This is a genomic window from Pseudoduganella sp. R-43 (assembly GCF_049913255.1).
Classification (GTDB): domain Bacteria; phylum Pseudomonadota; class Gammaproteobacteria; order Burkholderiales; family Burkholderiaceae_D; genus Rugamonas.
Window position 1 is genome coordinate 3,675,579 of the sequence record NZ_CP183988.1, and the last position, 57,671, is coordinate 3,733,249.

Genomic DNA, 57,671 nt, shown 5'->3' on the forward strand with positions numbered 1-57,671 from the left:
TGGCGAAGGAGGTGCCGTTGACCGCGCCGTAGCCGCCACCCTGGACGGTGGTATAGATGCCCGCGCCCGGCGCCGACAGCGCGACAAAGGCGCCGTAGCTGGAGAAGCTGGCACGGTTGTCGGCCGAATCGGTGGCCGAGACCGGGATCATGGTGTCGGTCGGGGTGAAGCCTTCATCGCGGTTGTAGTTGCCGGCCGAGACGAACAGCAGGCCGCCCTTGCCTTTGAGGTAATTGGCAGCGCTTTGCACGGCCGAGCTGGTTGGCACGTTGGCGTAGCTGATGTTGACCACGCGGGCGCCGTGGTCGGCAGCCCAGGTCACTCCGCTGGCCATGGTCGAGAAGTAAGCGTAGCAGGTGCCGGAATTGTTGTAGGCAATGCGCACTGGCATGATCCTGGCCTGGCCCGCCACGCCGGCCACGCCGGTGGTGTTGTTGATGGTGGCCGCCGCGGAGCCGGCAGCCTTGGTGCCGTGGCCGCAGACGTCGGCGGTATTGGTGTTGTTGTCGTAGGCGTTGTAACCGGCGACGGCGTTGCCGGCCAGGTCAGGGTGGGCCGAATCCATGCCCGAGTCCAGGATGGCGATGGTCACGCCGCTGCCTTGGGTGTTGTCCCAGGCGGTGCTGGCGCCGATCTTGTTGATGTGCCATTCGCTGCCCAGGTAAGGATCGTTGGCGGTGGCGGACACTGGCACGCGCTGGTCCAGCTCGGCAAACTTGAAGTGCGGGTTGTTCTTCAGCTTGGCAGCGATGGCTTTTTCCGTACCGTGCGCCACATCGATCACGTGGATATTGCTCTGGCCCAGCTTGCGAGCCTTGCCGGCGCCGCTGGACTTGAGGATCTTGTCCATTTCCATCACGGTCAAGCCGGCACGAGGCTCCACGATGATGCGGCCCTGGGCGTAGTCTTCCGCTTGCGCGGCGAAGGCTGGGGCAGCCAGGGTAGCGATGGCGGTGGCGATGGCTGCGGAGATGGTGGTGATGGTTTTCATGGTGCGAGTCCCTGTTTTCAAAAATAAAAAACGAGGACTGCCCGCCGGTCTTTGCCGGTAGAAGACTGCATCACAGAGCGCACTGGGCTACTACCCGGTGGCAGGGATACTTTTGTCTGGCAGTCCTGCCGTCATGGGGCCGAAGCCCGTTAGACCGATGACTTTGCGTCCCACAGTTTCCCGTGGTTTGCCCTTATCAGATCTTGCTGTACGGAATCTTAGTCAAGCAATTGCCGTGTGGCAAGCGGATTTTAAAAACTTTTTTTGAATGTCGCAATTAAGTCTGGACTATTAGAAACATCTGTTAATTCAAAGACTTGGATTATTTCTTATGGTCACTTTTACTTTCGAAGTCTCAATATTGAAGATTAATAAAAAAAGCCCGGCCGAAGCCGGGCTGAAACAGGGTATTGATATTAATTAGCGGGTTACCTGGACGCTGGTGGTCGAGGTATTGCCGGCAGCATCCCTGGCCACGGCTTGCACGGTGTGGGTGCCGCTGGCGAGCTTGCGGGTGTTCCAGCTGTAGGACAGCGAAGAGCCGGCGCCGGAAGCCTTCAGTTGGCCGTCGATGTACACGCTCATGTTGATGCCGGCAGCGCCGCTGTTGTCCGAAGCGTTGACGGTGACGTTGACAGTGCCGGAAACAGCGCCCGAAGTCGGGTTGGTGATGGCGACCACCGGGGCAGTGGTATCGGCTAACACGGCTGGAGCAGCGTTGGACACGTTGACCGACACGGTGCTGGAGGTGGCGACGTTGCCGGCCGCATCGTAAGCGATGGCGATCAGGTTGTTCATGCCGTTGGCCACGCTGCCGGAATCCCAGCTGAAGGCATAGGGGCCGGCGCTGTCCGAAGCGACCACGGTGCCGTTGACTTTCAGGTCGACGCGGGCCACGCCCACGTTGTCGGCGGCGTTCACGCCGATCGAGACCAGGCCGGAGACGGTGCTGCCGCCTACTGGATTGGCAATGGCCACGGTCGGTGCGGTGGTGTCGGGAGCCGGTGCGGCCTTGGCGGCGGCCACGGCGGCGGCGGCATTGACGCGGCCGTAACCGAAATAGATGTCGCGGCCGGCAGTGCCCAGGTCGACAGCGGTGGTGAACAGGATGCTCTTCACCTGGTCTGCGCTCAGTGATGGATTGGCTGCCATCACCAGGGCCGCCACGCCGGCGGCAACCGGGCTGGCGAAGGAGGTGCCGTTGACTGCGCCGTAGCCGCCACCCTGGACGGTGGTATAGATGCCCGCGCCCGGCGCCGACAGCGCGACAAAGGCGCCGTAGCTGGAGAAGCTGGCACGGTTGTCGGCCGAATCGGTGGCCGAGACCGGGATCATGGTGTCGGTCGGGGTGAAGCCTTCATCGCGGTTGTAGTTGCCGGCCGAGACGAACAGCAGGCCGCCCTTGCCTTTGAGGTAATTGGCAGCGCTTTGCACGGCCGAGCTGGTTGGCACGTTGGCGTAGCTGATGTTGACCACGCGGGCGCCGTGGTCGGCAGCCCAGGTCACGCCGCTGGCCATGGTCGAGAAGTAAGCGTAGCAGGTGCCGGAATTGTTGTAGGCAATGCGCACTGGCATGATCCTGGCCTGGCCCGCCACGCCGGCCACGCCGGTGGTGTTGTTAATGGTGGCCGCCGCGGAGCCGGCAGCCTTGGTGCCGTGGCCGCAGACGTCGGCGGTATTGGTGTTGTTGTCGTAGGCGTTGTAACCGGCGACGGCGTTGCCGGCCAGGTCAGGGTGGGCCGAATCCATGCCCGAGTCCAGGATGGCGATGGTCACGCCGCTGCCTTGGGTGTTGTCCCAGGCGGTGCTGGCGCCGATCTTGTTGATGTGCCATTCGCTGCCCAGGTAAGGGTCGTTGGCGGTGGCGGACACTGCCACGCGCTGGTCCAGCTCGGCAAACTTGAAGTGCGGGTTGTTCTTCAGCTTGGCAGCGATGGCTTTTTCCGAACCGTGCGCCACATCGATCACATGGATATTGCTCTGGCCCAGCTTGCGGGCCTTGCCGGCGCCGCTGGACTTGAGGATCTTGTCCATTTCCGTCACGGTCAGGCCGGCACGCGGTTCGGCGATGATGCGGCCCTGGGCGTAGTCTTCCGCTTGCGCGGCGAAGGCTGGGGCAGCCAGGGTAGCGATGGCGGTGGCGATGGCTGCGGAGATGGTGGTGATGGTTTTCATGGTGCGAGTCCCTGTTTTCAAAAATAAAAAACGAGGACTGCCCGCCGGTCTTTGCCGGTAGAAGACTGCATCACAAAGCGCACTGGGCTACTACCCGGTGGCAGGGATACTTTTGTCTGGCAGTCCTGCCGTCATGGGGCCGAAGCCCGTTAGACCGATGACTTTGCGTCCCACAGTTTCCCGTGGTTTGCCCTTATCAGATCTTGCTGTACGGAATCTTAGTCAAGCAATTGCCGTGTGGCAAGCGGATTTTAAAAACTTTTTTTGAATGTCGCAATTAAGTCTGGACTATTAGAAACACCTATTAATTCAAAGACTAGGAATATTTCCCACTGTTACTTCAACTTTCGTAGTTAAAATAATGTTTTTAAATAAAAAGCCCGGCTTTGGCCGGGCGTATTCAGAGGAGAAATGAATGGGAGCGGCTTATCTGGAAGCCGCTCCATTGGCCACATTCACCTGGGAAACGGTGGAAGTGTCGGCATTGCCGGCTGCATCGTAGGCGATCACGGCCAGGCTGTTCATTCCGTTGGCAACGCCATTGGAATTCCAGCTGAAGCCGTACGGGGCGGACGTGTCGGAGGCAACGACGGTACCGTTCACTTTCAGGTCGACACGAACGACACCCTTGTCATCGGATGCGGCCAGGTCAATTGCAACCAGGCCGGAAACAGTGATGCTCCCCTCGGGGCTGAGGATGGACACGGTCGGCGCGACAGTATCAGGTGCCGGCGCCGCCAGGGCGGCAGCAACGGCGCCCGCTGCATTCACCCGTCCAAAGCCGAAGTAGATGTCACGCCCGGCAGTTCCAAGATCGATCGCAGTATTGAACAGGATGTCCTGGACCTGGTCGGGCGTCAGTACAGGATTAGCGGACATGACCAGCGCCGCAACAGCAGCGGCAATCGGGCTTGAAAAAGAGGTGCCGTTGACGCCGCCGTAGCCGCCTCCGCTCACCGTCGTGTAAATGCCCAAGCCTGGTGCAGACAACGCGACGAAAGCGCCGTAGCTCGAGAAACTGGCCCGGGCATCGTTGGGATCAGTGGCTGAAACCGGGACCATGGTATTCGTCGGCGTAAAGCCTTCGTTGCGGTTGTAATTGCCGGCTGAAACGAAAAGCAGGCCGCCTTTGCTGCGCAGGTAATTCGCTGCGCTTTGCACTGCCGAGCTGGTCGGAACGCTGGCGTAGCTGATATTGGCCACGCGGGCCCCGTGATCGGCTGCCCAGGTCAGCCCGCTCGCCATGGTCGAGAAATAAGCGTAGCACGAGCCTGCACTGACGAAGGCGATGCGGATCGGCATGATTTTGGCCCGGCCGGCCACGCCGGCGACGCCGAGCGCATTATTGCTTATTGCAGCTGCAGTGCCCGCGACCTTGGTGCCGTGGCCGCAGACGTCGGCGGTATTGGTATTGTCGTCGTAGGCGTTATAGCCAGCAACGAGGTTGCCCGCCAAGTCCGCATGGCCTGAATCGACACCCGAATCCAGGATGGCGATGGTGACGCCCGCTCCCTGGCTCGAATCCCAGGCGGTATTGGCCGCAATCTTGTTGATGTGCCACTCGCTGCCGAGATAGGGGTCGTTGGCTGCTGTGGCGACCGGTACTGCCCGGTCAAGTTCAGCAAATTTGAAGTGTGGATTGTGCTTCAGCTTATTGACCATGGCCCGTTCGGCGCCCACAGGTACCACAAGTACGTGAATATTGCTCTGTCCGAGCTTGTGCGCCCGGTTGCCGCCGTTCTCTTTGAAAATTTGCGACACCACTTCCATTGTCAAGCCTGCGCGCGGCTCAACAAGAACGCGGCCGGAGGCAAAAAATTCAGGCTGCGCGGCACTGGCGGATGTATTAAAGGCGGTGGAAAGCGTTGCGATTGCAAGACAATGGGCAATGATCTGTTTCATGATGCAAGTCCCTGTTTTCAAATGGTTTTAAAAAACGAGAACTGCTGTGCCTGGTGTTTGAACGATATTATGCGGACCATTAATGTTGGGCAAGCGTATTTTTAAAAGATGAAGTCACTGGCGGAGAAATCTGATTTATACCTGATTGATATTTATTCGATGAAAGCCTGATTAATTTCAAGGAAGTTTTATATAATTTGCGACAAGCGCCGCCAGTGAAGCGCACGATCGTTCGATTTGTGGGTTATAGTAGCTGCTCGGCATCGGACAACCACACCAACAAAGAAGAGACAATCCATGAGCGCAGATTACGCAGTCCACGGTTCCATCGCTGTCATTTCGCTGAACAATCCCCCGGTCAACGGCCTTGGCCTGGCGACGCGCACTGCGGCAATCGAAGGCATTCGGCGGGCGCAGGAGGACGGCGCGGTCAAAGCTGTCGTGCTGACTGGAGCCGGCAAGGCATTTTCCGGTGGGGCTGATATCAAGGAATTCAATTCGCCGAAAGCACTGACCGAGCCGACTTTGCACAGCCTGATCCGTGCGGTGGAAGGCTGCAGCAAGCCAGTGGTGGCAGCAATTCATTCGGTCGCCATGGGCGGCGGCCTGGAACTGGCACTTGGCTGCCATTACCGAGTAGCGCTTCCGGGCGCCCAGATTGCACTGCCAGAAGTGAAACTGGGCTTGCTGCCAGGCGCAGGAGGTACGCAGCGCCTGCCGCGCGTGCTGGGCCTGGAGATGGCGTTGAACATGATTGTGTCCGGCACGCCGGTGTTGTCGGAAAAACTCGCTGGCACGGCACTGTTCGACAAGTTGCTGCCGGCCGGCGCCGACCTGCTGGCCGAAGCCAGTGCCTTCGCAGAAGGCATCGCCGACGTGCGACCCCTGCCGAAAGTACGCGACCGCAAAGTGGACTACCCGAATCATGAAGCCTTCCTGCAATTCAGCCGCAATACCGTGAAGGCGGTCGCCGGACCGTTCCCAGCGCCGCTGGAATGCCTCGAAACCGTGGCTGCGTCGGTCACCATGGACTTCGAAGCCGGCCTGAAATTCGAGCGCGAGCGCTTCCTGCACCTGATGCAGACCACCGAATGCAAATCGTTGCGCCATGCGTTCATTTCGGAGCGGGCCGCGAGCAAGATTCCAGATGTGCCGCCCGATACTCCGGTTCGCGAGATCCGCAAGGCTGCTGTGATTGGCGCCGGCACCATGGGCGGCGGTATCGCAATGAATTTTGCCAACGCCGGCATTCCGGTCGTCCTGCTGGAAACCAGGCAGGAAGCGCTGGAAAAGGGCCTTGCCACCATTCGCAAGAACTATGAGAACACCCTGAAGAAGGGCAAGCTTACCCAGGAAAAGTTCGAGCAGCGGGTAGCGCTGATTGGCGGCACTCTTGATTACAGCGCCATTGCCGACGCCGACATGGTTATCGAAGCTGTTTTCGAAGACCTGGGCGTGAAGGAAACCGTATTCCGGAAACTGGACGAGGTGATGAAGCCTGGCGCGATCCTGGCTTCCAACACCTCCACGCTCGACCTGGACAAGATTGCAGCCTTTACCAGCCGTCCGCAAGACGTGATCGGGACGCACTTCTTCAGCCCTGCCAACGTGATGAAGCTGCTGGAAGTCGTGCGTGGCAAGGCAACCGGCAAGGACGTCCTGGCGACCACCATGGCGCTGTCGAAAAAGTTGAAGAAGACCGGCGTGGTGTCCGGTGTGTGCGACGGTTTCATCGGCAATCGCATGATCGAACAATACTTCCGCCAGGCCGGGTTCCTGCTGGAGGAGGGCGCCTTGCCTGAGCAGGTGGACAAGGCTATCGAGAAGTTTGGCTTCCCAATGGGACCGTTCCGCATGAGCGACCTGGCAGGCAACGATATCGGCTGGTACATCCGCAAGCGCCGCTATATCGAAAAACCGGAAGTGGTGTATTCCAGGACAGCCGACCTTCTGTGCGAAATGGGCCGCTTCGGCCAGAAGACCGGCGGCGGCTGGTACGACTACAAGGAAGGCGACCGCAAGGCTTCCCCAAGCGCGCTGGTGAACGAAATGATCATCAAGCATTCGGCGGATATCGGCGTCGAACGACGCCAGGTCGGCGAGCAGGAAATCGTCGAGCGCCTGGTCTATGCGCTGGTAAACGAGGGCGCCCTGATCCTTGAAGAAGGCATCGCCTTGCGCGCCTCCGACATCGACATGGTCTACCTGACCGGCTATGGCTTCCCGTTGTATCGCGGCGGCCCGATGTTTTACGCCGATACGGTTGGCCTGGCCAATGTATTGGGCACCATCGAGAAATTCGCCCGCGGCCGCCACGGCGAAGCCTGGAAACCGGCGCCGCTACTGGCCAGGCTGGCTGCGGAAGGCAAGGGCTTCAATAGTCATTAAGCAATGCGCTTGCGCATGCGCGATAACGGTACGGCGACGTCGCCTGGAAGCGCCAGCGCAAAATCTTCCACTGTCTCGAAGCCGCACGCAGCGTAGAGCGGCACGCCGGGCATGGTGGCTGCCAGTTCCATGAGCAGGAAGCCCGCGGCAGCCGCCTGGCGCTCGCAATGCTCCATGAGCATGCGGCCCAGGCCTTGGCGTGGAACCGAAGGGTCGACGAAGAAGGCCCGGATGCGTGCCGGCTGGGTGGCTGGGTCCAGCAAGGGATCCGGTCCGGCTTTGTGGCGGTCGCCCCCGAACAGCGTGGCGCGCTTGCTCCAGCCGCCGCAGGCCCGCAGTTCGCCGTCGCGCTCGATGACGAAATAGGTGCCGTCTTCCACCAGTTGCGTATCGACGCCGAACACGTGACGCGTTACGGCTGTCGCCTGTTCATCCGTATAAAACCCCTTGCTGAGCTCGATGCCGGAGCGCCGGATCAAGGCTTCCATGGCCGGGATATCAGCCTTTGTAGCGGCGCGCAATGTGACTGGATTTGTCATTCGGAAATGCTATCATAGGGTGGCACCGAGGGAGAAATCATGCGCAAATTCGCTGCTGCTATCTTCGCCTTGCTTTGCTGCCTGCCGGCGGCGGCCCGCGACCTGCTGGTGATCGGTACCCATTTCGAACGCGTCTATGAACGCGGCCAGGAGGGTGAGATTGTTGGCCTGGGCCCCGAAATTGTGCGCCTTATCGCCGAGCGCCTGGGACATCGGGCCATCTTCGAACTCTATCCGTGGGCACGCGCCCAGGCCCTGGTCGCGCAAGGCAAGGCCGATATCCTGGTTGGCCCTTACAAGACTTTCGAGCGCCAACAGCTGATGTCGTTCTCAAAACTGCCGTTCTACCAGGACCAGATGGTGTTCTACGTCCGTAAAGGGGCGCTGCAGGATTGGAGCGGCGACTACGCGTCCCTGTCAGAACAGCGCATCGCCATCGTCAACGGCTGGTCCTATGGGCCTGCCTTCGACAAGGCAAGGCCGCAGCTGCGGCTGGATGTTGTGAACAGTGTCGACAGCGGGCTGAAAATGCTGGCGGCGCAGCATGCGCAAATGTTTGCCAGTAACCGCCGCAACACCGAACCGGTGCTGGGCCGGCTGGGGCTGTCAGGCCAGTTGGCCATGCTGCCACGGGTGATCGAGGTGCAGGATGGGTACTTCGCATTTCCCAAGCGCCCCGCAGCCGACGCGCTGCGCAAGGAATTCGATGCCGAATTCCAGCGCCTGGTCGAAAGCGGGGAGTTGAAGCGCCTGGGCTTGCGGCACGAGGTGAACGTGCCTTAGCGGCGCTCCGGCGTGAGCACGGTCGGCAAGGCTTTGGGCAGCGTAGCCGGGTAATCGCGGCTGAAATGCAGGCCGCGGCTCTCGCGCCGCTGCAGCGCACTGTTGACGATCAGCGAGGCAACTTCCACCAGGTTGCGCAGCTCCAGCAGGTCGCTCGTGATGCGGAAATGGCGGTAGTACTCGTCGATTTCTTCCTTCAGCAGGGCGATGCGGTGCTGGGCGCGCTCAAGGCGCTTGGTGGTGCGAACGATGCCCACATAGTTCCACATGAAGCGGCGCAATTCGTCCCAGTTGTGGGCGATGACCACTTCCTCGTCCGCGTCGGTGACGCGGCTTTCATCCCAATCCGGCAGGTAGGGCGTGCTTTCCTTGTCCTGGGCCAGGATGTCCTGGGCGCAGGCGCGCCCGATCACAACGCACTCGAGCAGGGAATTGCTGGCCAGGCGGTTGGCGCCATGCAGGCCGGTGCAGGCGGTTTCGCCCACGGCGTACAGGCCAGGCAAGTCAGTGCGGCCAAACAGGTCGGTCACCACGCCGCCGCAGGTGTAGTGCGCCGCCGGCACGATAGGGATCGGCTCCTTGGTGATGTCGATGCCCAGTTCCAGGCAGCGTGCATGGATGGTCGGGAAGTGCTCGATCAGGAAGTCGGCAGGCTTGTGGCTGATGTCGAGATGGACGTAGTCCAGGCCGCGCTTCTTGATCTCGAAGTCGATCGCCCGCGCAACCACGTCGCGCGGCGCCAGTTCGGCCCGTTCATCGTGCGCCAGCATGAAACGCTGCCCGGCGGCGGCGCCGGCTTCCGGCGGCAGCTTGAGCAGGCCGCCTTCGCCGCGGATCGCTTCCGTGATCAGGAAAGACTTGGCGTAGGGATGGTACAGGCAGGTCGGGTGGAACTGGATGAACTCCATGTTCGACACGCGGCAACCTGCGCGCCAGGCCATGGCAATGCCGTCGCCGCTGGCGGTATCGGGATTGGTGGTGTACAGGTAGACCTTGCCGGCGCCGCCGGTCGCCATCACCGTGTGTTCGGCCGTGACGGTGTGCACCTGGCCGGTTGTCACATCCTGGACATACAGGCCGTGGCAGCGGGGCTGCGAATTGGCGGGGCGCGGGCCCAGCTTGTCCGTGGTGATCAGGTCGATCGCGCAGTGCTGCTCGAACAGGCTGATGTTCGGATGCGCCCGGACTTTCTCTTCCAGCGTCACCTGCACCGCGTGGCCGGTTGCGTCGGCCGCATGGATGATGCGGCGCTGGCTATGGCCGCCTTCGCGGGTCAGGTGGAAGCCCAGTTCCGCGCTTTCGTCGCGGGTGAAGGGAACGCCGAGGCCAATCAGCCACTCGATGGCTTCGCGTCCGTGTTCAACGATGAAACGGGTGGCCCCTTCGTCGCATAAGCCGCCGCCGGCAACCAGGGTATCGGCAATATGCTGCTCGTGGCTGTCGCCGGAATCGAGCACCGCGGCGATACCGCCCTGGGCCCAGTTGCTGGCGCCGTCGAGCAGGGCGCGTTTGGAGATGATGGCTACTTTGCGGCTTTCCGCCAGGTGGAGTGCAACAGAGAGGCCGGCCAGGCCGCTGCCGACGATCACGACATCGAATTTCATGGTGTTTCGGGCTGTTTTTTCGCGTAATAAGCCACAATATAAACTATTTGCCGTTGCGCTGCCTCAAAAGCCCCACCGCCGGCATGCTGCATCATGGGCTCATGACCAAGAAAAAGCTGCTCGTGGTGGAGGATGACCTGGGCCTGCAAAAGCAGTTGCGCTGGGCCCTGGACGCGTACGAGGTGGTGTTTGCGGGGAACCGCGACGCCGCCCTTGGCCAGTTGCGCCGGCACCAGCCGGCGGTGGTGACCATGGACCTCGGCCTGCCGCCGGAACCCGATTGCGCAAGCGAAGGCTTGCTCTTGCTGCAGCAGATGCTGGCAATTGCTGCCGATACCAAGGTGATTGTCCTGTCCGGCAACCAGGACCGCGAAAACGTGCTGAAAGCGATGGCGCTTGGCGCCTACGATTTCCACCAGAAGCCACTGGATGGCGAGATGCTGCGCTTGATGGCGGAACGCGCCTTCTTCCTGCACACCGTGCAGCAGGAGAACCGGCGCATGCTGCAGACCGAGGCTGATTCGCCGCTGGCCGGCCTGGTCACGCGCGACCCCGGCATGCTGCGCGTATGCCGGAGCATAGAAAAAGTTGCGCCAAGCTCCGCTACCGTGATGCTGATGGGGGCGTCTGGCTGCGGCAAGGAAGTGCTGGCCCGCGGCCTGCACCAGCTGAGCGCGCGGCACGACCGGCGCATGGTGGCAATCAATTGCGCGGCAATTCCAGAGCATCTGCTGGAGAGCGAATTGTTTGGCTATGAGAAGGGTGCCTTCACCGGTGCCGAGCGGCAGACGCTGGGCAAGATAGAGCTGGCCGCCGGCGGCACCTTCTTCCTCGACGAAATTGGCGACATGGCGTTGCCGCTGCAGGCAAAGATGCTGCGCTTCCTGCAAGAGCGCGTGATCGAACGCCTGGGCGGCCGCAGCGAGATCGCGGTCGACGTGCGCATCGTCTGTGCCACGCATCGCAACCTGAAGGCGATGGTGGATGAGGGACGTTTCAGGGAAGACTTGTTCTACCGGCTGAGTGAAATCGTGCTGGTGGTGCCGCCGCTGCGCGAACGGATTGGCGATGCAGTCCTGCTGGCGCAACACTTCCGCCATCGTTTCCTGCAGGCTGAAGGACGCCCGCCGCTGCCATTCCATCCGGATGCGCTGGCCGCGATTGAAGCCTATGGCTGGCCGGGCAACGTGCGCGAGATGGAGAACTGCATCAAGCGTGCCGCCATCATGAGCGAAGGCCCGCATATCACGCTGGAGGACCTGGGCCTGCCGCCCGGCGCCCCGCAGGCCGAGAACATCGACCTGCGCGATGCGCGCGATGCTGCGGAATACCGGGTGATGGTCAAGGCCCTGGCCAGGACCGGCGGCAATATTGCGCGCGCCTCCGAACTGCTGGGCGTGAGCCGGCCCACGCTGTATGACTTAATGAGCCACCACGGGATCAAGTAAATCCGCTTCGCGCCATTCGCGCGCAGCCTTCAATTGCTGCCGCAGGCCGGGGAGCGGGAATCCAAGGCCATATGCCTTGTGTGCCGCATCCAGTGCCGCCGGCCAGTCCTTCTGCCTTACCCGGGCCAGGCCCAGGTTGTACCAGGCGGCGGCATTGCCTGGCTGTGCCTGCAGCGCCGCCTGCAAATGCTCTATCGCATCGGCATCGCGCCGCAAGGACAGCAGATAGGCGCCGAACAGGGCGCGTGTTGCGCCATCTTTGGGCGCGAACGCGATGGCGCGCTGGAAGTAGCACTCCACGGTGTGGTGTGCCCCCGGCGCTTGCGCCTGCTTTGTGCGCAATGCAAGGCGCGCCATTGCCGACAGGGCGCGGGGATGGTTGGGAAAGTGTTCCAGCGTGTAGCCGATATCGCCGCCCAAGGTGCCCGACATCCCGCGCTGCAGCGCTTCCACCTGCGGGCCGAAATGGAAGGTCTCGACCACGGCCAGGCCTTTGGCATCCTCGGCGTCGTAGTAATCGCCGCCGGTTGCGCCCTTGCTGTAGGGCGGACAGTCGGCCGTGAGGGCGGCGAGCAGGATCAGGTAGGCTGGCATTGCGATTCTCCGTGTTCGAGCGGGCGCGTGTCGAAGACGAGTTGCGGCCGCGACCTGGGGCTGGCGGACAAGTGTACGAAAGGAGGGCGGTTGGCGAACATCAGCTGCCAGCGCCCCAGCGCAATGAACGTCGCGCTGCCAAGGTGGACCGCGCCGATGCGATGATGGGCTCGCAGCGACCCCGGATTGAAAGCCGAAATCCGGCTGCATGTCCACTGGATCCCGCGTGCATGCATGCAGCGGTGTGCCTCATCCCAGATCCGGCAGAATGCCGTACCAAGGCGCATATGCGGCTGCACGAACACATCATAGTCCCAGCAAGAGTGCGGCGATGGCAGGCAGTAGCGGGCGCGGACTTCGTCTTCTTCGTAAGCGCCGAACTGGTACCACAGGATTGCGGCGAGCTCGCATCCTTTCCAGGCCGCGATGCTGCAGCCGCCCTGTCGGAATCGCGCCGCCACGACTTCACGCGGCCTGGGATACTCCGCCGGCAAGTCGGCCAGGCTGGCGATGGGAGACATCAGCAGCCTGCCGGGGGCACTGCGCATGGCGCTCGATGGCACGCGCTGCGCGACAAAATGGTAGCGCCACATATGCAGGCCGAACAATTGCAAGGCCCGCGCGGCGGCATACCAGGCCGCATTGCCGGCGCCGAGTTCCGAAACAGTGTGCAGGAAGCGCGTGAACATAAAGTCATTACAGCAAAGCTTCGCGCGGGCTCTTTGAGCTAGCGCAAGCAGCTGCGCCGGCGCCTTGCATAGACTGGGACCTCCAGGGAGGAATCATCATGCTTACTGTGCTGATGGCTACGTTCAACGGCGTGCGCACCTTGCCGCAGGTGCTCGACGCCTACACGCAGTTGCATAGCCCTGAGGAAGGGTGGCGGCTGCTGGTGGTGGACAACGGCAGCGACGACGGCACGCGCGAGCTGTTGATGTCCTACACCAGCCGGCTGCCGCTGCACTATGCCTACGAACCGCGGCGCGGCAAGAACGCTGCCCTGAACCACGGCCTGGCTTTGGCGATGAAGGGGCCAGAGACACGGTTGTTCGTTTTCACCGACGACGACGCCACTCCCGACCGAGACTGGCTTGTACGCTACGCCGGCGCGGCAACGGAGCGCCAGGGCTTCGCCATCTTCGGCGGCAGCATCGTTCCCGACTGGAGCGTGGCGCCGCCGGAATGGCTGCTGCGCCTGGTCCCTTGCGGCCTGACGTACGGCCTGACGGACCCGATGCTGCCGGAAGGACCTGTCTACCCCGGACTGGTCTGGGGCGCCAACATGGCGGTGCGCGGCGAAGTATTCCGTCACGGCTACCGCTTTGACGAATCGATCGGGCCGGCCGCGGGCGAGTACGCGATGGGCGGCGAAGTCAGTTTCACCCGGTTGCTGGAAGGCGCCGGCTTCCAGTCGTGGTTCTGTCCGGCGGCCCGCGTTGCCCACCACATACGCCCGGTGCAGCTGACACCGGACTGGGTGATGGCGCGCGCCCGCCGTTATGGCCGCGGCGCTTGCCGTTTGACGCGGCCCGGCCAGTTCCCGGAACTGTTCGGCGCACCGCGCTGGATGCTGCGCAAATATGTGGAAGAACTGTGCGGGCTCGGTGCAGCCATGGTGTTGCGCCAGCCGGAGCGCATATTCCAGCGGCGCTGGGAACTGGCCTACCTTGGCGGCTATATCGCCGAAGCGGCGGCTGCCACCAGGCGTCCGGCCAGCCGGCGCATAGTGCTCACCAGCTTTTCCGGCGAACTGGGCGGCATGGAGCTGCGCATGCTCGACGAGGCCCGCTTCCTGAAGGGCGTTGGCTACGACTGCGTATTGGCGCCACCGCGCTTTGCCGGCGATGAACGCTGGCGCCAGTCTGCGCAGGATGAATGCGTCGAAATCGCCGACTTGAACGTGCCGCCCATGCTGGAGGAGTGGCCGTGGCGGCGCCTGAACCGCTTGCGGGCGATGGCCTTCAGCGCGCCGGCATTGCGCAAGCTGCGTCCCGACCTGGTGCACGTGGCGTTCTGCTGGACGACTTACGGCGCCAGCGCCTTGTGGCTGGCACAGCATTGCGGGGTGCCGGCCGTGATCAGCGTGCACAATGCGTTTCCTCACACCGAATTCAATGAGTGGCAGCGCAGCCTGCTGCAGCGGGCAATGGCAGGCGTGAAGGGTGTGTACGCAGTTTCAGGCTCCGCGATGAAACACTTCCTGTCCCTGTACCGGGAATGGTTGCCTGCCGACGTGCGGCTGGCCGTCATTCCGAACTGCGTGGACCTGCGTCGCTTCCAGGCTTCGCCCCGGCGGCGGTCTGCTGCGCGTCGCCAATGGGGAATCGCTGACAATGACGAAGTGATAGGCAGCGTAGGCCGCCTGTCGGCGCAAAAGCGCCCGGAGGAGTTGCTTGCGATCTTCGCTCATTTGGCCAGGGTGCGGCCCCGTCTGAAACTCCTCTTGGTGGGGACCGGCCCGCTGGAATCGTCATTGCGGGACATGGTGCGCCGCCAGCGCCTGACGCGGCGCGTCATCTTCACCGGCTTCCAGGCCCAGGTCGAGTCGATCATTCCAGCCATGGACCTGCACCTGCTGGTCAGCCGGCGAGAAGGTTTCGGCATTGCGACGATCGAGGCGATGGCATGCGGGGTGCCAGCGCTGGCGACGCGGGTCCCCGGCAGCGAAGATATCCTCGAAGGCAGCGCAGGCGGGCTGCTGCTTACTCCGGGCGATATTGACAATGCGGTCGCGACGATCGGCGCCCTGCTCGACGACCCCGTGCGCCGCACCGAGATGGGCCGCCAGGGCAGGGTCGAGGTGGAAGCGCGCTATGCAGTGCCGGTGATCAGCGCACAGGTGGAGGCTTTCTACGACGGGCTGGCGTGAGATGCGTGGAGTCGCCCGCAACTTTGCCTTTGGCTTTGCCGAGAAGTACCTGCAGGCCGCCCTGGCCCTGGCATCTTCCATCATCCTCGCCCGGCTCCTGTCGCCGTCCGAGATCGGCGTCTATTCGATCGCTGCGGTGCTGACCGGGCTGGCGCAGGTGTTCCGCGACCTGGGGACCGGGCAGTTGCTGGTCGCGCGGCGCGAACTGTCGACCGCGGAACAGCGCGCTCTGCTGTCCATTTCCGTGGCGATGGGATGGAGCCTGGCTGTGCTGCTGGCTGGCCTGGCAGAGCCGTTGGGAGTGTTCTATCGGCAGCCGGATCTGGCACAGGTGCTGCGCATCCTGGCGCTGAATTTCGTACTGGTCCCATTCTCGTCGCAGATAACCGCGATGCTGCGCCGTGAAATGCACGCAAGCGCGCTTTTGATGGTATCGGCCAGCTACTGCTCGACCCAGTTCGCTGCCACCATTGCGTTGGCGGCAGGCGGATTGGGGCCGTGTGCGCTGGCCTGGGGAAGCTTTGCCGCGACCTTCGCAGCCTTCCTCGTCGCGCTCACCCGGCAACCTGCAGGCATGGCGTGGCGCCCGGGGCTGCAGGGGATTCGTGCGCTCGTGCGGCCCGGCGGGCTGGCCGTTGCCGGAAATGCGATCGACGAGATCGGCGTGGTAGCACCGGACCTGATCGCCGGCAAGCTGCTTGGCGCGGAGCAGGTCGCGCTGCTGGGCAAAGCGCAGTCTGTGCTGTCCCTCTTCAACCAGGCCGTTACCAGCGCTGTCTCGCCAGTGATCTTTCCGCTATTCGCGCGGCATGCCCGTGAGGGAGGCGATGCCCTGCAGGCCTATGTGTCGGCTGCCGCCTGCATTACGGCCTTGTCCTGGCCCTTCTTCCTGTTCGCCGGCCTATACGCTGAACCAATTGTGGCGTTGCTGTACGGACATCAGTGGCAAGCCTGCGTACCTTTGATCCGGATCATGTGCGGTGCTGCCGCGCTGTATAGCATGTTCAATATGGGGCGCTACCTGTTGCTCGCCACCGGCCATATCGGTGAGCAGGCGAGGATAGACGCGATCGCTGTACTCGGGCGCTTGTCGATGCTGCTTCCGGCGGGCCTGGCGGGCCTGGAATGGCTGGCGGCAGCAATCGCTTTCAGCCTGGCTTTGCGCAGCTGGCTGGTGTTGCGGTGCTTGCAGAAGTTGTTCGGCCTGCAGCCGGCAAACCTGCTCCGGGCGCTGCGCAAGAGCGCCATGGCTACCCTTGCTGCCATCGCCCCGGCCATGCTGGTGCTGGCGATGGCCCGCAATGAAGCGCCGGGTGTACTGCATTTGATGGCGGGCGCCGGCAGCGGAGCGCTTGGATGGGGGCTCGCAATCTGGCTCCAGCAGCACCCATTGGCGGGCTTGCTGCGCCGCGCCGGCTGGCAACAATGAGGGGAGGGCGCTATGCGAATCGGAATCCTGTCGTATCCCATGTTGTTCCAGCGCGAAGGGGGCCTGCAGGTGCAGGTGCGTGAGACCATAGCGGCGCTGAATCACCTTGATGCGTCGATGTCGGCCGAACTGGTCGACCCTGCGCGCCAGAAGCTGGCCGACTTTGACCTGATCCACGTTTTCTCTGCCTTTAACGGCAACTTTCGCGTGGTGGAATCGGCGGTCGAACTGGGCCTTCCCGTCGTGCTGTCACCGCTGGTGTCTCCCACCTGGAACCGCAATGCGGGTTTTCGCGCGCGGGTGGCGGACCGGCTGGCCGGGCGCATCTGTTCCTACAATCTCCAGACAAGCTATGCCCAGACAAAGCGCGCCCTGCAGCTAGCCGACCTGGTGATTGCGCTTGGCGAGGCGGAGCGGGAAGCAATCATCAGCGGCTTCCTGACGGAGCGCTCCAAGATTCGCGTCTTTCCCAATGGGATCAGCCGCCAGTTCTTCACGGCGAAAGGCGAGCTGTTCCGTCACCGTACCGGGATAGTCGGTCCCTTCGTGCTCACGGTGGGCACCGTTTCGTCATACAAGAATCAACTTGGCCTGGCGCAGGCGCTGGAGGGCAGCGAGCTGCCTTTGGTAATGATTGGTCCCGTCGCGTGCGAAGAGCATGATTACTTGCAAAGGGTGCTGAAATCACCCTGGGCGCGTTGGCTTGGGGCGCTCAATCATGAAGACCCGCTCCTGGCCAGTGCCTATGCAGCGGCCTCGGTAGTGGCGCTGCCCAGCCAGGGCGAGATCTTTCCCTTGTCGGTGCTTGAAGCCTTGGCTGCCGGAACCCCTGTGGTCATGACGCAAGACAGCGCGCTGCAACTGGATGGTTCAGATGCAATGCTGCGCAAGGTCGGCTGGGATGACCAAGCCGGGCAGCGCGAAGCAATCATCGCACTGGCTTCCCGGCCGCCGGAGCGCACCACCGTGCAGTCGATGGTCGAGCAGTTTACGTGGCAGCGAGTCGCCACGCAGGTCGCCGCCTGCTATCGGGAATTGGTACCGGCCAAGGCCGCCTGACCTTCAAGCTTTAGGCTTGTAGCGCAGCATGGCGGCGCCCTTTTCACAGGGCAGCGAGCTGATTTCAAGCTCCGGGAATTCGGCTGCCCAGCGTTGCAGGGCCGTGCGCTCGCCGGGACGCATTGCGTCGTCAAGGAAGATCGCGGCACCCGGAGCCATGCGCGGGAACAGGATGGGACCGGCCGGATAGCGCGCGGCGTCGCTTGTCGCCTGCGGCGGGCCATCGATCACGACCATCTCGATCGCTTGCCCGGTCGACAAGCCGCTACAGTCGTACCAGGGCTGCTGGCGGCCGCCGAACGTTTGCGTCAGCAGTGGCGCGTCGATGACCGTTGCCCAGTCCGCCAGGCCGTGCAGTTCCAACTGTCGCCGCGTGCGCCGGGCATAGGCGGGATCGTGTTCGAGGCTGTACACCTTGCCGGCGCCGTTGATTTGCATGCATCGGGCCAACACGAGGGTCGAAGTCCCGCTGCTGCATTCGACGACGCATCGCGGCTTCTCATCGAGGGCATGGGCTGCCAGTTCCTGGAGAAAATCCGGCGATGCGGCCCAACCCCGCGTCAGGGGCAAGGCACGCTGCAGCCCCAGGCTGATGTAGAGCCCCTGCAGGGCTTCGAGCTGCCTGAATAGCGACGCATGTTCCTGCCGCGAATCATCCTTCATCGCGTGCACCAGCAAGTGCATATTCCGCACCTTGTGCAGGATATAGGCGCACATGAGCAGTAGCCCGATGGCAGCGGCATCTATCATTCGTAATACCCGTAGTATTGGGCGCCGGGGAAGGCGCGCGACTTGTTGTAGACCAGGTTCACGTGCCGGCAATGCTCGATGCGCTGCAGGGCTGCCTGCACGGCGGACTGGGTCGTGGTCTCGGCTTCCACCACCATGACAACCTGTCCCATTTGGGAGACGAGCACACTGGCCTCGGTAGTCAGCAGCAAGGGCGGCGAATCGAAAACGATGATGCGATCCGGGTAGCGACTGGCGAGCTCTTCCAGCAGGCGGCTCATATTATGGCTGGCAAGGAGTTCTGTCGCGTGGCGGCTGGCGGGACCGGAAGGCAGCAAGGTCAGCGACGGAACATTGGTGCGCATGATCACGTCGGACAATTCCACGCTGCCATCGAGCAGCACATTCATCAGGCCCCGTTCAGCCTGCAAACCCAGCACTTTCAGTACCGACGGGCGCGCCACGTCGGCGTCCACCAGCAGCGCGCGTGCATCCTTTTCCATGGAAATGCTCATTGCCAGGTTGACCGCGCAATAGGTCTTTCCTTCTCCCGGCAGGGCGCTGGTGACGACGATCAGGTTGCCGTGCGGGATGGCGTTGGCGCCGCCGGAGCGCGCGTCATTGAGCAAGTGGCGCTTGACGATCCGAAAGTCCTCGGCGACGGAAGTGCGGCCGCTCTCATGCGTCACCATTCCGCGCTGCCGCATCCGGACCAGGTTGATGTCGGCGTAACCGAGTTCGGTCGGCGGTGCAAGTTCCAGCAGGTTGGGCGGTAATTGCATGGGGCCTCCATCTATTGGTAGAACAGGGTGAACACCATCACGCCGCTATAGCCAAGCAACAGGCAGGCGCTGCCGGCGCTGAAACCCAGGCGGTCGCGCGCATGCCGGCGCTTCTCTTCATCGGTCCAGTTCATGCCAATGGTACCGAGCACCCGCAAGCCGGTCGCCGCGCGCAAATCGGCCGGACTCAGGAACGTGGGGCGCAGTTCGGACAGCCCGAGCGCTGCCGCTGCGCCACCGATGAGGCCGGCGGCCAGCACTGCGCTGTAATACAGGGCGCGGTTGGGGCCGATGGGGCGCTGGGGCATGGTTGGCGGATCGATGATCTTGAAACTCATCATTTCTGTGGTGGTTGTCAATTCCCCCGACAGCTTGGCTGCCTCGCGGCGCGCAACGAGCTTCTCGTAATTTTCCTTGTTCACCTGGTAGTCGCGTGTCAGTTGGCCGAGCTGGGACTCGAGTTCGGGCACGGCATTGCGCTGCTCCTGGAGCTGCGCCTGGCGCTGTTGCATGGCCTCGACACGCGCCCGTAATGCGGCCACCCGCGCTTCCGATTCCGCCAAAGCCACCTTCATTTGCTGGAACAAGGGGGTGTACTGGCGCGCTGTGTCGCCGGGGTCAGCATGCTTCTGGCGCTCTTCGCGCCGTTTCTCTTCAAGCTGGGCGATCAGGCGCAGGGCTGCCACGACATCGGGATGCAGGTCGGTGTATTGCATGCGCAGGGCATCGAGGCTCTTGTTCAAGGCGCTGATGCGCGAGTCGAGCTCGGATACCTCGCCCGGCGTGCCGACGCCCGCAAGCAGCGGCTCGTCGCCGCCGAATTGGGCTTCAATGGCCTTGCGCGCCTGTTCGGCCTCGGCCAGCTCCAGCTGGGCGCTGGCCAATGCGTCGTTCGCGGTCAGCAGCTTGCCGCCATAATCCTGGCCTTCGCGCGGCAGCAGGTAGTTGTGTTTGAGACGGAATTCCTTGACGGCGTTCTCCGCCGTGAGCAGGCGGTCTTCGTAATTCTTGATCTGTTCGTCGATGAACTGGACCGCCTTCTCGGAATCGCCTTTCTTTCCCTTGAAACTGCCTTCCACGAAGATCGACAGCAAGGCCTGCACCACGTCGCGCACCTGGCGCGGGTCGGAGTGGGTGTAGCCGATGGTGTAGATATCGTAGGTGCCGGTGCCGTTGATGTGAATCCGCTTCAGCATATCGTCGACCATCGCATCGTGGTCGCGTGCGGACACCGAGCGCACGTCCAGGTCCACCATGCGCAATACCCGATCGATATTCGGCCGGCTTAGCAAAGTCCGGCTCATGATGGCGACTTGCTGCTCGACGTTGGGCATGCTGGTCATGCCCACCATCAGCGGCTTCAGGATGCTTTGGGTATCGACGAACACGCGGGCCGTGCTCTGGTACTCGTTGGGCAGGGAGTAGACCTTGGCCCAGCCTATCAGCACAATCACCCAGGCGATGCTGAATCCCGCCCAGCGGTGCTTCCAGATGCCTTTCAGGCCGGACAGCAATTGGCTGAAGAGATGCTCCATGCTGCGCTCCCTGGTGATACGCCTCGGTCCTCTGGATTATATGGGCGGGATTCCAGCCTGGCTGGCGAACCCGCCCGAACGTTGAGGCCTGTCAAGAAGTGCTCAGGATTTGCGGCGGCGCAGCGCAACCGACATCGCCAGCATGCCTGCAGCGAGCACGGCCAGCGAATCCGGCTCCGGCAACTCCTGCTGCAGGGCGTTGGCCAGAGTGTTGTGCTGGATCGTGATCTGGTAACTGGTGCCGGCTGTCAGCAAAGGCGACACCTTGGTGAGCGGCACCCCGGGCAGGGTCGCAAAGGTGTACGTAAGGATGCCAGGGCTGCCATCCGTGCGGCTGCGTACACTGAATGCGTTCAGGTCGTCTGGCGCGAAGTCGAAGATCCGGCCCTGGGTGGTCAGGTCGATGATGTTGATGGACCACGACAGCCGTGCATTGGCATTGGCGTCCGGTCCCGATCCGGGCGACACATAAGCCTGGGTGAAGGCGGTTGCGTCGAACGACACAGTCATGGTGTCGGCTGCTCCCAGCGTGAACTGGAAGGTGGTCGAGGTACCGACGTCGGAATTGCCCGATGCGATGGCGTTCAGGGCGGTCGAGGCATCGGCCCGCGTGCGGGCGTGTGCCCCGGCCGGCGCTGCGCCGATGGTAATGGAGGCGCCGGTCAGGTCCTGGTCGGCATAGCCGAAAGTGCCTGGCACTGGCGGCGGGCTGGGCAGCGGGGTGAAGTTGTTTTCGCCCAGGCCCCCGCAGGGGGCGCCCATGCATTGATGCGGCACGTTCGGGACACCGAGCAGGATCGGGATCGACGAGGTTCCGTTCGCGAAGACGCCGTTCAGCGAAGCAGTTGCATGGGCATCGTTGGTACCCTGCAAGATCGTGAAGTCGGTCGTGCTGTAGGCGGTGCCGTTGGAGTGGAGCAGCCTGAAGTTGTTGATGTCGAGGATGGCCGAGGCAAAGGTGGAGGCCTGGACCGGTACGCTGGCAAGGCTGGCCGCCAGCAAGGCGGCAGTTGCCAGTAAAGACTTGCGCAAGGTAGTCATAGCGTGGATCTCCCGATTGGATTGCGGCAGGTTTGCCGGCATGGTCGTATGAGCAGCATCCGTGCCATGCCGTGGCGCCCCGTTGGCCGCGGCCCGTGAAAAGAAATCCGACGCGTGCGGAACCTTGGGCCAGCCCGAGCATCCAAGCCCTATACCGATAGGAGGACGCACCGTGGACGACGACACCATTGTTTCCCTGTTGATTGACGAGAACGCTGGCGGCGAGCAGCCGTTGCACGCGATCGACCAGCAGCTTTTCCATATCCGGCTGGCCAATTCGGCCGGCAAACGCGAAGCGGCCAGTGTGCTGCTGCAAAAGATGTATGGCTGGCGCGGCTATGAAGTGGATCCCAACGCCCCCCACCAACCCAACCGTATCACCCTGGCGGCCGATAGCCGGGGTGATACGGTTGGCACCATGTCGCTGTGCCTTGACGACCCCGACATTGGCCTGCCGGCCGATGAAAACTTTGGCGACATCCTGTCCGCACTGCGGGAGCAGGGACGACGCCTGTGCGAACCGGCGCGGCTGGCCATCGACCGCAATGTCAATATGCGCGTGTTTGCAGCGCTGATCCACATCTCCTATGTGTACGCGCACAACCTGCACGGTTGCACGGATTATGTGATCGAAGTCAACCCGCGCCATGTCAGGTTCTACAAGCGCATGCTGGGTTTCCGCGATGCGGCGCCGGAGCGGCACTGCAGCCGGGTCGGCGCGCCGGCGGTGCTGCTGCGGCTGGACCTGGCGCACATGGCGGAGCAGATACGGCTCTATGGCGGGCGCATGGAATCGGTGCCTAACGAACGTTCCTTCTACCCCTTCTTTTTCTCGCCGCAAGATGAGGCCGGTATTACGGTCCGCTTGCGCGAGGGGAGGGACTGAGATGGCGAACCTCCAACCCGCACTGCAGGCCTGGCGCCTGCTGCTTGGTCCAGCCCGGGTGCTTGCCTCGCCCAGCGAACTTGCGCCGTACACTGCCAGCACCTCGGGCCAGCCCGTCGCGCCCCTTGCAGTGTTGCGTCCGCTATCGCACGGTGAGGTGGTGGCCGTGGTGCGCAGTGCCGGCGAATTTGGCGTCCCGCTGTATCCGCTGAGTACCGGCCGCAACTGGGGATACGGCGACGCCAACCCAAGCAGCGAAGGCCAGGTCATCGTGGACCTGGGCGGGATGAACCGCATTCTTGAGATCGATCCGGACCTTGCCTATGCCGTGATCGAGCCCGGCGTCACGCAGGCCCAGCTCGCCGGTCAACTGGCGGAGCTGCAACTTCCCCTGTGGATGGATTGTACCGGCGCCGGGCCGGATACCAGCCTCGTCGGCAACATCCTGGAGCGCGGCTTCGGCCATACGCCCTATGGCAACCGCATGCTGCATGTAGCCGGCATGCGCATCGTGCTGGCCAGCGGCGACACGCTCGAGACTGGTTTCGCCCATTTTGCCCACGCCAGTGCCGCCCACCTTTACCCGTATGGTGTCGGGCCATGGCTGGACGGTTTGTTCACGCAATCGAACTTCGGCATTATTACCAGCCTCGGCTTCTGGCTGATGCCGCAAACGGAAGTGGTAAGCCACCTGGTTGCGAGCGTCCCCGGCTTCGAGGGCATCGCCGCAGTTGTGGATGCGCTGCGCCCACTGCGCCTGGACGGCACATTGCCCAGCGTGGTCCATATCGGGAACGATTTGCGCGTGCTGTCGGGAGGAATGGTGTTCCCAGCGTCGCTGGCGCCGCAAGGGCCGCCGCTGCCGCTTCCATTGCGCGCCGGCCTGTGCCGGCAGGCCGGGATCGGCGCCTGGACTGTGTCAGCTGCGCTTTACGGCCGGCCGGCCCAGGTGGCCGATGCGCGCCGTGCCCTGCAGGCGGCCATTGGCAGGCTGGCCACCTTGCGCTTTATCGATGACCGCACGCTGGCACTCGGAAGCATCGCGGCCCGCCTGATGGGAAAAGGCAGGCTCGGATCGCGGTTGTCGGCGCAGGTCGACCTTGGCCGCTCCCTCTTGAACATGAACCGCGGCATTCCGGATGGCCGCTTCCTGGCAGGCGCCTACTGGCGTCGCCGAGGTGGCCTGCCTCAGGGATTCCCACTGGGCGCCAATCCGGCGCGCGACGGTTGCGGAATGATGTGGCTGGCACCCGTGCTGCCGATGCGCGGCACCGACTTGTTGCACGTGCACTCGCTGGTCGAGCCGCTGTTTGCTAGCCATGGCTTCGATCTGTTTGAAACCTTCAGCATGATCAACGAGCGTGCACTGGGCGGCGTGCTGACCATCTGCTTTGACCAGGAAGATGCGGCGGAGGCGGCGCGCGCCCGGCAATGCTACGATGCCTCGTTTGCACGGCTGATGGGCGCTGGATACATTCCCTATCGCGTGGGTCCGCAATCGGTGGGGGCCCTGGACAGCGGCCACGATACGTATTGGGACACCGTGGCCCGCATCAAGTCGGCGCTTGATCCGCAGCACATCATCGCCCCGGGCCGTTACCAGCCGCGCTGACGGCGCATGCGTAGCAGGAACAGCATGGCAGCGCCAATCGGCAGCAAGGCAAGGGTGGAGGGTTGGCCCAGCGCCACCTGGGCGATCACCGGATCGGACAGGCGGGCTGACCAGCCATTCTGGCCAATGGCCGTCAGGGCCAGGATGCTGGTCATGGTATTGGTGCCATAGAAGTCAGCTCCCCCTTGCTGCATACCGCTGGTGAAATAGCCGCATGCCGGACCGCCCGTGCAACGCGCCAGGAAGCTGCCAAAGCCGGACGAAGGCGAGGTGAGGCCGCTTAGCTGTTGCACCAGGGTGACCGGCGTTCCGCCTGGCGTAGTGGGCGATAGTCCCGGTACGAACTCCCAGCGCATCAACAGCTCGCCATCGGTAATGCCGCCAAGTTGCCTGAAACCCTGGCGTTGCGAGGCCTTGATGCCGCCAATGCCAAAGCCTGGGTTGGTTCCGCCGCTCAGTTTATCGAGGTAGAAGTCGAGGTGGATCTTGCCGTCGCAACCGAAGGCAAGATGGGTGCAACCGGTGCCGAAGACCTGGTGTGCCGACGACCCAGCCACCGGGAGCACTGCGGCATCGCCGGCACCATACATCAAGAAGGAAATACTCTGGTTGTCCTGTCCGCTGCGCCAGAGCTGATTGGCGGGGTTGCCGAGTTCATGGATGCTGGTCATATAGCCTGCACCGAAGCTGGCTTCGTGGATGCCGGGCGAAGCGCCGGTGTCGCCGCTGCGGGCCAGGTAGCCGCTGAACTTGATTTCGACCGCGCCCGGCGTGTGCAGCACAAACGGGGCGAGCGGGGTTGCGGCGGCGGTTCCGGCGATCGCCATGGCCGAAAGCCAGGCTGTGCCCTTGCAAAGTACGCTCTTGAACATGGTGTGCTCCCAGTGATGGATAAGCCCCACGTTGCAAGGAACGCGCCAGCGCCGGCGCCAAGGGGCGGCGCGCTCAGGCGTAAATTAGGCCGACACCTTACATCTTCGCCAGCAAGCCCTCGACCTCTGCCCTGTGCGCAAAACCCTGGACTGCCAATAATTGTTCGCATTGGCTGCGCGCGGCCCGCTTGTCGCCACTGCGGAACAGCGCGTGGGCGTAATGCAGCCGGATATCGCTGGCTGTCGGCGCAGTTTCCAGTGCTTTCTTCAGCAAAGGCAAGGCGCGCGCCGGCTTGCCGCTTTCGGCCAGGCTCCAGGCCAGGGTATCGGCTACTGCCGGATTTTGCGGGGCAAGCTGGTAGGCCCGTTCGGCGGTCCGCACCGCGTCCCCGCCTTTGGTATGAAGCAGCGTCCAGGCCAGGTCGTTCAAGGCAAGTACATTGTCCGGGTCGCGTTGCAGGATGATTTCGTACTCGCGCTGGGCGGCGCCAAACTGGGCCTGCTGCAGCAAATGACTCGCATAGTAGAGCCTGGTTGCCTGGTCGGAGGGATGTTGCCCAAGCCAGTCGCGCATGCTTTGGCTCGCCGCCTCAGCCTTTCCGGCTGCCAGCAAGGCGCGGTGCAGGGCGATCAATAGCGGCCCGCTGCTCTGCAGTCGGAAAGCACGCTCATACGAGGCCACGGCGTCAGCTGCCTTGCCTTCTTCAAGCCAGGCATCGCCTTCGAGCTTGAAGCCCATGCCGGAATCAGGCTGACGTTGCTGCACCGAGCGGGCCAGTTTGCGGGCCTCGTCGAATGCGCGGTTATCGAGCAGCAGCGCGCTCACCAGCAGCAGGGCATCTTCCCGGCTCGCGTCGAGCGCGACGGCCTTGCGTGCAGCCAGCAAAGCGGGTCCTTTCTGGCCGAGGGCGAGCGCGCTGCGTGCAATACGCAGTTGCACTTCGGGCTCGACGGGGCGGAGAAGCGCCAGCTTCCGCAGGCTTTCGAGCGCCAGCTTGTGCTGGCCGTTGGCCGCCGCTGCCTGCGCCAGCAAATCAAGGCTGGCCGGTTCGTTTGGGCGAACTGCTTGCAAGCGCTGGGCTTGCTGGAGTGCCTTGGCTGCCTGGCCGTTGCGCAAGTAAAGTGCTGTCAGCGCCTGCACGGGGGCAGCCGCATCGGGGGAGGACGCAATGGCCCGCTCCAGCCAGCTGATCGCTGCTGCGGCGTTGCCTTGCCTTGACTCGAGTTTGGCGAGCGCCATCATCAAGGGCAGGCTATTGCGCTGGCGCTCCAGCGCGGCGGTGTAGCGCTGTCGCGCCAGCGGTACCTTCTTTTCCAGCAAATCGAGCTCCGCCAGGTTGTCCAGCGCAGGCATATGGGCAGGGTCGAGTTCCAGTGAACGCGAAAAGGCCTTGCGCGCGCCAACCAGGTCGCCGCTGGCAAGCAGCACGCCGCCCTTGAGGTTTTGCACCGACGGATTGTCGCCCAGCGCTTCCATTTGCCGGACTTGCTGCATGGCTTTGCTGAAGTTGCGGTTGCGCAGGTAGCTCATGACCAACAGGGAAGCGGCGCGCGAAGCCGACGCTCCTTCCTTGCGTGTTGCCTGTTCAAGGGCGTCGACGGCCCGTGCGTCCTGGCCTTGGCTGAGCAGGCTCAGGCCACTGGCGGCCAAGAGGCTGCTCGACTCCGGCGCCAGGCTGCTGGCACGGCCAAACCAGCGTGCGGCCAGCTCGTGTTGTCCGGCACGCATGGCGGCCTCGCCACCAAGCGCCAGCAAGTCGATCTCTTGCGGATGCTCGGCGATTGCCGGCTCAAGTAGCGCCAGCGCGTCCCGGGGCTTGCCTTCTTGCAGATCACATTGGGCCAGCAGCCGCAGCGCGAACATTTCCCTGGGCTGTGACTGGCGATAGCGCAAGATATGAGACCGCGCCTGGGAAAATGCGCCGTTTTCCAGTTCAACAGTGGCAGCCAACAGCATGCTCGGCAAATGGTCCGGCGCCGCACGCAAGACCATCTGCGCGCGCTCCAGGGCGGCCTTGTGCTTGCCCTCGGCCAGGTCAAGCAAGCCCTGGGCGTAGAGGATCACCAGGCTGGCCGGCTGGATCTTCCTTGCCGCTTCGAGCCCTTCCCGGGCCAGCGCCGGGTTTCCCTGCACAAGATGGACCGATGCAATATCAGCAAATGCTTGTACATTGCTTTTATCGCGTTCAAGGATGGCGCGGTATGCCGCGAGGGCGCCGTCCAGGTCGCCTCGCATGCGCAGCAGGTCCCCCTGGAAGCGCAAGGTTTCGCTATTGTGCGGGTCGGCCGCAAGGGCGTGCTGCACCGACTCGCCTGCCGCATCGGTGTCGTTGCGCAGCAAGGCAAGCCGGGCCTGGCCCAGGTGGGCCTCGACCAGCTTGTCGTCTTTATGGAGTGCCTGGGTGTAAAGCTGGCCGGCATCTTCCGCCTTGCCTAGTCCAAGCAAGGCGTGGCCGCGCCAGGCCAGGACGGCCGGGGTCAGCGGATCAGCCTGCAATTCGTCGAGGACGCCCTGCCAGGACGCCTGGGCCAGCATGGCACGGACCAGCAGCGGCAACAGTTCCTGCCGGGGCTGGCCAAGGGCCAGGGCGCGTCGCAGTTCCTTTTCGGCCGAAACGGCATCGCCCATTGCCAGGTGCAACTCCCCCAGCATGCGTCTTGCCGCGCCATGGCCGGGCTCCTGCTGCAGCAGGTTCTTCAGATGGATGACGGCAGCCCGGTCTTCGCCGCTGTCGTGCGCCTTGCGCGCATCGGCAAGTACATCGGCGACCGGCTTCATTCTCTGGCAAGCGAGCAGGGCGGTCAGAGTCAATCCTGCGGCAATGGTAATCACGCGTGACATGGAAAACTCCCAGGCTGGTGGAGTTACCAGCGTAGGGAGCTCTCAGATCTGCTTGTTGATCGCGCTCAAGAAAGCACGCGATCCGTCGGGGGCTTACTTGGTACGGTGCTGGTTGGACAGCTGTACATACAGCGGCCAGCTGCGCGAACCGTCGGCATTTGCGACAGTGGCGCTCGAACGGAAACGGGTGGACAGGTAGTCGACGGAAACGGAGTCGCCGGCGAGGGCGGCCTTCTCCAGCAGGCGCATCGCTTCTTTGTGCTTTGCAACATCCTGGCTGTACAGGAGGCCCAGCTCGCGAGCTGCAACAGGGGAGCCTTGCTCGGCCCATTCGCGCAGGCGGCGTTCTGCCGCTGCCCCGCCATGCACGGCCAGTTTCTTTGCTACGGCTTCGACGACAGGTGCTGGCGGCTCGACGTCTTCCTTGGCTTGGCAAGCAATCAACATGCCGACCATCACAAGGGTGGATGTCACAATCACTCCCGCCTTGTTAAACATTTCCATATTTCTTATTATCCCAGAATGGATGGCATTATATCAATTAATTGCCGTACGTCAAGTTGCGGGCAACTTTCACGATTTTATGAAATGCGAGGCGATACTGGCGCACGGCTCGCAATACTGCCAAACCTATAAGTATTTCGAATCATAACATGCGGGTATTGCGCCGCACAAAAATGGCTGGGGTAACAGATGTAACGAATTGCTAGCGGGCGGCCGCGCGTCCGGCGTGCTGGTCGAGCCAGGCGCCGGCATGGTCGTGCACCAGCTTCAATTCACCTTCCAGGGCAGTGAAAAGCAGTGGTATTTCAACAATACGGCCTTCTTGCAGGGCCAGTTCCAGTGCGAGCGAGGCAGCAACAAAGCGTTTCGCCCCAAGGTTGCCAATCGATCCGCGCAAATTGTGCAGGATGCGGCGCGCTTCCATGAATTTGTTGTCCCGAATTGCGTCGCCAGCCAGATTCAGCGGTTCGACGCCTGGACCAATGCCATCGCGGACGATCTTGACCACGGTATCCAGGGCTTTTTCGTCCTGCCCCATGTATTGCAGTAGTTTGTCAACACAAAAGACTGCTTCATCCGGCGCACTTGCGTAACTCATAAACAAAGTCTCCGTTATACGCGGAACGTCCAATGGCGTCCCATCGCACTTTCGACTGCCTGCAGGCCAAAGCGCTCGGCAGCCCTGGTATGTTGCTTCATCAGGTAATACATATCGCTCAAAGCCGAGCGCTGCTCGGCAAAATACGTGTGACCGATGAAACTTGTCGCCACCTTGCTGGCGTCAATTGTTTCGACACCTTGCGCCACCACCAGGCCGGGGCCGCTTTCACCGGCACGGGCATAGCCATGGACGGATTTGGAAACCCGCAAGGCGCTGTCTTCCGACGACGCATACAGAGTCAATGGGTTCGGGACGGCAGCCAGCGCTGGCAAAACTTGCTGACGGAAAACATCGGCATCGATATCCGGTGCCGCCAAAATTACTTCCCTGATACGGCTCGCAAGTTCCGGTCGCGCGGCGACGACGCTGGCTGTCGCCTGGGCCAGGGCCCGGCTGCCCATGCTGTGCGCGAGCAGGTAGACATGCTCGGCATCGGATTGCTGCAGCACGTCGGCCAGAAAGGCAGCAAGGTCGGCCTGGGTCCACTCCACATTGGCTTCATCCAATATATATCCTGAAAGCTTGCCTTGCGAGGGCCAGCTGTAAAAAATCGGCGCCCCTTGGAAGCCCAGGTCGTATGCCAGCTGGCCAGTGCGACGGGCGGCATCCTCGAACGTGGTACGGTAACCGTGAATGAAAAGCAGGGCGCTGCGCGTGCCACTGGCGGCGATCGACCTGCGCAAATCTTCGAAGTAGCTGTCGCGCTCACTCAAGTCGGCAGAAAGCAACACCACATGCTGCTCAGGGTCCTGGCGAAACTCCAGCCGTAATAGCGAAGGCGATTCCATCTCGCCCATGCGATGGTCGCGAGGAATGCTGACTTCGCAGCTTCCATAACGCAACTGGCCACGCGTGCTGCCGAACAAGCGGGCAGGGTGCCGGTCACCGCTCAGCTCGCGATCGGTGGAAAAGAACACTTTCATCACCGCATGGTCGGGCGCTCCGTCCAGGCTGGCTTTAGGCGAGGTTCGGCCGCTGCGCCGGCGCTCGACTTCATCGATGAGGTTGCGCGCTGCGGCACGCAGGTAGCGGTCACCAGCCAGGCCGGCCGCGGCCAGCGCATCGCTCAGTGCAAACTGGCGCGATCGCGAACCGGGGTCTTCCTCAACGTCGGCAATGGCATCGGCGACCGAAGGAGACTGGGCCGCCAGGCGGGACTTCAGCATCTGATAGGCAGCACTGATGCCGCCCTCGCCGGCACCTGCCGTCACTGCTGTCGTAATGACGTCCATGCTCTTCTCCTGGCTGATTCATGCATATCTGACCACACACGCAACGCCAAGTCCAGTGCCGCGTGAAACTAGTGCTCAGGAGCCAGTTCAAGCCGGTTGATGCGGGCCGCCTTGTTGAAGTCGATGGCGATGCGCAGGGCTTGCGGCTGGCATTTCGCACGGTACACGTAAAGCCGGTCCTCCCCGTTTACGTTTCGCGAAAGCAGCTCCAGCACGAGGGGCCGGCTACACCCTTTCATCAGGCCAGGCAGGCCGGGCGCGGCGAGATAGCTGCTCCCCCGTTCGGTGAAGCGTTCCGCAGCGGCCTTGCCGTCGGCAACGGCTTCCAGCACCTCGGCTACCTGGGCCGTAACGTCGGGCTCCATATCGGGGATCGCCGCTGCCGTGTCCATCAGGCAAAGGCCTGTAAAAATTAACAGAATGTTCAATTTCACTGATGACTCCTTCTAACGTTGCGCGCGCGGTCTTGACTGAATTCTTTTGCGTTCTTGAGCAAAATTTCAACTAAATCGGCGAACTTTTCGTAGTTATACTCGGCCCTCACGCTGTTGAGTGCCAAGCCCGGCGGGGCTCGTTGTTCCATCCAAAAACTAGATCTATAACTGCTTCAGGAGAGAATTACAACATGCGCTACACAACCCGTACCACGATCGCTTCCATGGTCATGCTGGCATGCGCCGGCCTGGCCCAAGCCGGTGAAAAAACCATCGACAACCTGACCGTCTTCACCAATACCAAGGCTGCCTCCGCAGAGGGCGTGCTGAGGGTTCACGCGGCACGCTTCGGCCTGCCGGCGAACCTGAACAACCTGGTGCTGGTTTCAGTCAAGGAATCGCTGACCGGCAAGCATTACTACTACCAGCAAATGCTGCGCGGCCTGCCAGTCGACCGCGCCCAGATCGTCGTGTCGATCGGCAAGAACGGCGACCTGCAAAAGATCTTCAACGAAACCCGCCACATTTCTGCCAAGGTTGAGGCCGACGCCGTCAATCAACTGTACAACAAAGCCCAGATCAGCGACGACGAAGCGTTGGACAAAGGCTGGAAAAACATGAAGGTACAGCACAACCTGGTGAACGTGCCATCGTCCACCCTGGTGTGGGTGCCTACCAAGGATGGCGTGCAACTGGCGCGCAAGGTCGACATTGAAGCGGAGATGCCTACCGGCGGTTTCGTCCAGTACCTGAATGCACATGACGGCAGCCTGATCGATTCCTACTCCACCTCGTTGCCACGCACCAACAAAGGCGGTGAGCGCAGCCTGGCCGCGCGCGCCGCAGCGCCGGGCCAGATGCTGGACCGCCATGCCGCTACCGAGGCAGCCAAGGCCAGCACCAGCGTGAACACGCTCAAGGCCGGCAGCACCGCCACGGTGATGGCGGCGTCCGGCATCAACGGCAGCGGCTACGCTTTCGATCCTGACCCACGCACCACCCTGAACACCGATGCGCTGACCGATACCTCGGCCGCGTCTGCCTTCGACGCAGCGTATTCGACCAAAACCTTGCGCGACCTGACTGTGACCGGCGGGGTATATTCGCTGACCGGACCGTACGTCAACATCAAGAACATCGAGTCGCCAAACACGGCACCAAGCACCACTACCAACGGTGTCTGGACTGCCAAGCGCGGCAACAATGCTTTCGATGACACCAACGTCTACTTCCACATCGACCAGAGCCAGCGCTACATGCAGTCGCTGGGCTTCACCGGCACCAAGTCCATCCTCAACCGTTCGATGGACATCGATACCGACGGCGTCAACGGCGACGACAACTCGCACTTCAGCGGCAGCGGTGCAACCGGCTACCTGGCCTTTGGCCATGGCTGCGTCAACGACAGTGAAGATGCCGACGTCATCCTGCACGAGTACGGCCACGGCATCCAGGCCAGCATCAACTCGAGCTGGTCGGGCGGCGACACTGGCGCCATGGGCGAAGGCTTCGGCGACTACTGGGCTGCGTCGTATTCCTACAGCACGCCGAACGGCCAGGTCTACCACCCTGAGTGGGCCTTCAGCTGGGATGGCCACGGCTCCTGCTGGGCCGGCCGCATGCTGAACCGCACCGACGCTAAGTACAACAGCAGCAAGACCTATAGCGCACACAGCTCGGTGACCGAGAACGGGGTGACCTTCCAGTCCGACGAACTGTGGTCGGCGCCGCTGTACTCGTCGATGGTGTCGCTGATCGCCGCCGGCAAGCCGCGCGCGAACATCGACAAGATCATCCTCGAAGCCCACTTCGGCCTCGGCTCGAACATCAAGATGCCAGCGATGGCAACGGCCATCGTGAACGCTGCCAAGACCCTGTTCCCGTCGGACCTGAGCTACGCCAACACCTTCCAGGCCAAGTTCGAGGCGCAGAACATCCTGAGCGGCGCCTCCTGCACACCGGTGAACATGTCGGAAACGGAGAGCAATAACACCATCGCCACTGCGAATGGCATCAGCCAGTCCTGCACCACCGCCAGCGCCAATATCGGCACCAGCAGCGATGTGGACTACTTCGCCATTACGGTTCCAGCAGGCAAGACGCTGACCGCCACCATGACGCCGAACGCCTCGTCGGACTACGACCTGAAGCTGTACAACAGCGCTGGTACCGAGCTGGCATCGAGCGTGAAAGGCACGGGCCAGGCGGATGTTGTAACGCGCGCCAATACGGGCTCGACTGCTGTAACGTGGTATGCCAAGGTGTACTACTACTCGGGTGGCACTGGTTCGACCAGCGGCACCTACACCTTGAAAGCCTCCTGGTAATACACAGCGCACCCCCGCGCTATCGACCGCCTGGCCGCAAGGGCAGGCGGTTTTTTTTCGCCCGAATTCGCTTACAATTGGCATCGCCGAGTCCGCGAAAAGACCAATCATGCAAACTGACCTGGGCAAGTTCATCCTCGAAGAAGCTCCCGGCGGAATCATTGCCACGGACGGCCACGACACCGTGATCTTCTGGACCCGGGGCGCAACGGAAATCTATGGTTATAGCGGCGAAGAAGCGCACGGCCACAGGCTGGAGGAACTGATCGGCATGCCGGGCCATCCGGTGCGGCGCGAGTTCGGGGCCGATTTCGAATACCTGCGGCGCCGCAAGGATGGCCAGGCAGTGTATATCGGAGCCGCCTGCAAGCCGGTCTACTCGGCCCAGGGCGAAATCGAGTACATCATTCACAGCCAGAACGACATCACCGACGCCAAGGCATTGCGCGATGCGCGCCAGGTCGAATCGCGCTACCGCGGCCTGCTCGAGTCGATGCCCGATGCCATCGTGATGGCCAATTCCACCGGCCGCATCGTGCTGGTCAACAGCCAGGCCGAGCGGCTGTTCGGCTTCGAACCGCGCGAATTGCTGGGGAAACCGGTTGAAGTATTGCTGCCCAATCGCTTCCGCGGCGGCCATGTCTCGCATCGCGCCCAGTATTTCGTGCAGCCGCGCACGCGCACCATGGGGGCGGGGCTGGAACTGTATGGCTTGCGCAAGGACGGGCTGGAGTTCCCGGTCGAGATCAGCCTCAGCATGATCCAGATGGAAGAGGGCGCGATCGTCATGAGCGCGATCCGCGATATCGGCGACCGCAAGAAAGCCGAGCAGAAGTTCCGCGGCCTGCTGGAATCGGCGCCGGATCCGATGGTCATCGTCAACGCGCGCGGCGAGATCGTGCTGGTGAACTCCCAGACCGAGCAGCTGTTTGGCTACCAGCGCCAAGAGCTGCTGGGCAAGCCGATTGAAATCCTGATCCCGGCCCGCTTTGCTGGACGGCATCCGGCGGCGCGCAGCAGCTTCTTCGCCAAGGCCCAGCCGCGCGCCATGGGGGCGGGCACCGAACTGTACGCAATGCGCCGCGACGGTTCCGAATTCCCGGTAGAGATCAGCCTCAGTCCCTTGAAGACCGAGGACGAACTGCTGGTATCGAGCGCCATCCGCGACATCAGCGGACGACGCCAGATCGAGCGCAAGCTGATCGAACAAAAGCTCGAACTGGAGCAAGCCAGCAAAGCCAAGGATCGCTTCCTGGCCAGCATGTCGCATGAGCTGCGCACGCCGCTGAATGCCATTCTCGGCTTCGGCCAGTTGCTGCATAACGAAAAACTCCCGCTGTCGCAACAACAGCGTTACGCCTTCGCCGGCAATATCGTACAGGCCGGGCAGCACCTGCTGCACCTGATCAATGAAACGCTGGACCTGGCGAAGATCGAGGTCGGCGCCGTCACGCTTTCTCTCGAACCGGTGGCGCTGGACGACCTGCTGCATGAAGCGAGCAAGATGGTCGAGGCCATGGCCGATGCGCGGCAGGTCGCGGTTTACCTGTCCGAACCACGCGGCATGCATGTCAAGGCCGACCGCATCCGGCTGCGCCAGATCGTGCTGAACCTGTTGAGCAATGCAATCAAGTACAACAGCAAGGGCGGCCATGTCTGGGTAGCCTGCGGGGCGGCCGACCCCGGGCGGGCCTGGCTGGCAGTGCGCGACGACGGGCCAGGGCTCAGCGGCGAACAGATGGCGGGTCTGTTCCAGCCCTTTAACCGGCTGGGCCAGGAAGGCGGCTCCGAAGAAGGCAGCGGCATCGGCCTGGTGCTGAGCAAACGGCTGGCCGAGTTGATGAACGCGACCATTGGCGTTACGAGCTCGGTGGGCCAGGGCAGCACCTTCACGGTCGAGATGGAAGCCACGGCGCCCCAGCAGTTGCCCCGCAGCGAGGACCAGGAAGGCATGCCGGCGCCGGCAGCGGTGCGCGGCCACCACAGCAAGCCCCGGCTGCTCTATGTCGAAGATAACCCTGCCAACCTGAAGCTTGTGGAAGAGATCGTCAAGCTGCATCTCGACGTTGAGTTGTTGTCGGCCACCGACGGCAATTCCGGTGTGGCCATGGCGCGCGAATACCTGCCGGATGCGATCTTGATGGACATGAACCTGCCCGGCATCAGCGGCCGCGAGGCACAGCGCCGTTTGCGCCAGGATGCCGCAACGCGCGAGATCCCGATCATTGCGCTCTCCGCCAATGCGATGCCGCTTGATGTACAGGCTGCTCTGGAGGCCGGCTTTTTCCGGTACCTGACCAAGCCCTTGAACATCAATGACTTCCTGGAGGTGGTTGGGGAAGCATTGGAACAGTCGCGCTAAAAAGAAGTTTCACGTGTAACGAGGTCTGGAGTGAAAATCAATATTGCAGCCTTGCTAGCAGCCGCCGCGCTGTCAGGGGAAGCGAAAATGCTGGAAGTCACATTCACCGTCAAAGAGGCAGGCGGCCACCCCGTCTTGCACATCGACCTGGCCAACCAATCGGCGCGGCAGCTGAAGGTCCTGCACGCGCTGGCAACCGAAGAAGAGATGTTCGGCAAGCTGTTCGAGGTGCGCGACGCCGAGACCGGGCAACTGCTCGACTACCAGGGCATCATGGTCAAGCGCGGCCCCTTGACGGAAGCCGACTACCGGGCCATGAAACCCGGGGCGCACCTCAGCAATGCCATCGACCTGGCACCCGCGTACGGCTTCAGGCAAGGGCGTCATGCGTACACCATCAGCTACGCCGGGCACTACCTCATGGACGGAAAGGAAATACCGCTCACCGTTGGACCGGTACGCTTCGAACATACCGGCAGGTGAGCGGCGGCAGGGCAGGCCTTATGGCAGGGCTGGAGTGTTCTCGCCGAAATATTCGTGCGAGTCGGCGTTGTCGATGGCCTTGTTAGGATCGCTGATCGCCAGGCTGGCGGCGCCGGACTGGCCGTAGACCCAGTCATCGGTACCGGCCACCACGTTGAAGTGGCTCATCTCATGCACCAGCGTACCGCCCTTGGAGTCGGTGCCGGACATTGGCGCGCTCCAGAATGCCTTGCAGACATAAATCTTGTAAGGCTGGGTTGGATACACATAGGCGTAGTACGTCTTCTTGCAGCCGCAGTCGACGGTGATCGGCTTGGTGGCGAAGGCATCCTTCAGCGCGGCGAAGTGCGATTTCACGGTGGAGTAGCGGCCGGAATTGTAGCTGCCGAACCATTTCGTGTAGCGGGTGCCTGTCTTGTTGGCGCCCAGGTAGGCGTCGCCGTCGTTGGCCATGCCTTGCGCGGTCGACACGGCAGTTGTAATGTCGGCCTGCTGCGAAGTGGTGCACTTGCTGAAGGACAAGCCGGCTGCGCTTGGCAGGGGCTGTTCCGGCGCCTTGGCGATGCTGCCGCGCGGCAGGGTGCCTTCGATCGACACGCTGAGCTCGGCCGATTGCAGGGTGTCCGGCTGCTTCTTGTCAACTGCCTTGCCGGCCGGGTCGACGTTGCTGAACAGCTTGGGCGACTTGGTGCTGTAACGGATGGTGTAGTCGCCCGAGATGCTCATGTTATACATCTGCGACAGTTCCACCGTGACCTTGTGCGATTTGCCCGGCTGGATGACGTAGTAATCGGCTGCCGTGGGCGCCGGGCGCTTGACGTGCATGCCTTCGTACGGCACCCTGGCGCCGTCACGGGTCACGTCGAACAGGGATTCTTCAATGTCGCCGAACGGGGTATGCCATTTCAGGACGTATTGCGGCACCGATGAAGTATTGGTCAGCGTGACCTGCACGACCACGTCGTCGCGCGGGCCCAGCGCGCGCTTGTCCATGCTGATGCTGGCTGTGAGGCCGTCGGCCGCATAGGCGCCCAGGCTGAAGGAAGCTGCGAGTGCGAAAGCGCCAAGGTGTTTCAAGTTCATTCGTCTCTCCGTCCGGTTGTGGTTGGGGTGAGCCAATCTTGACGGGGAGACTGCGGCAATTCAATCGAAATCGGTGCGCTGTCGCTATTTCAACAACGGTTCCGTTATGCCCTGAACAGGAGCCGGGAAATATGTCCAATTCCGGACATTTGTAACAGGCTCAGACCTGGCTTTGACGACGGATGGCCATCAGGATGCCGCAGCCGATTCCCAGTGTCACCAGGGCAGTGCCGCCATAGCTGAAAAAAGGCAGCGGCACGCCAACCACCGGTACCACGCCGCTCACCATGCCGATATTGATGAAGGCATAGGTGAAGAAGATCATGGTGATGGCGCCGCCCAGCAAACGCGAAAATGGCGTCACCGCGCTGGAGGAAATCTGCAGGCCGCGCCAGATCAGCAAGGCGTACGTCACCAGCAGCGCAATCCCGCCGAACAGCCCGAATTCTTCGGCGAAGACCGAGAAGATGAAGTCGGTGGAGCGTTCCGGAATGAAGCCGAGGTGGCCCTGGGTGCCATCCATCCAGCCGCGGCCAGCCATCCCGCCGGAACCGATCGCGATTTTCGCCTGGGTGATCTGGAAACCCTTGCCGGCCGGATCCGAGTCCGGGTTGAGGAAGGTCAGCACCCTTTGGCGCTGGAAGTCGTGCAGCAGTTGCCATACCACCGGCACCGCGGCCAGGGCGCAAGCAGCCAGGGCCGCAAGCGCCTTCCACGATAGCCCGGCCAGCACGATCACATAGAAACCGGCCGCCAGCACCAGCATCGCCGTGCCGAAATCAGGCTGCTTGGCGATCAGTCCCACCGGAATGGCCAGCAGCACCGCGGCCGCGACGAATACTTGCCAGCCCTTGGCGCCATCGAAACGGTGGAAGTACCAGGCCAGCATCATCGGCATCGCGATCTTCATCATCTCGGACGGCTGGAAATCGTGACCGAGATTGAGCCAGCGCGTCGAGCCTTTTTTCGTAACGCCGAACAGGAACACCGCCAACAGCAAGGCGACGCCAAGCGAATACAGCGTGACTGCATGGCGCATCAGCATGGGCGGCGGGATGTTCGCGACCGCCCACATCAGGCCCAGCGCCATCGCCACGTTACGCAACTGCAGTTCGAAGCGCCCCGGGAAGTCGGCCGAGGCGGAATACAGTGTCAACAGGCCAGCCGCCAGCAGCAAGCCAAGGATGGCAGCCAACGGCGCGTCAACAGCCAGCACCGGCCGCAGGCGGCGCCACAAAGAAGAATGACCGGTCATTGGAAGGCCTGCAGCCAGATTACGCGGCCAGCCAGGACGGCAAAGCCGGAAAATGCGATCGCGCCAATCACGGCAAGCCGGCGGCGGAATTGTTTATCCTCATTATTCATGGCCGAAATTATAAGGCCAGGGCTAGCGCTCGCGCACGTAGTTTCCGGGGGCATCGCCTAGCCAGGGATAATCGGCATGGGCCGCCGGCGCCGGCGTGCGCCACCCGCCGCAGCGCCCGTGCAGCCAGGCGGTCCAGTCCTGCCACCAGGAGCCTGGAGTTGGCGTTTGCACCGCCAGCCAGTCCTTGGCGTCGCGGCCCGCGATCAGGGGCGCCGACCAGTATTGCTGTTTGGCGCTGCCGCCCGGCGGATTGATGATGCCCAGGATATGGCCGGAGGCGGTCAGCACAAAATGTACCGGAGCGCCCACCAGCGCCGCGCTGCGGTAGGTGCTGCGCCAGGGGGTGATGTGGTCCGCCACCGCACCCACGGCATACAGGGTTTGGCGGATGCGGCCAAGGTCAAGCTTCTGGCCGCGGATTTCAAGCGCATCCGCGTGGGCCAGCTTGTTGGCCTGGTATAGCTCGCGCAGGCAGAAACTGTGCGTGGCGCGCGGCTGGCGCGTGCCGTCCGAGTTCCAGGCCAGGGGCGCCAGCGCTGGTGCAGGCTCGCCGAGCAGGTACTTGTGCACCACATAGCGCCAGATCTGCGTATTCGGGCGCAGCATGCGGAAGCTCCAGCCGATCTGCTGCGAGTCGAGGAAACCCTGGCGCGCCATCAGGCCGTCCAGCAAGGCCACGCTTTCGTCGTTGATGAAACTGGCGATGTCGCCAGGCTTGGAAAAATCGGTGAGCGTGGCCAGCAGCGTCCAATGGGCAACCGGGACATCGCGCGCCGCCCGATGGCGGCGGTTCAGCCACGCCATCAACGCCGACAGGGCGGTGCCGCCGATGCAATAGCCGACCGCATGCACTTGCGGGACGCCGGCGATATTGCGCGCCGCGTCGATGGCAGCGAGGATGCCATCGAACAGGTGGTCTTCGAAGCTGGCATCCTGCATATTGGCGCGCGGATTCTTCCAGCTCATGACGAACACGTCGAAACCCTGTTGCACCAGGTGCCGCACCATGCTTTGCTGGGCGGTCAGGTCCAGGATGTAGTACTTGTTGATCCAGGGCGGCACCAGGACCAGCGGCATCGCCCGAACTTGCGGGCAAACGGGCGTGTACTGGATCAGTTCCATCATCTGGTTGCGCATCACAACGCGCCCTGGCGTCGCGGCCAGGTCGCGTCCGAGCTGGAACTGGGCCGGATCCACCATGCGCAGGTCGCCCGCCAGCACATCGCGCAGCCATTCTTCAAAGCCGTGCTTCAGGCTGGCCCCGCCGCTGTCGAAGGCGCGTCGCAGTACGACCGGATTGGTCCAGGGGAAGTTGCTGGGGGCTAGAGCGTTGCACCAATGGCGCAGCCAGAAGGCAGCGCTGCGGGCTTCGCTTTCATCCACGCCCGGCGTGTCGTAGACCTGCCGTTCGAGGGTGCGCGTGAAGCCGAGGTATTGCTGCATCAGGCCATGAAAGAACGGATTGTCGCGCCAGGCGTCGTCGCTGAATCGGTCATCGCCCTCCGCAGCTTCCGCCAGCGGCGCAGGCATGCCGGTCGCCCAGGCGACTGTGGCAAGCTCCTGCCACGCCCGGGCCATCTCCAGTGGATGTGCCAGCCATGCGGCGGCGACATTGGCGAACGGATTTGGCATGCAGGCCAGTATAGACCTAATGCGGACCTAATGCGCCATCAGCACAGGAAGCGTCATGCTTTGCAATACCGTACGGGAAGCGCCGCCCAGCATGATTTCGCGCAAGCGGCTATGGCCGTAGCAACCCATGACCAGCAAATCGGCATCGAGATCCGATGCGAAGGAGAGCAGGGCAGAACCGACGTCGATCGTCGTCGCTTGCGAGGAGACTTCGACCTTGATGCCATGGCGCGCCAGGTAGAGGGCCATGTCTGCGCCCGGTTCGCTGCCGTGGGCCTCGGGTTCGCGGCCGGCATTGAACACAGCCAGCGTGACTTTGCCGGCCTGCTCCATCAGCGGAATGGCAGCGGTGATGGCGCGGGTGGCCTCCATGCTGCCGTCCCAGGCCACCAGCACACGCTGGAACGGCGCTCCGAAATGGCCGGCATAGGGCACCACCAATACCGGCCTTGCGCTGTTCATGGCCACATATTCGGGTGCTTCTTCTTCCATTGGCGAAATCGGATCGTCCGGGTTGACCTGGCCCAGTATCAGGAGGTCGCCGTAGCGCGACTGCAGCACCAGGCCATCCGCGGCCTGGTCGTCAAGCAGGCGGGATTCGAAGGACGGCAGGTCCAGCATCGCGCATTGCGACTCGAAACGCCGCAAGCTGTCGCGGGCGGCTTCCCGCGCTTCGTCGATGCATTGGGCTGCCAGGCTGACACCCATGGCGGTGGCATGGTCGGCGTACAGGAAGCGAGAAATACCGCTCATCGCCGCACCGACCAGGCGGCCTTTTGACATGCGCACGATCTGGGATGCCAGCCGTACCCGGCGCTCGGTATCGGCGGAACTATTCACGTGCACAACGACAGTCTTGAACCCCATGGCAGCCTCCGGGATGGATAGATATGAAAAAGTCTAGGGTTATGCGCAATCCAGCGGCATGATCTGGGTCAATTTCAATCTAATCCGGTAACTTGCATAAGCAAGTGTTGACTTTTAGATGCGAATAGTTATCATTTACGGTTTCGAATAAAGCCAGCTCCCTGCCAGCTAATCATTGATAATTAGCTGAGGTAACGATGGACAAGAAGAAGTTGGCGGTATTGCTTGGGTTGGCATTTCCGGGTGCTGTCCTGGCGGAAGACGCTGCAGTGATGCCGCAGATCCAGGTCACTGCGCAAAGGCCGGATACCTACACCGCGGAACGCAGCCGGACGGCCACGCCGCTGAGCATTTCGCCGCGCGACACGCCGCAATCGATATCCGTGATGACCCAGCAGCGCATCGAGGACCAGGCGTTACAGACCGTGACCGATGTGGTCAACAATGTGACCGGCGTTTCGGTCAACCAGTATGAGACGCATCGCGCCGGTTTTACCGCGCGCGGCTTCGACATTGACAACCTGCAGATCGACGGCGTGCCGACGGCCTGGGAGCAGGCATGGAGTTCCGGCGAAGTATTGGGGAGCCTGGCCCTCTACGACCGTGTGGAAGTGGTGCGCGGCGCCACCGGCCTGATGACGGGCGCCGGCAATCCTTCGGCGGCCATCAACCTGGTGCGCAAGCGTGCGGCCAGCAAGGAGCTCACCGGCAGCGCGCAGCTTGGCACCGGCCGCTGGAACGAGCGCCGCGCCATGGCAGACGTTTCGACCCCGGTCAATGCCAGCGGTAGCGTACGCGCCCGGGTGGTCGGTGAATACCAGCGTTCCGACAGCTGGGTCGATCTGATGAAGAGCAAAAGCCACACTTTCTATGGCACTGTAGAAGCCGACCTGGCGCCCAGCACCGTGCTTTCCGCCGGCTACAGCCGCCAGGAAAACGACCCGCAAGGCCCGATGTGGGGCGGCCTGCCGTACTGGTACACCGACGGCAGCAAGACCAACTGGGATGTCTCGAAAACGTCGGCGGCCGGATGGACGCGCTGGGAAACAGCGTACGAGAACGCCTTCGCCAACCTTGAACACAGCTTTGACAACGGCTGGAAGCTGCGCGCCAGCTTCAGCCATGGCAACCGCAAGGCCGATTCCGCGCTGCTTTACCTCTCAGGGGTACCTGACCGCGTGACGGGACTGGGCATGGGCGCGTTCGCAGGCTCTTACATTACCCACATCCGGCAGGACGACTTCAGCCTTCATGCCAGCGGGCCCTTTGCGCTCGCCGGGCGCAAGCATGAAGCGGCGTTCGGCTACATGCACTCGAAGCAGGAGTTCAATGCCGACAGCCGTGCCGCCGATTACGGCAGTGACTACCCTCCCGTAGGCGATTTCAATCACTGGAATGGTGCAGCGTATCCTGAGCCGAATTGGGGCGCGCCGACGTTTTACGAGAAGAGCGCGACCCGGCAGGAAGCGTTGTACGGTGTTGCGCGCTTCTCGATCACCGATTCGCTGAAGGCGATTATCGGTGCGCGCCTCACCAACTACGACAAGACCGGCGTCGGAGCCTGGAGCCCGGCCTATCAACTGAAGCACGACCACGAATTGACGCCCTATGCCGGCGTGGTGTACGACCTCAGCGACAACCTGTCTGCCTACGTCAGTTACACCGACATTTTCCAGCCGCAGAACCGCAAGGACCTGGCGGGAAATATCCTGGACCCGGTAGTCGGCAAGAGCTACGAGGGCGGCATCAAAGGCGAATTCCTGGACGGCCGCGTGAACGCGTCGTTTGCGGTATTCAGGATCAAGCAGGACAAGCTCGCCCAGGAGGCCGGCCTGGTCGACCGCGATGGCACAGGCCCGCTTGCGCCGGAAGCGTACTACCGCGCCGCAAGCGGCGCCAAGAGCGATGGCTTTGAGTTCGAGGTCTCGGGAGAACTGGCGCCCGGCTGGAACGCCACGGCGGGATATTCCCAATTCAGGGCCAAGGATGCCGCGGGCGCCGATTTCAACAGCGTCTATCCACGCAAACTGTTCCGCGTCTTCACTACCTACCGCCTGGATGCGCTGACTGTGGGCGGCGGCCTGAATTGGGAAAGCCGCACCTACACCCTGGATCCGGCTGCCCCCGCCGGGACCAATGGCGTGATTGAACAGGGTTCCTTCGCGCTGGCCAGCCTGATGGCACGCTACGACATCACCAGGCAGCTTTCGGCGCAGGTCAACGTGAGTAACCTGTTCGACAAACAGCATTTCGGCATGTTCGCCGCCTATGGCGCCATCACCTACGCCGCACCGCGCAGTGTATCGGCGAGCCTGAAGTATCGCTTCTGATGCGAGGCTGACATGCGCGCAAGCTGGACGCTGGTGCACCGCTACCTTGGCCTGCTCACGGCGGGCTTCCTCTTCATCAGCGGCCTGACAGGCGCTGTGATCTCGTGGGACCACGAGCTGGACGACCTGCTGAACCCGCACTTGATGGAGGCTCATACGCCGGGCCGGCCGCAGTCTCCGCTCGCGCTTGCGCGCCAGGTCGAGCAGCGCCATGCGGAAGCCAGGGTTTCATACATCCCGCTGCATGCGGAGCAGGGAAAGTCGCTGGGCTTCGGGTTGGATGCCACCGGCTTCAACCAGGTCTTCGTCGATCCGGTCAGCGGCGCGGAGTTGGGCAAGCGCGAGTGGGGCGCGGTCTGGCCGATCAGCAAGGAGACGCTGGTCTCATTCCTCTACCGCCTGCATTACTCGCTGCACGTCCCGGAGATGTGGGGCATAGACCGCTGGGGCATCTGGCTGATGGGCGTGATAGCAATGGTGTGGATGGTGGACAGTTTTGTCGGCTTCTACCTCACGCTGCCAGTACGCACACGCACGCCCGGGGCACGCGGCTGGTGGCAGCGCTGGAAGCCCGCATGGAAGGTCCGCTGGAGCGGCGGCAGCGCCAAGCTCAATTTTGACCTGCACCGCGCTTTCAGCCTGTGGACATGGGGGCTGTTGTTCATCCTGGCGTTCACCGCCTTCTCGCTGAACCTGTACCGTGAGGTCTTCTACCCGGTGATGCAGACGGTCTCGGAGTTGACACCAACTCCCTTCGATACCCGCACGCCAAGGGATTTGCGCAATCCGATCCTGGCGCATATCGGCTATGAAGAAGTATTGCAACGGGCAGCGCAGGAAGCGGCGCGCCGTACATGGAAGGAACCGGCCGGAAGCGTGTTCTATTCCCAGGCCTACGGCATCTACGGCGTCAGCTTCTTCAAGCCGGGCGACGACCATGGCGCAGGCGGCGTCGGGCCTGCCGTGCTGTATTACGACGGGGTCGATGGACGCCTGCTCGGAGATCGCCAGCCCTGGAAAGGGACTGCGGCAGACATCTTCGTGCAGGCCCAGTTCCCATTGCATTCCGGCCGCATCCTGGGCCTGCCCGGCCGGATCCTGGTTTCCGCAATGGGTGTCGTGGTGGCGATGCTGAGCGTCACCGGCGTGGTGATCTGGTGGCGCAAGCGGACTTCGAGGAACAGGGTGGCTGCGGCGCAACGGCGTGGGATGCAGCCCGCCGGTTGAACGTCACGGGCGCCGCTCCCGGCGGCGCACGCACGCCAAGGCAAACAGGCCGAGCGCAAATACCGCCATGCTGGCCGGCTCCGGAACCACCTGTATCGCGCCGCCGGTCGCGGCCACCAAGTAGTCCAGGTAGCTGTGCAGGATGATGCCGCCGAAGTAGGAGCCGAACGCGCCGGCGACAATTCCGTCCGGCGTGCCGCCGAACGTGTTGGTGGCAATCAGCATCAGCTCGCCATATTGCTCGATGAAAGACGGCCCGCCAGAATCGCCGCCGCCAATGCCCGACTCGCGGTCGTTGGGCAGTTGGGCCGAGCAGGCGAGGCCCCATTCGCAAAACGAATCGTGGCCATTGCCGTCGAAGTCCGCATACCAGACTTCGTTCGGGCCATTGAAGCCCTGTTCATCGTCGGCATCGAACAGGTCGACGACGTTCTGTCCGGTACGTTTGATGCGGAAATCGGGACTGATGGTGTAGCCATTGATGCCATCGCCGGAGGTTCCATAGCCAGCCATGATGATGCGGGTATTTGCCTGCAGCTGCTGGCCGGCCAGCTTGTAGACCTTGGCGGAGGCCGGGGCGTCCTGGCCAAGCGTGATCACGGCGAGGTCATCGTTCACGCAAAAGCCCGGCACGCCAGCAGGGCAATTGCCGAAGCCTCCGTAATTCGGGTTCATCTGGACCTTGGTAGCGGTGACGACGGCGCGGCCAGGATCGCCCGGCGTGGAGGAAGCGTTAAAGACAACGCGTACGTCATTGCCGGGCTTGTTAAGGTCGATCAGGCTGCCTTTGCCATTGGTATCCACGCAGTGACCGGCCGAGACTACCTGGCGTTTGCCGACCAGGGCGCCGGAGCAGATATAGCTCAAGCCGTCATAGCGGATATTGATGCTGACGACGCCCGAAAAGGGAGATGCGGCGTTGTTCGGGTCGACGTGGGCTGCCGGCGTATCAGGCAGGGCGCCCGAGGTGATCAAGGGGGTGATGGTCCCGTTGGGAACCGCTTGGGCCGTGCCGCTGATGGCCGCCATCGCTACCGCCATGCCGAGCAGCCTGCTTGCAATGAGTTGTCGCACGTCATTTCCTCCCGAGAATATTGCCCAGTGAATCAACATGTCGGGAAAACGTTTAGCAATTTTCGCGCCTGGAAGGGAAGCTTCTTTACTTTCAGTCACTTGCCGCAAAGCCATGACAGCGTGCTTGAAAAAGCGTAAAGCTTTCCGACATTGCATTGCAAATTGATACAGATTGACCGGGGAGTCTACTGCCGGGCCGCCAGCCGTCGCCGGGCAGCGATGAGGGTGTCGGTAATGGAGCCGATGCTGAAGGGTTTGACGATGAAGCCCAGCGCCCCGCGAGAGACTGCTGCCCGCACGACTTCCTGGTCGTTATGCCCGGATACGACAATGACGAAGACGTCCGGCGAGCGCGCCTTGAGTTCGGAAAGCAGTTCCAGACCGTCGCCATCGGGCAGCCCGAGGTCCAGCAGGACGATGTCTGGCATCAGTTGCATGCAGCGTGCAAGGCCAGCCTGGGCGGTACCCGCTTCGCCGAGGACCGCCAGTTCGGCTTCGTTTGCCCCCAGGCGCATCATTGACCGCATCATTGCGTTGTCGTCAATGATGAAGACGGTCTTGGGCTGCTGCTTATGAAAGGGAGCGATAGTATCAGAATGCATGGCGCAACCTGTATGCCAGCTGTCAGCAGCGGCAGGTTAACACCATGCTGCGCCGGGCGGCGCGCGTATCGGACGCTCAGAAGCGGTAGCCCACGTTCAGCCACGCCATGGGCTGGCTATGGTGCGGCTCGGATCGCGGCTCGCCGCCGCGCGTGCGCCACGCCGCGATCAGGGAAGCATTGAAGGCACGGTTGTCATAACGCAGGCCGGCACCTGCACCAGCCAGGGTGCGGTGATTGCTGTCGCTGGTCCAGGGTTCGCGGTTGGAGGTGATGCGGCCGGCATCGTAAAACAGGTAAGGCATGAATGCTCCGGCGGCATAGCGCACTTCGAGTTGCAGCAGGGCGCCTGCATCGCCGTAGCCTTCGCCACCGGGATAGGCGCGCACGCCATTGCGGCCACCGAGGCCGAATTTTTGCGACGAGTCCAGGTTCTTGCTGGCCCATTGCGCTGACAAGCGTCCATACACGTCCAGGTGCTCGGCGACCGATTGGATGCGAGCGAGGTCGAGGTTCAGTTTCGAAAAGCGGCCGGCGCTGCGGGCCGTGGCTGCGTCGGTCTCGAGCAAGGCGCCATCGAGACTGAGGCGGCCCGGCGTCCAGGAAACGGCACCGTAGGTCACGCCGCCCCGCAACAGATTGTCGCGCACGTCGAAATTGACGGCGATCGGCACGGTGTTGCTGCTCTTGTCGCTGTTGCTGTCCGTGGCGCCTTGCTGGTCGCGCAGGCGCTTGTGTTCGAGCGTCGCCGACAAGGTGATGTTGCGGCGCTGCGAGCGCACCAGCGGGTAGCTAAGGCCCGCACTGCTGCCGTTGGCTGTACCGGTCGCATTCAGAGCTGCGAAGCTGTCTCCCAGCGCATAGTACGAACGGCTGTAGCCGATACGGCCGTGCAGGCCCGTTGCGCCGAGAGGCAAGGCGTATGCGGCGGAGCCGAACCACATTTGCTCGTTGGTGTACATGCCCTGCAGCGAAATCTGGTCACCTAGCGTGAATGGGCTATCGATGTCCAGGCTGGCGTGTGCGCGCGTGCGACCGGTGTAGCGGGTGCCGTTGTTGTCGAGGCCGATCTCGCCCGCATAGCGATGATCGCGCTGCACTTCGATAGCGAGGTCGCCGGTGCCGACCTCCTTGCCCGGACGGACTACAGGCACGCTGCGCACGCCCGGCTGGTCGTCGAGGATCAGGGTGACGCGTTCGAGTTCGTGGCTTTCGATGACGCTGCCCGGCTTCAGCGGCGACAGGAAGTGCTGGGCCGCGGGGCTCAGGGACGTGTCGCCGTTTGCGGTGATGGAACCGTAGCGGCCTTCCAGCACCTCGATGCGCAGGACGCCCTGCTGCAAATCCTGTTGTGGCAGGTATGCCCGCGCGAAAGGATAGCCTGCGCCACGGTAGTAGGCGGACAACTTGTCGGCCAATGCGCTGAGGCCGGCGAAATCGAACGTCTTGCCAACCACAGGGCCCAGTTCACGCAAGAGTTCGTCTTGCGTGAACTGGGTGTTGCCGGTGACCGTTACCTGTTTCAGGGTGACTGTCAATCCGCCAGGTGGAACCGTCACGGGGGGAGGCGGGGGAGGTAGCGGGAGGGGCGGCGCGGGAGTGGGTTCCCGCAGCGCCCGCTGCCCGTTCTCCTGTAAGGATTGCGCACCTTGCTGTGCAAGGGCTGCCTCGGCAAAGGCGTAAAAGATGGCGGTGGTCAGAATGGTGTTAGCTGGTCTCATGTCGACTTTCAACGCTGTCTGATTGGCAACACCATTCTATCGTTACTTTTGGTCGTTTGTCGCGGTTCCTTGGTTGCTTGCGTCGGCCGATGGCATCTGGATGCCGCCGGAAACCACAAACACGCTCAGGAACTTGACGTCGCGGCCTGCGGTGAGGCTTTGCGTTGCTGGCATGTTGTCACGGTTGCTGGATCCGGATTGCACGTTGCTCGAGTCACTGACATCGGTGTAGTTTAAGCCACCCACGCTCAGCGAAGGCAAGGTTGGGGTCGCGCCGCCGATGGTTACAGGGCTCGCGGCCTGGGCTGCAATGGCGGTCCTTGCGTCAGGGGCGGCTGCTGGCGATGCGGCCGGTGCTGGAGTTGTGATTGGGGTTGGCACTGGCGTGGCTACAGGCGCAGGTTCAGGCGCAGCGACGGGAGCAGGCGCCGGAGCCGGTACGACTTCCGGAACCGGGGCCGCTGCCGGAGTCGAAACAGGCGCGGGTTCAGGCAGCGCGACTGGCGCAGGGGCTACCGGTACGACTGGTGCCGGCGTTGGAATGGCCACTGGCGAAGGCGCGGGCGTCACTACTGGCGTCGGCGCTGTGACCGGCGTCGGTATTGGGGTTGGAGTTGGAGCCGGCACTGGTACAGGAAGCGGAACCGGCACGATGACCGGTTCAGGAACCGGCGCCGGGGCAGGCACGGAGACCGGCTCAGGGACAGGCGCTGGGACGGGCGCGCTGACCGGTTCAGGAACTGGCTCCTGTGCAGGCGCCGGCACAGGCGCAGTCTCGGGAACAGGAACGGGAACAGGTGTCGGCACCGGCGTTGGCGCTGGAACAGCCGTGATGCCGGCCGTGCTTACGCCGCTACCGGAGAAGCTGTAGTTGCCGGCATCGCTTCCTGCCAGCGCAAGTCCAGCCACGCTGACGCTCAACCCGGTGCCGGGAGTAGCCTGCGCAAACTGCGCGCTCGCCGCACTACTGTCGACGCTCACGTCATCGCCGCTGATGACGCCGGACAGGGAACCGCTGGAGGTGAGCGCCGCTATGGTATTGCCGTCCTCCACTTTGTCTGCGGTGGCCAGGTCGCCCACGCTCAACGCTTTCGGGAAGATGGAGGCCGTCATCCCGGCCGGCATCGTCAACTGATAGTTCGACGCCAGGCCGGTACCATCAGCGAGCACAATGCCGCTCACGGAAACCGCCTTGTTATTGCCCGCGTTGCGATCTGCAAACGCCCCGGTCTGGCCGGAGAAACTCAGAGTTTCCGAACCGACCAAGCCACTCAAGGAACCGCCTACCAGGCTGGCGCCCGTGGTCCCGTCATAAGTCTTGTCGGCCGCCGACATGCCGACGATTGTCAGCGCTTTGCGCGCGATGGACGCACTGGTGTCGGACTGGCCCGTGATGATGTAGTTGCCGACGTAATCGCCGCCGTAGCTGCTGGCGATGTTGACCACCTTGGCAGCGCCGGCATTCTTGTCTGCGAACGCGCCGGTTGCCGAAAGGCTGATCGTCTCGCCGGAGACGAGGTTGGAGAAGACGGCATTGCTGGTATCAAGCTGCGCCGCAGTGGTGCCATCATAGGTCTTACCGGCTGCAGTAATGCCGGATACAGTCGTCGCGCGCGGAGTGATCGCCGCAGTAACGCCGGTTGGCAGCGTCAGCTCGTAGTTCGATGCCAGGCCGGTACCGTCAGCGAGGACGATCCCGCTGACGGAAACGGATTTGTTGACGCCGGCATTGCGATTCGCAAATGCACCGGTCTGTCCGGCGAAACTCAAGGTCTCCGAACCTACCAGGCCGCTCAACGCTCCGCCGGCCAGGGTGGCGTCAGTCGTTCCGTCATAAGTCTTGTCGGCAGCCGACATGCCGACCACGGTGAGGGCTTTGCGAGCAATCGTCGCGGTGGTACTGGCTTGGCTGGTGATGGAGTAGTTGCTGCCGCCGCTATAGTTGCTGTTAATGGCCACGAGCTTGTCGCTTCCCGCATTCGCATCGGAGAACGCGCCGGTCGCCGACAGGCTGATGGCCTCGCCGGCAACCAGGTTGGAGAATACTGCGTTGCTGGTATCGATCTGCGCCGCCGTGCTGCCGTCGTAAGTCTTGCCGGACGCGGTAATGCCCGACACCGTGGTAGCGCGCGGCGTGATCGTGCCAGTCACCCCGGAAGGATTGCTGATGGTGTAGTTCGAAGCAAGGCCGGTTCCGTCCGACAGCTGCAGGCCGCTCACAGTCAATGCTTTGGCCGCGCCGACATTCTTGTCTGCGAAGGCGCCGGTCAAGCCCGAGAAGCTCAAGGTCTCAGCGCCAACCAGGCCGTTCAAGCTTCCGCCGTTCAGCGTTGCCGAGGTATTGCCGTCGTAGACCTTATCGGCCGCCACAAGCCCGGTCAGGGTCAAGGCCTTGGCCGCGACGGATGCGGAATTCGCCGCGCCGGCTGAGCCCAGGCCGGGCAGGCTGTAGTTGGACGCCAGGCCATTGCTGCCGTTGGCCAGCGTAATGGCATTCAGATAGCTTGCACCGTTCACATTGGCGCTGTTCGCAGTGGCGCCCGCGTAGTTCAAGCTCTCGCCGGAGACCAGGTTGCCCAGCGTGACATAGCCGCTCATGTCGGTGCTGCCGTCATAAATCTTCGCCGCCGTCAGCGTGACGGGACGAGCAGTGATGCTGGCGGACGCGCTGGCCGAAGTGTTGGCCAGCGTGTAGTTGCCGGCGTCGGCGCCACTGAGGGTGATGTTGCTGATATCGACAGTGTAATTGCCAACGTTCTTGCTGCCAAAGGCGCCGCTGCCACTGAGGCTGACCGCATCACCGGCCACGATGCCGGTTGCGGAAACAGCTGCTGCAGTCGTCCCGTCATACACCTTGCTGGAAGCAGCCGGGGTCAGGTTCTTCGGCGTGATGGTATAGCTGCCCGTGTTGAAATAGCCCACGGCATAAGTAGTCCCAGCGCTGGTGTAGCTGGATGGATTGGCCGCATCGGCGTTCAGGCTGGCATAGGAACCTGCATTCTTGCTGCTGGTCGTGTATGACACCGCTGGCGTCAGCGCAGAAACGGAGAAGCCATTCGGGCCGCCCATCGTGGTGAAGGAGAGGCCGGTGGCGGTATTGTTGCCGTCGTAGGTCTTGGTGCCGGCAGCATTCTGGATCACGTAAATCGGCTGCGTCGACATGCTGACGGCCTGGTAGGTCGCGTACAGGTAGCTGTTGTTCGAGCCCGGGATCACCAGCGTGCCGCAGTTCGGGTAAGGCGAAGCGCAGCTCGACAACTGCGGCGACTGGGTGTAGGCCGACAGTTGTGGCACGCCGTTCACGAGCACCAACCAGCTAGCAACCGAGTTGCCCTGGAATGCCACGCGCGCCCGATTGCCGTAGGAGACCAGGCCGATCGCGCCCTGGTCCAGCACCGCCTGGGTATTGCCCGCAGTAGTGTTGACGGCATTCAGCAGCATGCCGCCGCCAGCCGAGTTGCCGACCGTGGTGAGGGTGTTCGAATTGCCCTCGAAGGCGACGCCAAAGGTCTTGTTGCCGGCGGTGCTGACGCCGGTGATGAACAGGTTGCCGGTGCCGGAGTTGATGTTCGCATTCGACATGATGTACACGCCGCCGGTGACGCCCGAATAGCTGCCGTTGTTGGAGCCAACCAGCGACTTGCCGTTGATGACAATGTTGCCGCCGCCGGACAGGATATTCATGCCGCGCTCCACGACCACGGCAGCGGTGCCGGAGCTGGAATTGAGTGCATAGCCAAAACCATTCGCCTGTGCGCCCGCATTGCTGCCGACCATGATGTTGCCGCCATTGCTCTTGATATTGGCATTGATGTCGACACCACCGAGCGTGGCGTTTGCCGCGTTGGCCGCGCTCAACGTCACGCCAAGCTTGCCGACGGTGGAACTGATCTCGCTGTTCACGGCGATATTGCGGTCGGCGCGCAGCGTCAGCGTCGCATCGCCGCCTGCGGTCTTGCTGATTGCGCTGGCGACGGTGATGTCGCCGCTGCCAGAACCGGTACTGCCGTAATTTGCGAGGCTGGACTGGGTGGTGATGGTCACGCTGGTGCCCACGTTCAGGGCGCTGACGATATTGCTTGCCGCGCTGGCGTCGATCGTATAGTTGTACGGATCGATCAGCCAATGGCCTCCCTGGCCATGTGCTGCGCTGGCGTCGATCTGCACGGCACGTGCCGTCGCCACGTGCGCCGCAGAAGTCTCGATAAAGCCGCCGTTGCCGCCGTCCGGAGCGCTGGCATCAAGCTTGCCTGCGATGTCGATGCGGCCGTTTTCCATGTCGCCCAACAGCAGGATCTGGCCCTGTTCGCCGGTGGCCAGGGTGCGCGCTTGTACCACGCCATCGTTGTTGATGACGGTGCTAATCAGGTCGCCGGCCGCTTTTGCGGTCATCAGCACATTGCCGCCGTCGGCACGAATGGCGCCGCCGTTCTCGATCAGCGCATCAATGGCGCCTTTCCGGACCTGCAGCTTGATCGGGCCGCCGAGGTCCAGCATCACCTCGCTGCCGGCGCCCAGCAGCACATTCCCGCGTTCGGCCGAAATCTCGCCGACGTTGCTGACATGCGCCGCCACCAGGGCTACCGAGCCGCCGTTGAAAGCCTTGATGTTGCCCTGGTTGATGACCGCGTTGGCGCTCGCGCCTTGCAGCTTGTAGTTACCGGACATGAAGTCCTGGTTGCTCATGTTCAGGGTCGAGGCGAGCAGGCCGCCCACATTCACCTGGGCCGTCGGCGAGAACAGCACGCCGTTCGGGTTCAGCAGGAAGACCTGGCCATTTGCCTTCAGTGCGCCCTGGATCTGCGAAACGTCGCTGCCGGTGACGCGGTTCAGGGCGACTGCGGAAGAGGAGGGCTGCACGAAGTTGACAGTATTCCCTTTGCCGATCGAGAACGAATTCCAGTCGATCGCCATCCTGGCGCCGCCCTGGTTGATCGTCATCGAGCTCCCTTGCTGGCTGATCTGGCCTTGGCCGGCGACGACCACGCCGCCGGTAGGCAGGTCGGCCGCCAACGCTGCCCCACCAAGCAAGGACAGGCTCGCTGCCGCCATCGCGCGACGCGTGGCGCGCGCGCTGCGTGCTTTGCCATGGGCTCCGCCCAGTTCGGAACGTACTTGCCACATGCCCATGCTGGCATTCCACACAACTCGGAAAATCCTGTTCATAACGCTACCTCGGACGTTGAAATGAGACGGATCGGGCAATCGCGTTTGGATAAACGGAGCCAGACTCGGAACAGCAGGATTCAGGGCTGTGGGAACTCGGTCGCCTTGGACGGCGGAGCGGTGCGCGGAGGTAGGGCGTCACCAGGAAGATGCAATTTCTGTACGGCAATGACGATATTACACAGGTTTACCAGTTTTCACACGGCAACTTCGAAGAATAGTTCCCGGCGTTGGTACGACGCATCACCTTTCGAAACGTAAGCCGCCTCAGGGCAGCCAGTTGATGCGGCCGCACGCGGCCAGGGGCTTGCTGTCGCGCGGAAGGTGAATGGAATAGCGATCCTCGGCGCCGCCGATGATATGGGTGGCCCCGTCGAAGGGAATGACCTGCACCGGTTGGCAAGCCTGGTAGTAGCCTGGCGTGCCCGGGTTGATGCCGCGCATGACAAAGGCGATCCAGCGCCCGTCGGGTGACCAGGCTGCGCCTTGTACCGATAGTCGAACCGAGCCATTGGCGATGCCCGCGGAAGGCTGCGTAAGCAGTTGCAATTTGCTGTCGCCGATGCGGGCCGCGTAAAGCAGACCGAGCGGCACCCTGGCCTGTGTCTCAAGAGTCAGGATGACATGTTTGCCGTCCGGACTGGCTTTCAGGCTGGCGCCTGCCACATCGGCGCCGCCCGGTATCTCGAGCCTTGTTTGCGAAATGATCCCTTCGCCGGGCCTGGCGACGACCAGGGCGTTGCCGGCCAGGTAAACGTAGCGGCCGTCAGGCAGCCAGTCGAGCGCGTGCGTCGCGCCTTGTGTCGGGTAGCGTAGCGGCGAGCCGTTCTCGATCAGCTTCAGTTCCCGGCCGATGACGAAAAGGCGCGGCTTGCCCTCCTGGTTGGGTTGCCAGTATCCCAGCAGGTATTTGCCATCGGGCGAGGGGATGGCGGAACGGAATTGTGGGTCCAGGCCACGTTCGCGCAACGGCACCAGGTTGATTGCAGCAAGCACGTCCATCGTGCGGCCATCCATGAAGGCGAGGTTGCCGAGCGGATCGGTTCGCAGGAGCGTTCCGCTGCCTGCGGGGTGCCCGGCGGCCCAGGTGTCCGCGCTGGTTTGGCCTTTCGCAATTTCGCTGCGGGGCATGCGTTGCGTTTTCCCGCTGGAGAGTTCAACCAGGCTGGTCTCAAAAGCCTGCTGGCGGCCATCTTCAATCAATAGCCTGCCCGGCAGGACCGGCGGGGAGGGGCGCATATCGGCTGCTTGCGACGCAAAGCTGGATAAGAGAAGCGCCAACAGGAGCGTGCGACGAGTCAGTTCAGGCCTGGACATGGGATTTGCAGGGGAGTGTAGAGGCGGGCCATCGTAGCACGGTATCCGGCGCCTTTGAAAAATAGGGGGCAACCGAACTCAAAACTAGGTGCCAGCACCAATTCGCGCTTCGTCCCAACTCCCTAAAGTGCTGGACATGCAGCCGCGCCACATCGCGTAGCCAGCATGTTCGCAGCACTTTCACAGACCCGAAGTCCAAACAAGGAGTTATGCAATGGATGCCCAAAACAATGCTTCCGCCATGCAATCGAACCAGATGTTTCCCCCGATGCCCGACGCACTCGATATGCCGTCGCCACAATCCGCTGCCGACATTCGCCCAGGCCTGACTGGCCCCGGCGAACTGGTGAACCCGGAACTCCTGCGTATCAAGAGCGTACGGCCAGGCTGCTACTTGCTGAACTACACACCGAGCGGGATCCACCTGGCGACCTACGACGGCACGATGCGCGTGGAAAAGCATGCCGATGGACGCACTGCGAGCGGCGACCTGTATCAACGCCCGGTCCTGTTCTTGCCCCTGAAGAGTGCCCTGCCGGCTGACCTTGCGCGCCCACTGCTCCTGGCGGGGCCGAATCCGGCCAACGGCATCCCGATCCTGTCGCGCAGCCGTTATCGCTACTACCTGCGGGTTACCAAGATCCTGGAGAACTTCACCTTCGGTAACAGTTTTACCCTGGGCTTCGAGATGTGGCGCTTCACCAAGAATCCCGGCGCATGGAATACCGGCGGCACCTGGAGCAAGGAAGAGATGACCGCACAGATGAGCTGGCAGCCCGCCCCCGCAGGGTTCCCGGCGCCGAACCACTACCTGGCCGGCGACGTGAAGAATGCCGCCAATGTCATTGTCGGCCGCCTGACAATGGGCTGGGTCTCCGAATTCCTGCGCAAGGCAACCATCGAGGTAGACCGCGTCAGCCAATCCGAAGCCGTGATCAACAACGGCGCCGGCGTGGACTGGGCTGCCGTCGGCAAGAGCGTCGACTGGGACATCAACGCGATCCAGAGCAATAGCAACGTTGCCGAACCGAGCGGCATTTCATGGTCTAACGGCGAAGCCCATGCCGCCATGCTGGCGAAACGCGACGCGTCCAACCTGGATGTGGAATGGCGCTACCACGTGCTGGCCATGCGCAGGCTCGACGAGACCGAGCGCGGCATCATGTACGACAACGGCGGCACGGATTCCAATAACGTCCCGCGCGAAGGCTGCGCCATTTCCTCCCACTGGACCATGCCGAACACGGCGGAGTGGGGCACGGTAGCGGGCCAGCGCTTCGGCACCGCGGCCGCGCCATATTTCCGCACCGCGGTGCACGAAATTGGCCATGCCATGGGCCTGTACCACAACACCGCCGACAACGGCTACCTGTGCACCACCGACGTGATTGCCTCGCGCTCGCTGAATCCAGGCAGCCTGCAATTCCCAGCCAATATCCAGTGGTCCTACAACCCGGACGATGCCAAGCGCCTGCGCCACATGCCGGATATCTACGTGCGTCCAGGCGGCCTGCCATTCGGCACCAGCTACGGGTCCACGCCAATCAGCCCGACCGACATGGAACTGGAGATTGACGGCCTGAGCATGTTCGTCACACCGGTCGCCAGCGCGGTGCCAATCGGCGCACCAGTGCGCGTGAACCTCACGATGCAGAACCAGTCCAGCACCCCGATCGCCGCACCTAACACACTGAGCATGAAGAGCGGCATTGTGCGAGGCAAAGTCATCGACCCTTGCGGCACGATCCGCAGCTTTGCGCCGATCGTCATCTGCGTTGAAGACGACCAGGTTGAACCGCTGGAAGCGCAGGACACCGTGGAGCACTCGCTGACCCTGCTGCGCGGCGGCCAGGGGGCACTGTTCCCGATGCCAGGCGCTTATCGGATCATCGTCGAAGCTCGCTGGGACAATGGCGGCCTGGAATGCACCTGCACCGGCGAGAACACGGTGATGGTGACATCCGCAGTCGACCAGGCGCATGCGGAAGCAGCCCTGAAAGTGCTGTCAACGCCCGATACGCTGTTGTCACTGGCCATCGGCGGCGACCACCTGTACGAAGGCATGGCCGCTATTGACGCTGCAATCGCCAATCCGGTGCTGCGCCCGCACTTCGCCTATATCGAAGCCAAGCGCATGGCAACGCGCTTCCGTGATCGCAAGGCCGACTTCGGCGCAGCCGCCAAACTGATCGACAGCAGCACGGTCATGAGCCCGGCCGAATTGAAGCGTGCAGCGGCCTGGGTCAAGGATGCAGGCCCCAGCACGGCGCCGGGCAAGCAGCTGGCCAAGGAGTTGACCAACAAAGCCAAGGGAATGAAGATCAAGGACGGATTGAAAGATCTTGCTGAACAGGCTTGATGAAGGGAAGGGGAGTTCGCTCCCCTTGCAAATCCGCTGTAGGATCAAGCACCCATCAATCCCTGGCCACACACCCGGATCGTCTGCCCGCTGATTCCGCAGGCGCCGGGTGTGCACAGGAAGGTCACCAGCTCGGCGACATCGCGTGGTTTGCCGCCTTGCGCCAGCGAGTTGAGGCGCCTTCCGATCTCACGCGTCATGAAAGGCATTTTCCGGGTCATTGGCGTTTCAATGAAGCCCGGCGCGACGGCATTGAAAGTGATGCCTCGCGAAGCATGCAAGCGCGCCTGTGCTGCAACGTAGCCGATCAAGGCCGCTTTCGAAGTAGCGTAGTTTGTCTGGCCAAAATTGCCGGCGATCCCGCTGATCGAAGACAAGCAGACAACGCGCCCATTTTCGCGCATCAAAGCCTCCTCCTGCATTCGCTTGTCGATCGCCGCGATGGCCGCAAGATTGATGTCAAGCACCTGTTCCCATTGGCGCGCTTCCATCTTGGCCAGCGTCCGGTCACGTGTTACGCCGGCGTTATGCACGACAATGTCAACGCCGCCGAAGTTCTCCTTCAGGAATCGTGCAAGCTGCGCCGGGGTATCAGAGGCGGCGATATCGAGCGCTAATGGCAATCCGCCGATTCGCCTGGCGCCGGCACTCAACTCATCGGTGGAAGCCGGCATATCGAGCGGCACCACTTTGGCCCCTTCCTGCGCCAGCCGTTCGGCCGTTGCAAGACCAATGCCGCGCGCGGCGCCGGTGACCAGTGCGACTTTGCCTGCCAGGGTCGCAGTCAAAGGCAGGGCGCCTGGAGCATTCGTTTCGGCCGAAACGTGCACCACCTGGCCGGTGAC

41 protein-coding genes and 2 riboswitches (2 of these 43 cut by a window edge) are annotated in these 57,671 nt (G+C 62.7%); of the genes, 14 read left to right on the top strand and 27 right to left on the bottom strand.

The window, feature by feature from the left end; translation table 11 throughout:
- The 3 genes from ACN9M3_RS16760 to ACN9M3_RS16770 all read right to left on the bottom strand — a co-directional run.
- On the bottom strand, positions 1–991 hold the 5' portion of the coding sequence (locus ACN9M3_RS16760) for a S8 family serine peptidase (RefSeq protein ID WP_426318006.1). The gene continues 764 nt to the left of window position 1, outside the view; 991 of the gene's 1,755 nt are visible here — the first part of the coding sequence; the start codon lies at positions 989–991; its stop codon lies beyond the left edge, outside the window.
- 115 nt (positions 992–1,106) lie between these two features.
- Positions 1,107–1,193, bottom strand: a riboswitch (cyclic di-GMP riboswitch).
- 218 nt (positions 1,194–1,411) lie between these two features.
- On the bottom strand, positions 1,412–3,166 hold the full coding sequence (locus ACN9M3_RS16765) for a S8 family serine peptidase (RefSeq protein ID WP_426318007.1): 1,755 nt from the start codon (positions 3,164–3,166) through the stop codon (positions 1,412–1,414).
- Between the two features lie 115 nt (positions 3,167–3,281).
- A riboswitch (cyclic di-GMP riboswitch) is annotated at positions 3,282–3,368 on the bottom strand.
- A gap of 224 nt (positions 3,369–3,592) precedes the next feature.
- Positions 3,593–5,068 (bottom strand): S8 family serine peptidase, encoded by a 1,476-nt coding sequence (locus ACN9M3_RS16770; RefSeq protein WP_426318008.1) that lies wholly within the window; start codon positions 5,066–5,068, stop codon positions 3,593–3,595.
- A gap of 297 nt (positions 5,069–5,365) precedes the next feature.
- Between ACN9M3_RS16770 and ACN9M3_RS16775 the strand changes: the two genes are divergently transcribed.
- On the top strand, positions 5,366–7,456 hold the full coding sequence (locus ACN9M3_RS16775) for a 3-hydroxyacyl-CoA dehydrogenase NAD-binding domain-containing protein (protein ID WP_426318009.1): 2,091 nt from the start codon (positions 5,366–5,368) through the stop codon (positions 7,454–7,456).
- Here the strand turns inward: ACN9M3_RS16775 and ACN9M3_RS16780 are convergent.
- The gene (locus ACN9M3_RS16780; protein ID WP_426318010.1) at positions 7,453–7,995 is read right to left on the bottom strand and encodes a GNAT family N-acetyltransferase; all 543 of its coding nucleotides are present in this window, start codon (positions 7,993–7,995) and stop codon (positions 7,453–7,455) included. The two genes, ACN9M3_RS16775 and ACN9M3_RS16780, sit on opposite strands and share 4 nt — an antisense overlap.
- A gap of 39 nt (positions 7,996–8,034) precedes the next feature.
- Here ACN9M3_RS16780 and ACN9M3_RS16785 point away from each other — a divergent pair, with 39 nt between their 5' ends.
- The gene (locus ACN9M3_RS16785) at positions 8,035–8,778 is read left to right on the top strand and encodes a substrate-binding periplasmic protein (protein WP_426318011.1); all 744 of its coding nucleotides are present in this window, start codon (positions 8,035–8,037) and stop codon (positions 8,776–8,778) included.
- Here the strand turns inward: ACN9M3_RS16785 and nadB are convergent.
- Positions 8,775–10,382, bottom strand: coding sequence for an L-aspartate oxidase (gene nadB, locus ACN9M3_RS16790; protein ID WP_426318012.1), 1,608 nt, complete (start codon positions 10,380–10,382; stop codon positions 8,775–8,777). The genes ACN9M3_RS16785 and nadB overlap by 4 nt on opposite strands.
- Positions 10,383–10,483: 101 nt before the next feature.
- On the opposite strand from nadB, the gene prsR reads away from it, so the two are divergent.
- Complete coding sequence (prsR, locus tag ACN9M3_RS16795; RefSeq protein WP_426318013.1) at positions 10,484–11,830, top strand: PEP-CTERM-box response regulator transcription factor; 1,347 nt, start codon at positions 10,484–10,486, stop codon at positions 11,828–11,830.
- Here prsR and ACN9M3_RS16800 read toward each other — a convergent pair.
- Positions 11,804–12,424 (bottom strand): ABC transporter permease, encoded by a 621-nt coding sequence (locus ACN9M3_RS16800; protein WP_426318014.1) that lies wholly within the window; start codon positions 12,422–12,424, stop codon positions 11,804–11,806. The genes prsR and ACN9M3_RS16800 overlap by 27 nt on opposite strands.
- Positions 12,409–13,113 carry a hypothetical protein gene (locus ACN9M3_RS16805; protein WP_426318015.1) on the bottom strand — a complete coding sequence of 235 codons (705 nt, stop codon included), beginning with the start codon at positions 13,111–13,113 and terminating at the stop codon, positions 12,409–12,411. Before ACN9M3_RS16805 ends, ACN9M3_RS16800 begins: the two co-directional genes overlap by 16 nt.
- A 98-nt stretch (positions 13,114–13,211) precedes the next feature.
- Between ACN9M3_RS16805 and ACN9M3_RS16810 the strand changes: the two genes are divergently transcribed.
- Genes ACN9M3_RS16810 through ACN9M3_RS16820 form a run of 3 tightly spaced genes read left to right on the top strand, consistent with a single transcriptional unit; the run spans position 13,212 to position 17,781 of the window.
- Positions 13,212–15,293 carry a glycosyltransferase gene (locus ACN9M3_RS16810; protein WP_426318016.1) on the top strand — a complete coding sequence of 694 codons (2,082 nt, stop codon included), beginning with the start codon at positions 13,212–13,214 and terminating at the stop codon, positions 15,291–15,293.
- A gap of 1 nt (position 15,294) precedes the next feature.
- Positions 15,295–16,722, top strand: a complete 1,428-nt coding sequence (locus tag ACN9M3_RS16815; RefSeq protein WP_426161572.1) for an oligosaccharide flippase family protein — start codon at positions 15,295–15,297, stop codon at positions 16,720–16,722.
- Between the two features lie 12 nt (positions 16,723–16,734).
- A complete protein-coding gene (locus ACN9M3_RS16820) occupies positions 16,735–17,781 on the top strand; it encodes a glycosyltransferase family 4 protein (protein ID WP_426318017.1) in 1,047 nt (348 codons plus the stop codon).
- A gap of 3 nt (positions 17,782–17,784) precedes the next feature.
- On the opposite strand, the gene ACN9M3_RS16825 is transcribed toward ACN9M3_RS16820, so the two are convergent.
- The 4 genes from ACN9M3_RS16825 to ACN9M3_RS16840 form a co-directional block, all read right to left on the bottom strand.
- Positions 17,785–18,531, bottom strand: a complete 747-nt coding sequence (locus ACN9M3_RS16825) for a class I SAM-dependent methyltransferase (protein ID WP_426161574.1) — start codon at positions 18,529–18,531, stop codon at positions 17,785–17,787.
- Entirely contained in the window at positions 18,528–19,292 is a 765-nt protein-coding gene (locus ACN9M3_RS16830; protein ID WP_426161575.1) for an XrtA-associated tyrosine autokinase, read from the bottom strand. The genes ACN9M3_RS16825 and ACN9M3_RS16830 overlap by 4 nt, the downstream gene beginning before the upstream one ends.
- Before the next feature lie 11 nt (positions 19,293–19,303).
- The gene (locus ACN9M3_RS16835; protein ID WP_426318018.1) at positions 19,304–20,827 is read right to left on the bottom strand and encodes an XrtA system polysaccharide chain length determinant; all 1,524 of its coding nucleotides are present in this window, start codon (positions 20,825–20,827) and stop codon (positions 19,304–19,306) included.
- Between the two features lie 102 nt (positions 20,828–20,929).
- Positions 20,930–21,868, bottom strand: coding sequence for an EDSAP-1 family PEP-CTERM protein (locus ACN9M3_RS16840; RefSeq protein ID WP_426161577.1), 939 nt, complete (start codon positions 21,866–21,868; stop codon positions 20,930–20,932).
- A gap of 172 nt (positions 21,869–22,040) precedes the next feature.
- Between ACN9M3_RS16840 and ACN9M3_RS16845 the strand changes: the two genes are divergently transcribed.
- Together ACN9M3_RS16845 and ACN9M3_RS16850 are read left to right on the top strand one after the other, a co-directional pair.
- On the top strand, positions 22,041–22,754 hold the full coding sequence (locus tag ACN9M3_RS16845) for an N-acyl amino acid synthase FeeM domain-containing protein (protein ID WP_426318019.1): 714 nt from the start codon (positions 22,041–22,043) through the stop codon (positions 22,752–22,754).
- A 1-nt stretch (position 22,755) separates the two neighbouring features.
- Positions 22,756–24,366, top strand: a complete 1,611-nt coding sequence (locus tag ACN9M3_RS16850; RefSeq protein ID WP_426318020.1) for an FAD-binding oxidoreductase — start codon at positions 22,756–22,758, stop codon at positions 24,364–24,366.
- On the opposite strand, the gene ACN9M3_RS16855 is transcribed toward ACN9M3_RS16850, so the two are convergent.
- The 6 genes from ACN9M3_RS16855 to ACN9M3_RS16880 form a co-directional block, all read right to left on the bottom strand.
- A complete protein-coding gene (locus ACN9M3_RS16855; RefSeq protein ID WP_426161580.1) occupies positions 24,351–25,238 on the bottom strand; it encodes a hypothetical protein in 888 nt (295 codons plus the stop codon). The genes ACN9M3_RS16850 and ACN9M3_RS16855 overlap by 16 nt on opposite strands.
- A 97-nt stretch (positions 25,239–25,335) precedes the next feature.
- Positions 25,336–28,080 carry an XrtA/PEP-CTERM system TPR-repeat protein PrsT gene (gene prsT, locus ACN9M3_RS16860; RefSeq protein WP_426318021.1) on the bottom strand — a complete coding sequence of 915 codons (2,745 nt, stop codon included), beginning with the start codon at positions 28,078–28,080 and terminating at the stop codon, positions 25,336–25,338.
- 93 nt (positions 28,081–28,173) lie between these two features.
- Positions 28,174–28,554: a hypothetical protein gene (locus tag ACN9M3_RS16865; protein ID WP_426161582.1), complete on the bottom strand. Its 381-nt coding sequence runs from the start codon at positions 28,552–28,554 to the stop codon at positions 28,174–28,176.
- Positions 28,555–28,786: 232 nt separating this feature from the next.
- On the bottom strand, positions 28,787–29,215 hold the full coding sequence (locus tag ACN9M3_RS16870; RefSeq protein ID WP_426318022.1) for an Hpt domain-containing protein: 429 nt from the start codon (positions 29,213–29,215) through the stop codon (positions 28,787–28,789).
- Positions 29,197–30,477, bottom strand: a complete 1,281-nt coding sequence (locus ACN9M3_RS16875) for an alpha/beta hydrolase (protein WP_426161584.1) — start codon at positions 30,475–30,477, stop codon at positions 29,197–29,199. The genes ACN9M3_RS16870 and ACN9M3_RS16875 overlap by 19 nt, the downstream gene beginning before the upstream one ends.
- A 68-nt stretch (positions 30,478–30,545) precedes the next feature.
- Entirely contained in the window at positions 30,546–30,911 is a 366-nt protein-coding gene (locus ACN9M3_RS16880; RefSeq protein WP_426318023.1) for a hypothetical protein, read from the bottom strand.
- A 191-nt stretch (positions 30,912–31,102) separates the two neighbouring features.
- Here ACN9M3_RS16880 and ACN9M3_RS16885 point away from each other — a divergent pair, with 191 nt between their 5' ends.
- The 3 genes from ACN9M3_RS16885 to ACN9M3_RS16895 all read left to right on the top strand — a co-directional run bounded on the left by ACN9M3_RS16885 (position 31,103) and on the right by ACN9M3_RS16895 (position 36,083).
- A complete protein-coding gene (locus ACN9M3_RS16885) occupies positions 31,103–33,238 on the top strand; it encodes a hypothetical protein (RefSeq protein ID WP_426161586.1) in 2,136 nt (711 codons plus the stop codon).
- 109 nt (positions 33,239–33,347) lie between these two features.
- Positions 33,348–35,600, top strand: coding sequence for a PAS domain S-box protein (locus ACN9M3_RS16890; protein WP_426318024.1), 2,253 nt, complete (start codon positions 33,348–33,350; stop codon positions 35,598–35,600).
- Between the two features lie 30 nt (positions 35,601–35,630).
- Positions 35,631–36,083 carry a hypothetical protein gene (locus tag ACN9M3_RS16895; protein ID WP_426161588.1) on the top strand — a complete coding sequence of 151 codons (453 nt, stop codon included), beginning with the start codon at positions 35,631–35,633 and terminating at the stop codon, positions 36,081–36,083.
- A gap of 18 nt (positions 36,084–36,101) precedes the next feature.
- On the opposite strand, the gene ACN9M3_RS16900 is transcribed toward ACN9M3_RS16895, so the two are convergent.
- From ACN9M3_RS16900 to ACN9M3_RS16915, 4 genes are all read right to left on the bottom strand, one after another.
- On the bottom strand, positions 36,102–37,166 hold the full coding sequence (locus tag ACN9M3_RS16900; protein WP_426161589.1) for a M35 family metallo-endopeptidase: 1,065 nt from the start codon (positions 37,164–37,166) through the stop codon (positions 36,102–36,104).
- 160 nt (positions 37,167–37,326) lie between these two features.
- Positions 37,327–38,421: a rod shape-determining protein RodA gene (gene rodA, locus ACN9M3_RS16905; RefSeq protein WP_426161590.1), complete on the bottom strand. Its 1,095-nt coding sequence runs from the start codon at positions 38,419–38,421 to the stop codon at positions 37,327–37,329.
- A gap of 132 nt (positions 38,422–38,553) precedes the next feature.
- The gene (locus tag ACN9M3_RS16910; protein ID WP_426161591.1) at positions 38,554–40,164 is read right to left on the bottom strand and encodes a PHA/PHB synthase family protein; all 1,611 of its coding nucleotides are present in this window, start codon (positions 40,162–40,164) and stop codon (positions 38,554–38,556) included.
- 27 nt (positions 40,165–40,191) lie between these two features.
- Positions 40,192–41,031, bottom strand: a complete 840-nt coding sequence (locus ACN9M3_RS16915) for a universal stress protein (protein WP_426318025.1) — start codon at positions 41,029–41,031, stop codon at positions 40,192–40,194.
- Positions 41,032–41,228: 197 nt separating this feature from the next.
- Here ACN9M3_RS16915 and ACN9M3_RS16920 point away from each other — a divergent pair, with 197 nt between their 5' ends.
- Complete coding sequence (locus ACN9M3_RS16920) at positions 41,229–43,361, top strand: TonB-dependent siderophore receptor (RefSeq protein WP_426318026.1); 2,133 nt, start codon at positions 41,229–41,231, stop codon at positions 43,359–43,361.
- Between the two features lie 12 nt (positions 43,362–43,373).
- Positions 43,374–44,588, top strand: coding sequence for a PepSY-associated TM helix domain-containing protein (locus tag ACN9M3_RS16925; RefSeq protein WP_426318027.1), 1,215 nt, complete (start codon positions 43,374–43,376; stop codon positions 44,586–44,588).
- Between the two features lie 3 nt (positions 44,589–44,591).
- Here the strand turns inward: ACN9M3_RS16925 and ACN9M3_RS16930 are convergent, their stop codons facing one another.
- From ACN9M3_RS16930 to ACN9M3_RS16950, 5 genes are all read right to left on the bottom strand, one after another.
- Positions 44,592–45,662 (bottom strand): trypsin-like serine protease, encoded by a 1,071-nt coding sequence (locus ACN9M3_RS16930; protein WP_426161595.1) that lies wholly within the window; start codon positions 45,660–45,662, stop codon positions 44,592–44,594.
- 185 nt (positions 45,663–45,847) lie between these two features.
- Positions 45,848–46,264, bottom strand: coding sequence for a response regulator (locus ACN9M3_RS16935; protein WP_426161596.1), 417 nt, complete (start codon positions 46,262–46,264; stop codon positions 45,848–45,850).
- A gap of 76 nt (positions 46,265–46,340) precedes the next feature.
- Complete coding sequence (locus ACN9M3_RS16940) at positions 46,341–47,822, bottom strand: ShlB/FhaC/HecB family hemolysin secretion/activation protein (RefSeq protein WP_426318028.1); 1,482 nt, start codon at positions 47,820–47,822, stop codon at positions 46,341–46,343.
- 204 nt (positions 47,823–48,026) lie between these two features.
- Entirely contained in the window at positions 48,027–53,150 is a 5,124-nt protein-coding gene (locus ACN9M3_RS16945; RefSeq protein WP_426318029.1) for a YDG domain-containing protein, read from the bottom strand.
- Between the two features lie 267 nt (positions 53,151–53,417).
- Positions 53,418–54,389 (bottom strand): hypothetical protein, encoded by a 972-nt coding sequence (locus ACN9M3_RS16950; protein ID WP_426318030.1) that lies wholly within the window; start codon positions 54,387–54,389, stop codon positions 53,418–53,420.
- Positions 54,390–54,681: 292 nt separating this feature from the next.
- On the opposite strand from ACN9M3_RS16950, the gene ACN9M3_RS16955 reads away from it, so the two are divergent.
- Positions 54,682–56,826 (top strand): hypothetical protein, encoded by a 2,145-nt coding sequence (locus ACN9M3_RS16955; protein WP_426318031.1) that lies wholly within the window; start codon positions 54,682–54,684, stop codon positions 56,824–56,826.
- Positions 56,827–56,870: 44 nt separating this feature from the next.
- Here ACN9M3_RS16955 and ACN9M3_RS16960 read toward each other — a convergent pair whose 3' ends face one another.
- Positions 56,871–57,671, bottom strand: partial view of a 3-oxoacyl-ACP reductase gene (locus tag ACN9M3_RS16960; RefSeq protein WP_426318032.1) — the 3' portion only. Its footprint extends 537 nt past the window's final position; 801 of the gene's 1,338 nt are visible here — the last part of the coding sequence; its start codon lies beyond the right edge, outside the window — the gene reads right to left on this strand; the stop codon is at positions 56,871–56,873.

What these genes read in the sequence shown, in the direction of transcription:
- ACN9M3_RS16885 (WP_426161586.1), top strand. Translation starts at nt 31,103, where the DNA reads ATGCGCTACACAACCCGTACCACGATCGCTTCCATGGTCATGCTGGCA.
- ACN9M3_RS16890 (WP_426318024.1), top strand. Translation starts at nt 33,348, where the DNA reads ATGCAAACTGACCTGGGCAAGTTCATCCTCGAAGAAGCTCCCGGCGGA.
- ACN9M3_RS16780 (WP_426318010.1), bottom strand. Translation starts at nt 7,995, where the DNA reads ATGACAAATCCAGTCACATTGCGCGCCGCTACAAAGGCTGATATCCCG.
- ACN9M3_RS16935 (WP_426161596.1), bottom strand. Translation starts at nt 46,264, where the DNA reads ATGCATTCTGATACTATCGCTCCCTTTCATAAGCAGCAGCCCAAGACC.
- ACN9M3_RS16850 (WP_426318020.1), top strand. Translation starts at nt 22,756, where the DNA reads ATGGCGAACCTCCAACCCGCACTGCAGGCCTGGCGCCTGCTGCTTGGT.
- ACN9M3_RS16775 (WP_426318009.1), top strand. Translation starts at nt 5,366, where the DNA reads ATGAGCGCAGATTACGCAGTCCACGGTTCCATCGCTGTCATTTCGCTG.
- ACN9M3_RS16915 (WP_426318025.1), bottom strand. Translation starts at nt 41,031, where the DNA reads ATGGGGTTCAAGACTGTCGTTGTGCACGTGAATAGTTCCGCCGATACC.
- ACN9M3_RS16900 (WP_426161589.1), bottom strand. Translation starts at nt 37,166, where the DNA reads ATGAACTTGAAACACCTTGGCGCTTTCGCACTCGCAGCTTCCTTCAGC.
- ACN9M3_RS16950 (WP_426318030.1), bottom strand. Translation starts at nt 54,389, where the DNA reads ATGCGCCCCTCCCCGCCGGTCCTGCCGGGCAGGCTATTGATTGAAGAT.
- ACN9M3_RS16805 (WP_426318015.1), bottom strand. Translation starts at nt 13,113, where the DNA reads ATGTTCACGCGCTTCCTGCACACTGTTTCGGAACTCGGCGCCGGCAAT.
- ACN9M3_RS16815 (WP_426161572.1), top strand. Translation starts at nt 15,295, where the DNA reads ATGCGTGGAGTCGCCCGCAACTTTGCCTTTGGCTTTGCCGAGAAGTAC.
- ACN9M3_RS16925 (WP_426318027.1), top strand. Translation starts at nt 43,374, where the DNA reads ATGCGCGCAAGCTGGACGCTGGTGCACCGCTACCTTGGCCTGCTCACG.
- ACN9M3_RS16920 (WP_426318026.1), top strand. Translation starts at nt 41,229, where the DNA reads ATGGACAAGAAGAAGTTGGCGGTATTGCTTGGGTTGGCATTTCCGGGT.
- ACN9M3_RS16875 (WP_426161584.1), bottom strand. Translation starts at nt 30,477, where the DNA reads ATGGACGTCATTACGACAGCAGTGACGGCAGGTGCCGGCGAGGGCGGC.
- ACN9M3_RS16910 (WP_426161591.1), bottom strand. Translation starts at nt 40,164, where the DNA reads ATGCCAAATCCGTTCGCCAATGTCGCCGCCGCATGGCTGGCACATCCA.
- ACN9M3_RS16765 (WP_426318007.1), bottom strand. Translation starts at nt 3,166, where the DNA reads ATGAAAACCATCACCACCATCTCCGCAGCCATCGCCACCGCCATCGCT.
- ACN9M3_RS16830 (WP_426161575.1), bottom strand. Translation starts at nt 19,292, where the DNA reads ATGCAATTACCGCCCAACCTGCTGGAACTTGCACCGCCGACCGAACTC.
- ACN9M3_RS16785 (WP_426318011.1), top strand. Translation starts at nt 8,035, where the DNA reads ATGCGCAAATTCGCTGCTGCTATCTTCGCCTTGCTTTGCTGCCTGCCG.
- prsR (WP_426318013.1), top strand. Translation starts at nt 10,484, where the DNA reads ATGACCAAGAAAAAGCTGCTCGTGGTGGAGGATGACCTGGGCCTGCAA.
- rodA (WP_426161590.1), bottom strand. Translation starts at nt 38,421, where the DNA reads ATGACCGGTCATTCTTCTTTGTGGCGCCGCCTGCGGCCGGTGCTGGCT.
- prsT (WP_426318021.1), bottom strand. Translation starts at nt 28,080, where the DNA reads ATGTCACGCGTGATTACCATTGCCGCAGGATTGACTCTGACCGCCCTG.
- ACN9M3_RS16820 (WP_426318017.1), top strand. Translation starts at nt 16,735, where the DNA reads ATGCGAATCGGAATCCTGTCGTATCCCATGTTGTTCCAGCGCGAAGGG.
- ACN9M3_RS16770 (WP_426318008.1), bottom strand. Translation starts at nt 5,068, where the DNA reads ATGAAACAGATCATTGCCCATTGTCTTGCAATCGCAACGCTTTCCACC.
- ACN9M3_RS16955 (WP_426318031.1), top strand. Translation starts at nt 54,682, where the DNA reads ATGGATGCCCAAAACAATGCTTCCGCCATGCAATCGAACCAGATGTTT.
- ACN9M3_RS16945 (WP_426318029.1), bottom strand. Translation starts at nt 53,150, where the DNA reads ATGAACAGGATTTTCCGAGTTGTGTGGAATGCCAGCATGGGCATGTGG.
- ACN9M3_RS16835 (WP_426318018.1), bottom strand. Translation starts at nt 20,827, where the DNA reads ATGGAGCATCTCTTCAGCCAATTGCTGTCCGGCCTGAAAGGCATCTGG.
- nadB (WP_426318012.1), bottom strand. Translation starts at nt 10,382, where the DNA reads ATGAAATTCGATGTCGTGATCGTCGGCAGCGGCCTGGCCGGCCTCTCT.
- ACN9M3_RS16825 (WP_426161574.1), bottom strand. Translation starts at nt 18,531, where the DNA reads ATGATAGATGCCGCTGCCATCGGGCTACTGCTCATGTGCGCCTATATC.
- ACN9M3_RS16840 (WP_426161577.1), bottom strand. Translation starts at nt 21,868, where the DNA reads ATGACTACCTTGCGCAAGTCTTTACTGGCAACTGCCGCCTTGCTGGCG.
- ACN9M3_RS16800 (WP_426318014.1), bottom strand. Translation starts at nt 12,424, where the DNA reads ATGCCAGCCTACCTGATCCTGCTCGCCGCCCTCACGGCCGACTGTCCG.
- ACN9M3_RS16855 (WP_426161580.1), bottom strand. Translation starts at nt 25,238, where the DNA reads ATGTTCAAGAGCGTACTTTGCAAGGGCACAGCCTGGCTTTCGGCCATG.
- ACN9M3_RS16810 (WP_426318016.1), top strand. Translation starts at nt 13,212, where the DNA reads ATGCTTACTGTGCTGATGGCTACGTTCAACGGCGTGCGCACCTTGCCG.